General features: G+C 70.8%; 52 protein-coding genes and 2 tRNA genes (1 of these 54 only partly in view). 39 read left to right on the top strand and 15 right to left on the bottom strand.

Features of this window, described 5'->3' with window-relative positions:
* The 4 genes from glp to ACFYPG_RS08010 all read left to right on the top strand — a co-directional run.
* Window positions 1-991, top strand: the 3' portion of a protein-coding gene (glp, locus tag ACFYPG_RS08025) for a gephyrin-like molybdotransferase Glp (protein WP_387351054.1). The gene continues 323 nt to the left of window position 1, outside the view; 991 of the gene's 1,314 nt are visible here — the last part of the coding sequence; its start codon lies beyond the left edge, outside the window; it ends in the stop codon at window positions 989-991.
* A gap of 111 nt (window positions 992-1,102) precedes the next feature.
* Window positions 1,103-1,753 carry a GNAT family protein gene (locus ACFYPG_RS08020; RefSeq protein WP_355005129.1) on the top strand — a complete coding sequence of 217 codons (651 nt, stop codon included), beginning with the start codon at window positions 1,103-1,105 and terminating at the stop codon, window positions 1,751-1,753.
* A gap of 200 nt (window positions 1,754-1,953) precedes the next feature.
* The gene (locus tag ACFYPG_RS08015; RefSeq protein WP_387351052.1) at window positions 1,954-2,736 is read left to right on the top strand and encodes a hypothetical protein; all 783 of its coding nucleotides are present in this window, start codon (window positions 1,954-1,956) and stop codon (window positions 2,734-2,736) included.
* A 267-nt stretch (window positions 2,737-3,003) separates the two neighbouring features.
* Window positions 3,004-3,077: transfer RNA gene (locus ACFYPG_RS08010), tRNA-Ala, on the top strand.
* Between the two features lie 104 nt (window positions 3,078-3,181).
* Here the strand turns inward: ACFYPG_RS08010 and ACFYPG_RS08005 are convergent.
* A complete protein-coding gene (locus tag ACFYPG_RS08005; RefSeq protein WP_387351051.1) occupies window positions 3,182-3,916 on the bottom strand; it encodes a hypothetical protein in 735 nt (244 codons plus the stop codon).
* A gap of 59 nt (window positions 3,917-3,975) precedes the next feature.
* Here ACFYPG_RS08005 and ACFYPG_RS08000 point away from each other — a divergent pair, with 59 nt between their 5' ends.
* Both ACFYPG_RS08000 and ACFYPG_RS07995 read left to right on the top strand, forming a co-directional pair.
* Window positions 3,976-5,061, top strand: a complete 1,086-nt coding sequence (locus tag ACFYPG_RS08000; RefSeq protein WP_387351049.1) for a Gfo/Idh/MocA family protein — start codon at window positions 3,976-3,978, stop codon at window positions 5,059-5,061.
* A gap of 119 nt (window positions 5,062-5,180) precedes the next feature.
* Window positions 5,181-6,200: a hypothetical protein gene (locus tag ACFYPG_RS07995; protein WP_387351047.1), complete on the top strand. Its 1,020-nt coding sequence runs from the start codon at window positions 5,181-5,183 to the stop codon at window positions 6,198-6,200.
* Window positions 6,201-6,264: 64 nt separating this feature from the next.
* Here the strand turns inward: ACFYPG_RS07995 and ACFYPG_RS07990 are convergent, their stop codons facing one another.
* Together ACFYPG_RS07990 and ACFYPG_RS07985 are read right to left on the bottom strand one after the other, a co-directional pair.
* Window positions 6,265-7,032 (bottom strand): DUF4352 domain-containing protein, encoded by a 768-nt coding sequence (locus tag ACFYPG_RS07990; protein ID WP_355005134.1) that lies wholly within the window; start codon window positions 7,030-7,032, stop codon window positions 6,265-6,267.
* A gap of 201 nt (window positions 7,033-7,233) precedes the next feature.
* Window positions 7,234-7,890 carry a 4'-phosphopantetheinyl transferase gene (locus ACFYPG_RS07985; RefSeq protein ID WP_387351045.1) on the bottom strand — a complete coding sequence of 219 codons (657 nt, stop codon included), beginning with the start codon at window positions 7,888-7,890 and terminating at the stop codon, window positions 7,234-7,236.
* A 198-nt stretch (window positions 7,891-8,088) separates the two neighbouring features.
* On the opposite strand from ACFYPG_RS07985, the gene ACFYPG_RS07980 reads away from it, so the two are divergent.
* Window positions 8,089-8,358, top strand: a complete 270-nt coding sequence (locus ACFYPG_RS07980; RefSeq protein ID WP_357207537.1) for a hypothetical protein — start codon at window positions 8,089-8,091, stop codon at window positions 8,356-8,358.
* A 46-nt stretch (window positions 8,359-8,404) separates the two neighbouring features.
* Here ACFYPG_RS07980 and ACFYPG_RS07975 read toward each other — a convergent pair whose 3' ends face one another.
* The 3 genes from ACFYPG_RS07975 to ACFYPG_RS07965 all read right to left on the bottom strand — a co-directional run bounded on the left by ACFYPG_RS07975 (window position 8,405) and on the right by ACFYPG_RS07965 (window position 12,490).
* Window positions 8,405-9,187: a peptidase gene (locus ACFYPG_RS07975; RefSeq protein ID WP_355005137.1), complete on the bottom strand. Its 783-nt coding sequence runs from the start codon at window positions 9,185-9,187 to the stop codon at window positions 8,405-8,407.
* A complete protein-coding gene (locus ACFYPG_RS07970) occupies window positions 9,187-10,464 on the bottom strand; it encodes a VWA domain-containing protein (RefSeq protein ID WP_355005138.1) in 1,278 nt (425 codons plus the stop codon). Before ACFYPG_RS07970 ends, ACFYPG_RS07975 begins: the two co-directional genes overlap by 1 nt.
* A gap of 364 nt (window positions 10,465-10,828) precedes the next feature.
* A complete protein-coding gene (locus tag ACFYPG_RS07965) occupies window positions 10,829-12,490 on the bottom strand; it encodes a phospholipid carrier-dependent glycosyltransferase (protein ID WP_355005200.1) in 1,662 nt (553 codons plus the stop codon).
* A 140-nt stretch (window positions 12,491-12,630) separates the two neighbouring features.
* Here ACFYPG_RS07965 and rsmI point away from each other — a divergent pair, with 140 nt between their 5' ends.
* Complete coding sequence (rsmI, locus tag ACFYPG_RS07960) at window positions 12,631-13,470, top strand: 16S rRNA (cytidine(1402)-2'-O)-methyltransferase (RefSeq protein ID WP_387351825.1); 840 nt, start codon at window positions 12,631-12,633, stop codon at window positions 13,468-13,470.
* Between the two features lie 31 nt (window positions 13,471-13,501).
* On the opposite strand, the gene ACFYPG_RS07955 is transcribed toward rsmI, so the two are convergent.
* Window positions 13,502-14,578, bottom strand: coding sequence for a hypothetical protein (locus tag ACFYPG_RS07955; RefSeq protein ID WP_387351042.1), 1,077 nt, complete (start codon window positions 14,576-14,578; stop codon window positions 13,502-13,504).
* A gap of 149 nt (window positions 14,579-14,727) precedes the next feature.
* Here ACFYPG_RS07955 and metG point away from each other — a divergent pair, with 149 nt between their 5' ends.
* A complete protein-coding gene (gene metG / locus ACFYPG_RS07950) occupies window positions 14,728-16,530 on the top strand; it encodes a methionine--tRNA ligase (RefSeq protein WP_355005141.1) in 1,803 nt (600 codons plus the stop codon).
* Between the two features lie 43 nt (window positions 16,531-16,573).
* Here metG and ACFYPG_RS07945 read toward each other — a convergent pair whose 3' ends face one another.
* Window positions 16,574-17,821 (bottom strand): hypothetical protein, encoded by a 1,248-nt coding sequence (locus ACFYPG_RS07945; protein WP_387351040.1) that lies wholly within the window; start codon window positions 17,819-17,821, stop codon window positions 16,574-16,576.
* Window positions 17,822-17,950: 129 nt separating this feature from the next.
* On the opposite strand from ACFYPG_RS07945, the gene ACFYPG_RS07940 reads away from it, so the two are divergent.
* From ACFYPG_RS07940 to ACFYPG_RS07910, 7 genes are all read left to right on the top strand, one after another.
* Window positions 17,951-18,850 (top strand): TatD family hydrolase, encoded by a 900-nt coding sequence (locus tag ACFYPG_RS07940; protein WP_355005143.1) that lies wholly within the window; start codon window positions 17,951-17,953, stop codon window positions 18,848-18,850.
* A complete protein-coding gene (rsmA, locus tag ACFYPG_RS07935; RefSeq protein WP_387351038.1) occupies window positions 18,844-19,713 on the top strand; it encodes a 16S rRNA (adenine(1518)-N(6)/adenine(1519)-N(6))-dimethyltransferase RsmA in 870 nt (289 codons plus the stop codon). The genes ACFYPG_RS07940 and rsmA overlap by 7 nt, the downstream gene beginning before the upstream one ends.
* A gap of 32 nt (window positions 19,714-19,745) precedes the next feature.
* Complete coding sequence (locus ACFYPG_RS07930) at window positions 19,746-20,330, top strand: Uma2 family endonuclease (protein ID WP_387351036.1); 585 nt, start codon at window positions 19,746-19,748, stop codon at window positions 20,328-20,330.
* Window positions 20,327-21,274, top strand: coding sequence for a 4-(cytidine 5'-diphospho)-2-C-methyl-D-erythritol kinase (locus tag ACFYPG_RS07925; protein WP_355005146.1), 948 nt, complete (start codon window positions 20,327-20,329; stop codon window positions 21,272-21,274). Before ACFYPG_RS07930 ends, ACFYPG_RS07925 begins: the two co-directional genes overlap by 4 nt.
* Window positions 21,275-21,394: 120 nt before the next feature.
* Window positions 21,395-23,200 carry an ABC-F family ATP-binding cassette domain-containing protein gene (locus tag ACFYPG_RS07920; RefSeq protein WP_387351033.1) on the top strand — a complete coding sequence of 602 codons (1,806 nt, stop codon included), beginning with the start codon at window positions 21,395-21,397 and terminating at the stop codon, window positions 23,198-23,200.
* Window positions 23,201-23,300: 100 nt separating this feature from the next.
* Window positions 23,301-23,756: a DUF4383 domain-containing protein gene (locus ACFYPG_RS07915; RefSeq protein WP_355005148.1), complete on the top strand. Its 456-nt coding sequence runs from the start codon at window positions 23,301-23,303 to the stop codon at window positions 23,754-23,756.
* Between the two features lie 208 nt (window positions 23,757-23,964).
* Window positions 23,965-24,441, top strand: a complete 477-nt coding sequence (locus tag ACFYPG_RS07910; RefSeq protein WP_355010211.1) for a DUF4383 domain-containing protein — start codon at window positions 23,965-23,967, stop codon at window positions 24,439-24,441.
* 6 nt (window positions 24,442-24,447) lie between these two features.
* Here ACFYPG_RS07910 and ACFYPG_RS07905 read toward each other — a convergent pair whose 3' ends face one another.
* Entirely contained in the window at window positions 24,448-25,146 is a 699-nt protein-coding gene (locus tag ACFYPG_RS07905) for a TetR/AcrR family transcriptional regulator (protein WP_355010210.1), read from the bottom strand.
* A gap of 223 nt (window positions 25,147-25,369) precedes the next feature.
* The gene (locus tag ACFYPG_RS07900; RefSeq protein WP_355010209.1) at window positions 25,370-26,335 is read right to left on the bottom strand and encodes an acyl-CoA desaturase; all 966 of its coding nucleotides are present in this window, start codon (window positions 26,333-26,335) and stop codon (window positions 25,370-25,372) included.
* A gap of 315 nt (window positions 26,336-26,650) precedes the next feature.
* Between ACFYPG_RS07900 and ACFYPG_RS07895 the strand changes: the two genes are divergently transcribed.
* From ACFYPG_RS07895 to ACFYPG_RS07860, 8 genes are all read left to right on the top strand, one after another.
* Window positions 26,651-26,722, top strand: a tRNA-Gln gene (locus ACFYPG_RS07895).
* Between the two features lie 110 nt (window positions 26,723-26,832).
* A complete protein-coding gene (gene glmU / locus ACFYPG_RS07890) occupies window positions 26,833-28,365 on the top strand; it encodes a bifunctional UDP-N-acetylglucosamine diphosphorylase/glucosamine-1-phosphate N-acetyltransferase GlmU (RefSeq protein WP_387351030.1) in 1,533 nt (510 codons plus the stop codon).
* 58 nt (window positions 28,366-28,423) lie between these two features.
* Window positions 28,424-29,404 carry a ribose-phosphate diphosphokinase gene (locus tag ACFYPG_RS07885; protein ID WP_355010207.1) on the top strand — a complete coding sequence of 327 codons (981 nt, stop codon included), beginning with the start codon at window positions 28,424-28,426 and terminating at the stop codon, window positions 29,402-29,404.
* Window positions 29,405-29,734: 330 nt separating this feature from the next.
* Entirely contained in the window at window positions 29,735-30,421 is a 687-nt protein-coding gene (locus ACFYPG_RS07880) for a 50S ribosomal protein L25/general stress protein Ctc (protein WP_355010206.1), read from the top strand.
* A gap of 94 nt (window positions 30,422-30,515) precedes the next feature.
* Window positions 30,516-31,106 (top strand): aminoacyl-tRNA hydrolase, encoded by a 591-nt coding sequence (pth, locus tag ACFYPG_RS07875; protein ID WP_387351029.1) that lies wholly within the window; start codon window positions 30,516-30,518, stop codon window positions 31,104-31,106.
* A gap of 132 nt (window positions 31,107-31,238) precedes the next feature.
* Window positions 31,239-32,069 carry a 3'(2'),5'-bisphosphate nucleotidase CysQ gene (locus tag ACFYPG_RS07870; protein WP_355010204.1) on the top strand — a complete coding sequence of 277 codons (831 nt, stop codon included), beginning with the start codon at window positions 31,239-31,241 and terminating at the stop codon, window positions 32,067-32,069.
* Window positions 32,070-32,144: 75 nt separating this feature from the next.
* Window positions 32,145-33,056 (top strand): sulfate adenylyltransferase subunit CysD, encoded by a 912-nt coding sequence (cysD, locus tag ACFYPG_RS07865; RefSeq protein ID WP_124862940.1) that lies wholly within the window; start codon window positions 32,145-32,147, stop codon window positions 33,054-33,056.
* Window positions 33,057-33,130: 74 nt separating this feature from the next.
* On the top strand, window positions 33,131-34,384 hold the full coding sequence (locus ACFYPG_RS07860; protein ID WP_387351823.1) for a sulfate adenylyltransferase subunit 1: 1,254 nt from the start codon (window positions 33,131-33,133) through the stop codon (window positions 34,382-34,384).
* 135 nt (window positions 34,385-34,519) lie between these two features.
* Here the strand turns inward: ACFYPG_RS07860 and galK are convergent, their stop codons facing one another.
* Together galK and galE are read right to left on the bottom strand one after the other, a co-directional pair.
* The gene (gene galK / locus ACFYPG_RS07855; protein WP_387351027.1) at window positions 34,520-35,689 is read right to left on the bottom strand and encodes a galactokinase; all 1,170 of its coding nucleotides are present in this window, start codon (window positions 35,687-35,689) and stop codon (window positions 34,520-34,522) included.
* Window positions 35,686-36,669, bottom strand: a complete 984-nt coding sequence (galE, locus tag ACFYPG_RS07850) for a UDP-glucose 4-epimerase GalE (protein ID WP_387351025.1) — start codon at window positions 36,667-36,669, stop codon at window positions 35,686-35,688. The genes galK and galE overlap by 4 nt, the downstream gene beginning before the upstream one ends.
* 195 nt (window positions 36,670-36,864) lie before the next feature.
* Between galE and ACFYPG_RS07845 the strand changes: the two genes are divergently transcribed.
* From ACFYPG_RS07845 to ACFYPG_RS07820, 6 genes are all read left to right on the top strand, one after another.
* Window positions 36,865-38,034, top strand: coding sequence for a hemolysin family protein (locus tag ACFYPG_RS07845; RefSeq protein ID WP_387351023.1), 1,170 nt, complete (start codon window positions 36,865-36,867; stop codon window positions 38,032-38,034).
* Window positions 38,035-38,067: 33 nt separating this feature from the next.
* Window positions 38,068-39,093, top strand: a complete 1,026-nt coding sequence (trpS, locus tag ACFYPG_RS07840; RefSeq protein ID WP_387351022.1) for a tryptophan--tRNA ligase — start codon at window positions 38,068-38,070, stop codon at window positions 39,091-39,093.
* A 13-nt stretch (window positions 39,094-39,106) separates the two neighbouring features.
* Window positions 39,107-39,688, top strand: coding sequence for a 2'-5' RNA ligase family protein (locus ACFYPG_RS07835; RefSeq protein ID WP_387351020.1), 582 nt, complete (start codon window positions 39,107-39,109; stop codon window positions 39,686-39,688).
* 106 nt (window positions 39,689-39,794) lie between these two features.
* Complete coding sequence (locus ACFYPG_RS07830; RefSeq protein WP_355010198.1) at window positions 39,795-40,721, top strand: YhjD/YihY/BrkB family envelope integrity protein; 927 nt, start codon at window positions 39,795-39,797, stop codon at window positions 40,719-40,721.
* Window positions 40,721-41,107 (top strand): GntR family transcriptional regulator, encoded by a 387-nt coding sequence (locus tag ACFYPG_RS07825; protein WP_355010197.1) that lies wholly within the window; start codon window positions 40,721-40,723, stop codon window positions 41,105-41,107. The genes ACFYPG_RS07830 and ACFYPG_RS07825 overlap by 1 nt, the downstream gene beginning before the upstream one ends.
* An 81-nt stretch (window positions 41,108-41,188) precedes the next feature.
* Window positions 41,189-41,626: a hypothetical protein gene (locus tag ACFYPG_RS07820; RefSeq protein WP_355010196.1), complete on the top strand. Its 438-nt coding sequence runs from the start codon at window positions 41,189-41,191 to the stop codon at window positions 41,624-41,626.
* 157 nt (window positions 41,627-41,783) lie between these two features.
* Here the strand turns inward: ACFYPG_RS07820 and ACFYPG_RS07815 are convergent, their stop codons facing one another.
* Both ACFYPG_RS07815 and ACFYPG_RS07810 read right to left on the bottom strand, forming a co-directional pair.
* Window positions 41,784-43,418, bottom strand: coding sequence for a glycoside hydrolase family 13 protein (locus tag ACFYPG_RS07815; protein ID WP_387351017.1), 1,635 nt, complete (start codon window positions 43,416-43,418; stop codon window positions 41,784-41,786).
* 32 nt (window positions 43,419-43,450) lie between these two features.
* Window positions 43,451-44,497 carry a LacI family DNA-binding transcriptional regulator gene (locus tag ACFYPG_RS07810; RefSeq protein ID WP_355010194.1) on the bottom strand — a complete coding sequence of 349 codons (1,047 nt, stop codon included), beginning with the start codon at window positions 44,495-44,497 and terminating at the stop codon, window positions 43,451-43,453.
* Window positions 44,498-44,693: 196 nt separating this feature from the next.
* Here ACFYPG_RS07810 and ACFYPG_RS07805 point away from each other — a divergent pair, with 196 nt between their 5' ends.
* From ACFYPG_RS07805 to ACFYPG_RS07770, 8 genes are all read left to right on the top strand, one after another.
* Entirely contained in the window at window positions 44,694-45,944 is a 1,251-nt protein-coding gene (locus tag ACFYPG_RS07805) for an extracellular solute-binding protein (protein WP_387351015.1), read from the top strand.
* Window positions 45,944-47,584, top strand: a complete 1,641-nt coding sequence (locus ACFYPG_RS07800) for an ABC transporter permease subunit (RefSeq protein ID WP_387351013.1) — start codon at window positions 45,944-45,946, stop codon at window positions 47,582-47,584. The genes ACFYPG_RS07805 and ACFYPG_RS07800 overlap by 1 nt, the downstream gene beginning before the upstream one ends.
* A complete protein-coding gene (locus ACFYPG_RS07795) occupies window positions 47,581-48,510 on the top strand; it encodes a sugar ABC transporter permease (protein ID WP_355010191.1) in 930 nt (309 codons plus the stop codon). The genes ACFYPG_RS07800 and ACFYPG_RS07795 overlap by 4 nt, the downstream gene beginning before the upstream one ends.
* 86 nt (window positions 48,511-48,596) lie before the next feature.
* Entirely contained in the window at window positions 48,597-48,944 is a 348-nt protein-coding gene (locus ACFYPG_RS07790; RefSeq protein WP_355010190.1) for a hypothetical protein, read from the top strand.
* Between the two features lie 277 nt (window positions 48,945-49,221).
* A complete protein-coding gene (locus ACFYPG_RS07785) occupies window positions 49,222-50,289 on the top strand; it encodes a BMP family protein (RefSeq protein ID WP_387351822.1) in 1,068 nt (355 codons plus the stop codon).
* A gap of 191 nt (window positions 50,290-50,480) precedes the next feature.
* Window positions 50,481-52,130 carry an ABC transporter ATP-binding protein gene (locus tag ACFYPG_RS07780; protein ID WP_387351820.1) on the top strand — a complete coding sequence of 550 codons (1,650 nt, stop codon included), beginning with the start codon at window positions 50,481-50,483 and terminating at the stop codon, window positions 52,128-52,130.
* Between the two features lie 76 nt (window positions 52,131-52,206).
* Window positions 52,207-53,571 (top strand): ABC transporter permease, encoded by a 1,365-nt coding sequence (locus ACFYPG_RS07775; protein ID WP_355010188.1) that lies wholly within the window; start codon window positions 52,207-52,209, stop codon window positions 53,569-53,571.
* A gap of 3 nt (window positions 53,572-53,574) precedes the next feature.
* Window positions 53,575-54,855, top strand: coding sequence for an ABC transporter permease (locus tag ACFYPG_RS07770; protein ID WP_357199973.1), 1,281 nt, complete (start codon window positions 53,575-53,577; stop codon window positions 54,853-54,855).
* Window positions 54,856-54,909: 54 nt separating this feature from the next.
* Here the strand turns inward: ACFYPG_RS07770 and ACFYPG_RS07765 are convergent, their stop codons facing one another.
* The gene (locus ACFYPG_RS07765) at window positions 54,910-55,356 is read right to left on the bottom strand and encodes a nitroreductase/quinone reductase family protein (protein ID WP_387351818.1); all 447 of its coding nucleotides are present in this window, start codon (window positions 55,354-55,356) and stop codon (window positions 54,910-54,912) included.
* 302 nt (window positions 55,357-55,658) lie between these two features.
* Between ACFYPG_RS07765 and ACFYPG_RS07760 the strand changes: the two genes are divergently transcribed.
* The gene (locus ACFYPG_RS07760; RefSeq protein WP_355010186.1) at window positions 55,659-56,369 is read left to right on the top strand and encodes a cytidine deaminase; all 711 of its coding nucleotides are present in this window, start codon (window positions 55,659-55,661) and stop codon (window positions 56,367-56,369) included.
* Window positions 56,370-56,465: the final 96 nt, after the last annotated feature.

Here is a 56,465-nt window from a genome sequence, read left to right as displayed (position 1 = left end):
CTGGCGGCCGGTCCGGCTCACCCCCGGCTCGTGCTTCTCGGTGGCCGCCGGGGCTCCGCTGCCGGTCGCCGCTGACGTCGTGGTCCCGGTGGAGTGGACCGACCAGGGCATGGCCGCAGTGGAGATCTTCCGCACCCCCAAACGGGGGTACGGGGTACGCCGAGCGGGTGAGGAACTGCCCGCCGGCACCCTGCTCGCTCGGGCCGGCACCTACGTGTCCCCGGCCCTGGTCGCCGTCTTCGCGGCGACCGGCATCGGGCACGTGGTGGTCCGGCCCAGTCCACGGGTGGTCATCGTGGCCACCGGTGACGAACTCGTCGACGTCGGCCGGGGCAGTCAGCCCGGTCAGGTGGTGGACGCGAACTCGCACGCGCTGACCGCCGCGGCGGCCGAGGTGGGCGCGCTGGCGTACCGGGTGGGCATCTGCGACGACGACCCGGAGGGGCTGCGCGGGCTGCTGGAGGACCAGACGCTGCGTGCCGACCTGATCATCACGACCGGGGGCACCGGCACCGGCCCCGGAGACATGGTGCGTCGGATCCTCTCCCGCCGTGAGGGCGGTCGCGCCGGGCCGGTCACCTTCACCGACGTGGCGCTCTACCCCGGCACCGCGCTCGGGTTCGGCACTGTCGGCGCCGAGGAGGTGCCGGTGGTCTGCCTGCCCGGCGACCCGGGTGCCGCGTTGATCGGCTTCGAGGTGCTGGCCCGCCCCGCCATCCAACTGCTCGCCGGTGCCGAACCGGTGTTCCGACCCAGTGTGCGGGCACACCTGCTGGAGACCGTGTCGTCGCCGACCGGGCTTCGCGAGTTCCGGCCGGCGCACGTCGCCGAGCGACGCGGCGGCGGGTACACGGTCCAGCCGCTCAGCGGCGGACCGTTCACCCTCTCCGGGTTGGCCGAGGCCAACGGGCTGCTGGTGCTCGGCGAGCGGGTCAGCACTGCCGCGGCCGGCTCCACAGTGGACGTCCTGCTGCTGGACCGCCGCCGGTGACGCGTCCCGGCCGGCCCGCTCGCGGCCCGCGTCGGGTGATCGTCGGATCTGTGCGGTGAACGCGGTGAGGCCACTTGTGCGCGACACGGTCCCGCGCGGGAGACTGTCCAGGTGAGTCTCTTCGGTCCCGCGCGGGCACCGGGCTGGCCGGTGGAACTGGCCGACGGCCCAGTGCTGCTGCGGCCGTACCGGCGCTCCGACGCGGCGGCGTGGTCGGAGGTGCGGCGGGCCAACCGGGCCTGGCTGGCACCCTGGGAGTCGTCACTGCCCGGCGGCTGGGACGAGATGAACTCGCCGGCCGCGTTCCGCTGGGTGCACCGTGACCAGCGGCGCTCGGCCCGCGAGGGTGAGGGCATGCCGTTCGCGGTCTGCCTGCGTGAGGCCGACCGGGACCGGCTGGTCGGGCACATCAACGTGGGCAGCATCGTGCGGCGGGCGCTCTGCTCCGGCTACGTCGGCTACTGGGTGGACGCCCGGGCCGCCGGCCAGGGTGTGATCCCGACTGCGCTGGCGCTCGCCGTGGACCACGCGTTCGGCCCGGGCGGGCTGCACCGGGTGGAGGTGAACATCCGTCCGGAGAACCGGCCGTCCCGGCGGGTGGTGGAGAAGTTGGGCTTCCGCGAGGAGTCGTACCACGTGCGCTACATGCACATCGACGGCGCCTGGCGGGACCACATCGGGTACGCGATGACGAGTGAGGAGATCGCCGCCGAGGGTGGCCTGCTGGCCCGCTGGCACCGGATTCGCGCCAACGCGCGGTAGGAGGATTTCCCGACATCCGCCCACTCGTCCCACGGACGGGATCGGCGCGGCGCGGTGGCAACCCGGTCGGTGCGCCGTAACCTCAAGTAACTGCAAGCTGCGGCAAGCGCTCCCCGGCCGGACGATCCACGCGCCCAGGCGTGATCGATGGAAGATCCTGCGGTCGGGTGGCGGTTGCTTCGAATTCGGTGACGGGAGGGGTGAGGGTGCCGACCTCGGTGCTCCTCGCCGTCCTCGCCGCCGCCGGCCTGCTCGCCCTGGCCCCGGCGTTGGTTCGCCGGTACGACGCCACCGAGCGGCTGGTGGCGGAGCGGGCGCAGTCGACGGCGCGGGTGCTCCAGCGCCGCCGACGGCGCCGCACTGTGCCGGGACGGCGACCCGTCCATCCTCCGCGCTCACTGATCGTCACCCTCAGTGAAGACGCGACTACCGGTGTGTTGGGAGCGCCGGTCTCCGCGCCGCCGGCCGTCCGCCGCTCCGGTCGACTGCGCGCCGTGCCCGCCGCGCCGAAGCGGTCCCGTCGCCGCCCGCCGCCGCACCGGCAGCACACCCCCGCCGTCTATCGGCGTCGCCGTGTGCTCGCCGCCCTGCTGCTCCTCAACGTCGTCGAGTTGATCGGTGTGCTGTTCGTCAGCCCCGGCTTCTGGGTCGGCTTCGGGGTCACCTTCCTCCTCCTGGCCCTCTACGTCGTGCACCTGCGGGGTCAGGCCCTGGCCGGGCGCCGCCGCCGCCGCGCCCGAGCCCGGGAGGCTGCCTGGTTGGCCGCCCGGCAGGCCGAGGTGCGCCGGGAGCAGGCCCGTAGGGCCGCGGCCCGCCGGGAGGCGCAGCGCCGCCTCGCCGCCCAGCGCGAAGGGGTACGCCGAGCCGCCATGGGCCTGGACCGGCCGGGAGACCTGCCGGCGGCGGTCAACGGTGGATCGGTCTCGTACCGGCGGTCGGGCGGCCTGCGCGGCCGCCCCTACGAGGCTGGCCGAGGCGCCTGACGCGGTCCCGGCGGTGCCCCGGTCCCGGCGGTGCCTGGCCGCGCCTCGGTCCCGGCCGCGCCCGGCTGGCTTGATCGACTCGGACTCCTGGAAGTCGGGTGGTTGGGGCGTCCGGGATGCCCCGATCTCACGGAACCCGAGTCGATCTTTGGGCGGGCCGGAGCGCCGGGCCGGGGGCGGATTCGCGGTGGAGGCCGACGACCTGTTAGCCTTGCTGCCGGCCCGCCCGGTGTAAGCCGGGTGGGACCGAAGCCGGTTCGCCGGCGGGGGGCTGTGGCGCAGACTGGTAGCGCACCTCGTTCGCATCGAGGGGGTCAGGGGTTCAAATCCCCTCAGCTCCACCCCAGGTCAAAGGCCGTTTCCGCAAGTCGGAGACGGCCTTTTGCGATCTTCGGGGTGCGTGACCGACCCACGACCAGGTCGTGACGACCCGGCGTTGATCCACCTAGGCGAAGCGTTCGGTCGTCACCGGTATCAGGCCGTGCTGGCGCAGGACGTTCGTCAGCTCGGAAAGGGTCGAGCCGAGCGCCGCTGTGGCGTCGGTCCTCAGCAGCGCGGTCACGTCGAGAGACCAGGCGAGGGAGTGGCCGACGCGGCGCAGCTCCCAGGTGAACTGGTCGCCGTGCTGGTCGAGACGACCGCTCGCGACTGACGCGACAGTGCCACCCGCCGGTGACCGCCAGGCCGTCCGGAGGCTCGCCACCTGCCCGGCGCCGAGATCCTTGGCGAAGAGGACCCGGTACACCCGTCGCTCGTGGAAGCCGGCCGGTGGCTGCGCCGGGCCGAGCCGCAGCGGCGGGGCAGTGGCGATCGGTTGATGGTCGAGGAAGTGCGTACGAAGCACCAAATCGTCAGGCAGTTGCCCACCACCGAGCGCGCGGTAGACCTGCTCGGCATCCCGGCGGGAGGTGGGAAGCATTCGCGCCAGCACCTCGGGGTCGGTGCGCATGGCGCGGCTCAGCGCGGCGGAACTCCACCAGCCGGCCTCCGGTGTCCAGCCAGCGCTGTCCAGCCCCGTCGTGGTGAAGTCGTGGTGGCGGGTGAACTCCTCGACGACGATCCCGTCCACAGTGGTGGACGCGCCGCTGTCGTCGGGTCGAGGTAGGACCACGTAGTAGTCCAGGGGCGGTCCCGCGTCGGGCACCAGCACGGGCACGGCCCGCATCGGCTCGGTGTTCATCAGCGCAACCGTAGCGAAGTGGAACGGTTAGCATCCGGATCTCTACGTGAGGAGCCCAGATGACTTCGGTGGCCCAGACCCGGTTCGGCATCGTCGGCAGCGGCTGGCGAGGTGAGTTCTTCCTTCGCCTGGCCCGGCTGCTCCCCGACAGTTTCCGGGTGACCGGGGTGGTGACGCGTACCGAATCACGGGGCGCCGCCGTGACGGCCGACTGGGGCGTGTCGACCTTCCGCACGACAGCGGAGATGCTCGCCCACGAGCGGCCGGACTTCGTCATCGTGTCGGTGCCGTGGCCGGTGACGCCCGAGGCGACCCGGGAGCTGGTAGCGGCCGGCGTACCGGTGCTCGCCGAGACGCCGCCCGCCCCCGACCTGGCGGGTCTGCGCTCGCTCTGGGCCGACGTCGGAGGCAGCGGCCTGGTGCAGGTCGCCGAGCAGTACCTGCTGATGCCCGGGCACGCGGCGCGGCTGGCGTTGGTCCGCGCCGGGGTGCTCGGTGAGCCGACCTCGGTTCAGATCTCCTCGACCCACCTGTACCACGCGGTCTCACTGATCCGGGGTCTGCTCGGCGTCGGTCACGAGAGCGCCGAGGTGAGCGCGCGCGCCTTCGTCGCGCCGCTGGCCAACCCGCTCTCGCCGGCCGGCTGGAGCGGCGACGACACCCCGCAGCAGCTCTCCACCACCCTCGCGACCATCGACTTCGGCGGGCGGATGGGGTTGTACGACTTCACCGACAACCAGTGGTGGAACCCGCTGCGCACCCGCCGGTTGGTGGTCCGGGGCTCGCGCGGCGAGTTGGTGGACGATCGGGTGGTCCGCCTGATCGACCCGAGCACGCCGGTGGAGTCGTTACTGACCAGGCGGCAGACCGGTCTCGATCTCAACCTGGAAGGGCTCGACCTCAAGCACATCAGCTTCGACGGCGACGTTGTCTACCGCAACCCGTTCGTCGGCAGTGGGATGTCCGACGACGACATCGCGGTGGCCGACATCCTCGCTCGCGCCGGGGCGTGGGCGCGGGAGGAGGGCCCGGCTCCCTATCCGCTTGCGGAAGCCTGCCAGGACCACCTGATCAGCCTCGCCATCGAGGAGTCGGTACGCACCGGCCGCCCGGTCGTCACCGCCACCGAGGCATGGGGGCGGTAGCTCCGCCGGATCCACTTCTGTCCCTTGGCTGACAGTACGCAACCGTACAGCCAGCTCACCTGTGGAGCCGGTATCAACCGAAAGCCCGGGAGTACCCGGGCCCCACACGGGGAGCAAGGATGAACCGAAGCACTCGACGCCGGATGCTCGCAGCCACCGCGACCGGTCTGCTGGCCACCTCTCTCGGGGTCGCCGTCTCCGGGACGGCGACCGCCGCGCCCAGCGGGGCGACCCCCCGCACCTGCAAGATCAGCACACTGCCGTACCCGACCGACACCTATCGCGCCGACGCGAACGCGGTCGACCCGACGGGGCGCTACGTCGCGGGGACAGCGCTGCGGGTCGGTGAGACCGACAACCAGTACCTGCTGCTGTTCTGGGACGGGCGGCGGGTCACCGAACTGGAGTCGAAGAGCACGGACACCCCCGTAGACATCAACGCCGACGGCGTCGTGATCGGCAACGGATCGGCGGAGAACGGCTACGGGCAGCCGTGGAGGTACCGCGACGGCAAGCTCGAGCAGTTGCCGGTGCTGCCATCCACCGCCACGTATGTCAGTGCCATCAACGATGCCGGTGACATCGTCGGCCACGGCTCCGACATCGACTCCGGGGAAATGGTCGCGCTGCGCTGGCCGGCCGCTCATCCGGGCACTGTGGAGGTGCTCGACGCCCCGTTCGACGCCCAGGCAGGTGGGATCACCGACAACGGGACCATCGTCGGTAGCGCCGGACCCTTCGGAGACTGGAACAGCTGGGTCCGCCGGCCGAACGGGAGGATCGACGCGCTCACATTCCCCGGCGCCGAGTGGAGCACTGCCGGCGCGGCGGCGGGTCGCTGGGCGATCGGCCAGGTATCGCTGAGCGGCAGCACCACGTCGACCAGGGTTCGGTGGGATCTTCGCAACGGCTCGCACACGTTGCTCGACCGGGACATGCCTGCTCTGACCGGCGTCAACGCCAAGGGCGTCGTTGTCGGTGGTGACCGCGTTGCCAGGGGTTCCACCTCCCGGGTCCTGCCGGGCGGCGGCACCGGGGTGGTCGTCGGCGCCCGGTCCATCTCCGACTCGGGCACCATCGTCGGGTTCCGCAACGTCCTCGCCGACCGGCTGACTCCGGTGCGCTGGACGGGCTGCTGACCCACCGACTCTCCCACCTCGTGGGGCCGGCCCGGACGGGTCGGCCCCACGTCGCGTCAGCGCGTCACGGCTTCCAGGAACCGGCGGTCTGGAACTGGTCGTGGTACTCCAGCGCGCCGGAGGTGTCGTGCACGTCGAACACCACGCTGCCGGTGCTTCTGGTGCCGGCGGTCAGGTCGTCGACGGCCGGCATCGGTTTGCCACAGCCGGAGAAGGCTCCACCGATCGCTGTGGTCTTGGTGCCGTCGGCGGCGACCCACTGGAAGTAGAGCGGGTTCGTCGACGCGGTGCCCTTGGTGACAGCCACCGTCACGTCGGCGATCACGTACAAGCCCTCGCCGGGCTTCAGTCCGTGGGACTTGCAGGGTTTGGTGGCGCTGCTGAACTTCGTCACGGTGATCTCGACGGTGCCGGCCTCGCGGTTGACGACCAGGGTGTCGCCCGGCGACATCCTGCGGGTGTCGCCGTTCGTCGGCGGGGTCGGCGGGGTGGCTTGTGCCTCGCTCACCGTGGTCGAGGTGCCCTTGGTGCCGATGACGACCGCCACGATGCCGCCGGCGCAGGTGAGCAGGGTGAGTACGGCCGCGGTGACCGCGACGACCACGACGGACTTCTTGGCGCGGTCCGTCAGCGCCGGTGGTGGTGCGATGATCGGGTAGCCGGAGCCGCCGGGTGCCCGATATCCGCCGCCATCGCCCGTGTTCCCGCCCGCCGCCGGGTACGCAGCCCCCGAGAACGGCGGCTGCGGTGTCGCCGCGAACGAGCGGGTCGGCGGCTGCGGGTTCGGCTGTCGGGGGTCGTGCGGCGTAACGCGAGGCTGGGGGTGGGTCACCGTACTCCTTGACGCTTCGGTACGTGCGGTGCGGGAACTCTTCGACGTTACCGTGGGTGGTGGAGCGTCCAATCGCCACGCCGGTGGGCTTCCCACCGCGAGGACGCAAAACCCATCTGGCCAGCGTGGACGGTGTTCAGCTGGTCACCGACGGCCAATATGGATCGGTATTCCATTCATCGCTATGAGTAACGGGCGAGGTCAACGTGCGGGAAGCACGGCAGCGGTACGGACCAGCCCGTCGGCGATCACGAATCGGCCGCTGATCGATGTCGGTGGGTCGTCGACCCCCGCCGCGTCCACCCGGGCCGACGTGATCCGGGCAGTGAAGGTGCCGGCATCCGGATCGATGTCGAGTCGGGCGTCGTGGAAGTCCAGCCAGCCGCGGACGACCGGATGCCACACCTTGTAGACGGTCTCCTTCGCGCTGAACAGCACGATCGGCCAGTAGGTGCCGCTGGGCAGCCGGTCGCAGAGGACCTCCTCCTCGGGCAGCAGCACGAGTCGGCGTACTCCCGGATTGACCTCGCGGTGCTGCTCGGCATCCATCCCGACGGACCGGATGTCGGTGGTGTGCGCCGCCGCTGCGGCGCAGTAGCCGGCGGTGTGGGTGATGCTGCCGACGATCCCGGCCGGCCAGACCGGCGCGCGGTCGGCGGCGGCCGGAACGGCGGTCGACGGCAGGCCGAGGTCGCGCAGTGCCCTGCGGGCGCAAATCCTGCCCGCGGCAAAGTCCCGCCGACGGGTCTGCACCGCCCGCTCGCCGAGGCATGCCTGCTCAGCGGGGAACAACTCGCCCGTCCAGTCCTCCGGCCCGGCGACGGCGACGGCGACCGTCGATGGCAGCAGGTCACGCATTCCGGTGACCTACTGGTCGGTAGGAATGACGCATCAAATTAACCGTCAAATTTCCGACTCCCACGACGGACGAAGGTACCGCAAAGATGTAACACCGGAGGGACGCGCAGCGCTCTCCCTGATGGCTCCGGGGGGACCACCATCAATGCTGGCCGGCACGGCAGCCGCCAGTCCCGTGGACATCTGGAAGGACGTGCGATGACCGATGGTCTGGAACGGCCGGGGGTGCGGGCCGACGAACACGCCCCGAAGACGCCCTGCTGGAGCTGCGGCTCCTGCGGTGACGAGTGGCCGTGCGCGACGAAGCGTACCCGGCTGCTGGCGGAGTACGGGGGTGACCGCGCCATGCTCAGCGTCTATCTGGGCTCCTGTCTCGCCGCCGCCACCGAGGATCTGCGCGCGGCTCCGGTGATGTCGCTCCAGGACAGGTTCATCGGCTGGTTGCCGCGCGGTTCCCGGCGGCGCTGAGCCTCTGGTGGCCCCGCCGCTGGGCGGGGCCACCAGAGGGGGCGTCTCAGCGACGTCGAGGGCGTCGGGTCAGCGCGAATCCGAACACGCCGGCCACCGCGGCGAGCGCGCCGCCGATGCCGGTCCAGACCCAGCGCGAGCCGAGATCCGGCAACCAGTCCGTCAGCGAGCCGCTCTCGTCGTCGGCCTCCGCGTCCACCGGGGGTACGGCGTTGAGCACCGTGCCGGCCTTGGTGTTCGGCACCAGCGGGGCGGCCAATTCGCCGTCGTCAGCCGAGGCGCCCCGGTCGGCGATGGTGCCCACCAGCAGGTCGACGTCGATCGGCGCGCCCAGATCCGGCTCCGGCAGCTCGATCACCGAGAGTCGGACGACGTACGTGCCGGGCAGTGGGTCGGCCGACCAGGGTTCCGCCCACGGCCGCACCTCGCGCAGCGTGCAACCCAGCACCACGTTCGACGCCTTCGCGTCCACTGTCGGGGTCTGGGCCCCCGCCGTGCACGCCTGGCGTCGGCGCAGCCCGTCGAAGACGTCCACCGTCCAGGTGGAGGCGCCGCTGCGTCCCTTCGGGAAGGTGACGGTGGCGCTGATCTCGTGCACCTGGCCGGCCGTCGCCGGGAACGACCAGTAGAGGTGATCGCCGATCGAGGCATCCACCCGTACCGGTTGTCCGGCGGTGATCGGGGTGGCGGTGAGGAACGACGTGCCGGCACGGTTCACCGGCGTGGCACCCGGGGAGGGGGTTGGTGCGGCGGCGGCCGCAGTGGGGAGCAGAGCGGCCGTGCCGGCGGCGAGCAGCGCCGCCATCGACCGGAACAGTGCGGTACGCATCAGTTCTCCCTCCAGGTGGCGACCCACCAGCGGGTGAGCAGACCGGCGAGCAGACCGGTGAGCAGACCGGCGATGGTGAGCAGTGCGAGCAGCACCCAGCCCCGGCCGAGGTCCGGTCCGTCCGGTGCGGGTGCGGCGGCGACCACGTCGATGGTCAACTCCACCGGCATGCCCGGGGTGGCCGCGGTGCCGGGGCGCGGGGCGAACGAATTGCTGACCACCAGGCAGACGGTGGTGGGTTCGATGACCGGCGCGGCGCTCTGCTCGGTCTCGGCGGCGTCCTCGTCGTCGGCGGTGGCCGACCAGCGCAGCCCGGCGGAGAGCACGTCGGCCCGCCCGCTACCGGCGTCCGCGCCGCGGACGAGTTCCCGGCCGTCGGCCGCGGTGGCCCGCAGCAGCACCCCGTAGTCCCGGTTGACGGCCCGGTCCAGCGCCATGCTCACCGAAGCTCGCAGCTCCTGCCCGGGGCGGATCGGCACCCGGTAGTAGCGATGCTCGGAGAATGCCTCCCGGTCGGCGTAGACGCCGGGGGCGAGCAGTGGCGCCGAGTCGCACGCGCTCGTGCCGCCGACAACTGTCGGGGCCCGGGTGTGCGTGTCTCCGGCCCGCTCGACGAGCTGTTTGATCCGGTCGGTCAGCTCCTCGGCGCTCTGGGCGGCGGTGTAGGTCCCGCCGGTGGCGCTGGCGATGCAGAGCAGTTGCCGGCGAACCTTGTCGTCGGGGGCCAGGCCGAGGGTGTCGACGACCAGGCTGGTGCCTTGGGCGGCCAGTTCCCGGGCCACCTCGCACGGGTCCGGCGGAGCGCAGGTGTCCTCGCCGTCGGTGATCAGCACGATCCGCCGGGTGGTGGCCCCGGCGCCCAGGTCCTGCGCGGCGGAGCGCAGCGCAAGCCCGACCGGAGTGAACCCGGTCGGCCGAAGTGTCGCCACCGCCGCCTTCGCGGCGGACCGGTTCACCGGCCCGACCGGCACGATCTGCTGGGTGTCCTGGCAACCGACCTTCTTGTCCTTGCCGCGGTAGGTCGCGCCGAGCACCCGGATGCCGAGCTGTGTCTCCTCGGGCAGCGCGTCAACCACCTCGTTGAATGCCTGCTGGGCGACCGAGATCCGGGTGCGTCCGTCGATGTCGGCGGCGCGCATCGACCCGCTGACGTCGAGCACCAGCTCGACCCGGGGCGGCTCGGGCGCCGGCTCCTCGTCGGCCTGTGCCGGGCCGGTCAGCGCGGTGGTCGCCAACAGTCCGATAAGGACCGCCGCCGATCGTCTGAAGTTGATCACGACCCGCAGTGTAGTGAGATCCACTTTGGATGATCGTTTGGGTGCGGGCGTGCGAAACGGCGGGGCCGCCCACGTCGGGGTTCGCCTCTGATCGGCAGCACCCGCGCTCAGGGTCCATGCCGGGTCACCCTCGGTCAACTGTGAGAGGGAAGGGGTCGGCTCGGCCAGCCTCCGTCGGAAATCTGACCCAAGTCGACCCGTTGTGCCGGTGGTGCGCGGTGGTTAAGCTCTTCATGCGCGCCCCAATCGCCCGCTTCCCCCGTGGCAGGCGATCGGGGCGCGCGTCTTTGTCAAGAAGGGCCCGCACGCTTCGGCGTGCGGGCCCTTCTTCCGTCGCGCTGTGCGGCGCGTCGCCTGTCGATGCTTATATCCACCGACCGTCGAGCCACATCCGGGACAGCCAGTCCGAGTACGGAATCACCCGACCGACAAAAATCGGATAGAAGTACGCGAAGCAGAGCGCCACCAGCAGCACGTACGCCCCCGCCGCGATGCTGCCCACCAGTCGGCGCTCATAAGCCGGGTCACCGGGCACCAGCGGCGTCACCGTACCCACGTCACCCCCGGCGGGCGCGATCAGCGCGCCCAGCACGTACACCACGGCCAGCACCAGGAACGGCACCGCCGGCGCGGCGTAGAACGAGAACATCGTCCGGCCGTCGAGAGCGAACCAGAACCACGGCAGCAGCCCGGCGGCAACGGTGAGCAGGATCGCGCCGGCCCGCCAGTCCCGACGGGCCACACCCAGCCAGGCCAGTGCCACCAGAGCCGGCAGGAACGACCACCAGAGCAGCGGGGTGCCGAGCAGCAGAATCTCCGAGGCGCAGCTCGCCGCGCCGCAGACGCCGTCGCCGGCGTAGTGGAACGCCACCGGCCGGCCCAACAGCAGCCACTGCCACGGCCACGACTGGTACTTGTGCGCGTCGTCAAGCTGGGCGTGGAAGCCGTACGCCGCGCGGTGGTATTCGAAGAGGTTGATCAGCGGGCCGATGAACGGGCGGTCGCTGAGCGGTGCGCTCGGGTAGGCCGACGCGAGCCGGTAGTAACCGTCGTCGGTGAGCAGCCAGCCCGACCAGGTGGCGAGGTAGGTGCCCACCATCAGCACGCCGGCGAGCACCAGCCAGGGCAGCTCGTCGACGAGCGTGTCCCGCCAGGGGCGGCGGACCCCCGCCGAGCGGCGGACGCCGACCTCCCAGAAGAGCACCAGCAGCGCGAAGGCCGGCACGAAGTACAGGGCGCTCCACTTCACCGCGCAGGCGCAGCCGATCAGCACCCCGGCCGCCAGCCGCCACCACGGCCAGGTGCGCCAACCGGTCGGCGGGCGCCCGGCCCGGCCCGGCTGGCTCGGATCGAGCCCGTCGTCCAGGGCCCGTGCCCAGCGTCGACGGCGGGCGTCCCGATCGAGGACCAGTGCGCCGAACGCGGCCAGCACGAAGAACAGCAGGAAGATGTCGAGCAGGGCCGCCCGGGACAGCACCAGGTGGAAGCCGTCCAGGGCGAGCAGCAGGCCGGCCGCGCAGCCGAGCACCGTCGAGCGGAACATCCGCCGACCGATGCGGACCAGCAGCAGCACCGACAGCGTGCCGATCACCGCCGCCGAGAATCGCCAGCCGAACTCCGGTGCGGTGGTCATCAGGTGACCGGGAACGGAGACCTTCGAATCCGCGTCCTGGTAGCCGAAGGCCCACTCGCCGACGCCGATCAACCACTTGCCCAGCGGGGGGTGCACCACGTACGACGGGACGTTGTCCTTGTAGTTCCACTCCACGCCACGGGAGATCAGGCCGTAGGCGTCCTTGGCGTAGTACGTCTCGTCGAAGATCTTGCCCTTCGGGCTGGACAGCCCGACGAAGCGCACGATCGCCGCGATGGCCACCACCACTGCCGTGGCCAGCCAGGAGAACCTGTCCGCCTGGGTGTCGACGGTGGCGAACCGTCGCCGGACCACGGCGACCACCCCGCCGCCCTCGGCGCTCGGTGCCGTCGGCTCCTGGGTGGCACTGGGCTCGCCCGTCACCTGGATCATCTTGTCCGGATCTGCGCTCGGGCTCTGCGCTGTCGACGCACTCGTCACCCGGCGATCGTAGGCTGCCAAGGTGTCCGGTGGCGTCCGTCGTCCCTGATACCGGTATTCCCTGCAATGAAGGAGACGAATTCGTGGGTGAAATGTCCGAAGTTGGGCGCCTGATTCTGCTCGGTGCCCCGCTCGGCAACCCCGCCGACGCCTCGGCCCGACTCCGGGAGGTGCTGATCAGCGCCGACGTGGTCGCCGCCGAGGACACCCGACGGCTCACCCGGCTGGCCCGCGATCTCGACCTCACCGTCGGCGGTCGAATCGTCTCCTACTTCGAGGGCAACGAGGAGCGGCGCACCCCCGAACTGGTCGAGGTCATCCTCGGCGGGTACGTGGTGGCGCTGGTCACCGACGGCGGGATGCCCAGCGTCTCCGACCCCGGCTACCGGCTGGTCCGTGCCACGTTGGACGTCGGTGCGCCGGTCACCGTCGCCCCCGGGCCCAGCGCGGTCACCACAGCGCTGGCCGTCTCCGGGCTGCCCTGCGACAGGTTCTGCTTCGAGGGCTTCCTGCCGCGCACCCCCGGTGGCCGTCGGTCCCGGTTGCGCGCCCTCGCCGCCGAGGAGCGCACCCTGGTCTTCTTCGAGGCCCCGCACCGGATCGGGGCGACGCTCACCGACCTGGCCGACACGTTCGGGGCGGACCGGCCGGCCGCGCTCTGCCGCGAACTCACCAAGACCTACGAGGAGGTGCTCCGTCGCCCCCTCGGCGAGCTGGCCCGGTGGGCCACCGAGGGGGACCCGCGTGGAGAGATCACCCTGGTGGTGGCCGGAGCCCCGGTGACCGCTGCCGAACGCCCCGACGACGAGACCCTTCGCGCCGCCGTCGCCGAGCGGGAGGCCGCCGGCCGGTCCCGCCGGGATGCCATCAGCGACGTCGCCACCGAGTACGCGCTGCGCCGCCGGGACGTCTACACGATCGTGCACAGCTGATCGAGGTGGTCCGGCTCGCCGGACGACCGGGTCACCACCCGGCGATCAGGAAGCCGACGGTGATCAGTGTGGGGCCGGCGACGGCGGCGGCCACGGCCCAGCGGCGCTGCCGGCGACCGGGCAGCCGGGCCGACCCGGTCAACCGGACGATGCCGGCGGCGCAGGCCAGCACCACCAGCAGACCGGGCAGCCAGCGCAGGTGCCGGCCCACGCCGACGTCCGCGTACGCGGTACCGCTGTCCGGGCCGGTCATCCGTGCCGGCAGCGCGGTGCCGGCCGTGCTCCCCTCGGCGGGCACGCCACTGACCCGGACGCCATGGGTGATGAACCGCCCGTCCTCGGCCGTGAAGATCCCCCGGCAGCGCAGGGTGAGACCGTCGCCGGAGCAGCCGTCGATCACCACGGTGCCGGTCCGGGCGTGCCCGACCGCGAGCCAGAACGGGCCGGCGCTGACCCAGGCGAAGAAGGCCGCGACCAGGCTCAGCACCACCAGCGCGGCGAGCCCGGGCAGCGGGTCCGGCGGCAGTGGCGTGCGGTGAGGTGCCCGGCGCCGCGCCACCCGGAAGCCGCGGAACCGCGCCGGTGCCGCGTCCTTACGAATCGGGGTGCCGTCCCAGTGCACCTGCTCGATCGGCGCCCAGAAAGCGCCACCGTCGTCCTCCGGCGGGCCGCCGTCGGGACCATGGCCGCGCTGCCGGCGGCCCTGCTGCCGGACCGGCACCCGACGCGGCACCGCGTCCACCGGCGCGCCGGTGGTGGGCTCCACCTCGACGGGCTCCACCTCGACGGGCTCCGCGCCGGCCGGCGCCGAGTCGGCCGGCGGGCCCGACGAGCCGGGCCGGGCCGGGCTGGGTACGGGTGCCCCCGGGGTCGGACGAGTCGGTGTGGGTGACGGCGCCGCCGGCGCGGGGCGGGCCGCTGCGGTGGACCTCCCCGCCGGGGTGGGCCGCAGCGCACCCGGGTCGGCGCTGGACACGAGCCGGGGCTGCGGCGCGACCCCGGCGACCCGCGACGCGGCGGGCCCGGGCCCCGGGTCGTCGCCGACCGCCGACCCGGTGGGAGGGTCCTCGTGGTCCCGCGCCGCTCCTCTGCCCGTCACGACGTTCATTGCACACCGCACCAGGAGGTGAAACGGGCAGGTGAGCCGCGTGTCGACGACAAATCGGACCAACGGGCGAGGCGGTCGGCCCGGTCCGCCGGTCGGGCACCCCCTATTGGTTCGCGAACGCCCCGGACGGGTCACTAGGCTCACTGCTCATGAGTCACGTTCTCGCGGCAGTGGCCTGGCCGTACGCCAACGGCCCCCGCCACATCGGCCACGTCTCCGGTTTCGGCGTTCCCTCCGACGTCTTCGCCCGGTACATGCGGATGGCCGGCCACGACGTGCTCATGGTCTCCGGCACCGACGAGCACGGCACCCCGATCCAGGTGCAGGCCGACGCCGACGGGGTGACCCCGCGCGAGCTGGCCGACCGGTACAACAGGGTGATCGTCGAGGACCTGCACGGCCTCGGTCTCTCGTACGACCTGTTCACCCGCACCACCACCCGCAACCACTACGCGGTGGTGCAGGAGTTGTTCGAGGGGATGTACCGCAACGGCTACATCGTGCCGAAGACCACGATGGGCGCGATCTCGCCGTCCACCGGGCGCACCCTGCCCGACCGTTACATCGAGGGCACCTGCCCGATCTGCGGGTACGACAGCGCCCGCGGTGACCAGTGCGACAACTGCGGCAACCAACTCGACCCGATCGACCTGATCAACCCGAAGTCGCGGATCAACGGAGAGACTCCGAAGTTCGTCGAGACCGAGCACTTCTTCCTGGACCTGCCGGCCCTGGCCGAGGTGCTGCGGCAGTGGCTGGACACCCGCGAGGGGTGGCGGCCGAACGTGCTGCGGTTCTCCCGCAACCTGCTCGACGACCTCCAGCCCCGGGCGATCACCCGTGACCTGGAGTGGGGCGTACCGATCCCGCTCGACGGCTGGCGCGACCGGTCGGACAAGCGGATCTACGTGTGGTTCGACGCGGTCATCGGCTACCTGTCCGCCTCGATCGAATGGGCCCGTCGCTCCGGCGACCCGGACGCGTGGCGGAAGTACTGGTCCGCCGACGGCGCGGGCAAGGACGCCCGGTCCTACTACTTCATGGGCAAGGACAACATCGTCTTCCACTCGGTGATCTGGCCGGCGCTGCTCTCCGGCTACTCCGGTGAGGGCTCCCGCGACGGTGAGCCGGGCGAGCTGGGTCGGCTCAACCTGCCCACCGAGGTGGTTTCGAGCGAGTACCTGACCATGGAGGGGCGCAAGTTCTCCTCGTCCCGCAAGGTGGTCATCTACGTTCGCGACTTCCTGGAGCGCTACGACGCCGACGCGCTGCGCTACTTCATCGCCGCCGCCGGCCCGGAGAGCAACGACACCGACTTCACCTGGGCCGAGTTCCTTCGCCGCAACAACGACGAGTTGGTCGCCGGTTGGGGCAACCTGGTCAACCGGTGCGTCTCGATGGCCGCGAAGAACTTCGGGACGATCCCGCCGGTCGACCCGGCCGGGCTCACCGAGGCCGACGAGGCGCTGCTCGCCGTCGCCCGGACCGGGTTCACCACCGTCGGCGACCTGATCGGCCGGCACCGGCAGAAGCAGGCGATCGGTGAGGCCATGAAGGTGGTCGCCGAGGCCAACAGGTACCTCTCCGAGCAGGCGCCCTGGAAGCTCAAGGACGAGGCGGACAAGCCCCGGATGGGCACCATCCTGCACGTCGCCCTTCAGGTGATCAGCGATGCCAACACGCTGCTCACCCCGTTCCTGCCGCACTCCGCGCAGCAGGTGCACGAGCTGCTCGGGGGCACCGGCGTGCACGCGCCGATGCCGGTGATCGAGCAGGTCGACGACCTGGACGGCGGCCCGGCGTACCCGGTGCTGACCGGGGACTACACCGTCGGCGCGCGCTGGGAGTCGGTGTCGATCGAGGCGGGCCGCCCGCTGGCCGCGCCGAAGCCGGTGTTCCGCAAGCTCGATCCGTCGATCGTCGACGAGGAACTGGCCCGGCTCGCCGACTGACCGCACGACGCGCGGCGGCGGGTGCGCCCGCCGCCGCGCGCCGTCACATCGCGTACCGGGTGTCCATCACCTGGTCGTCGGTCACCTCGGCGCCCGGCGCCCAGGCCTCGTAGACGCCGCGTTCCTGGCACTGCGCGCCGGTTGTGACCAGGGTGTCCGGGTTCGGGTAGCGCAGGCGCACCCGCAGCCAGCCGGCCTCCTCCCGCAGCACAAGGCACGGCACCCCCCGCCACTGGGCGAACCGGAGCCGGCGGGCCACCGCGTCGACCGGGTAACGGGCCGCCCGGGTCATCGCCAGCACCCGGAACCCACCGGGCAGGTCGGCGACCGCCTCGTACTCGCTGTCGCCGTACATGCCGACCAGCTGGGTGGAGCGGGGGGCGTCGGCGTTCGGCACGTACTCCTGGTCCGGGGAGAGCCCCGGCACCGCGGCCAGCAGGTGCCGCCACTGCGGGCCCACCATCCGCAGCCACCCGCGCTGCTCGGCCTGGTAGGTGTACAGCACCACCTCCATCCCCTCCGCCGGGTACGCGATGAGGGCGGCGTTCGCCGGCATCGGCAGGTCGGCGAAGTCCCGGGTGATGAACTCCGGGATGAGCTGACCGTTGCTGGGCACGAAGCCGGTGCCGAGCACCGGGGCGCCGAGCCGGTCCCGGGCGGCCAGCGCGGTCAGGCCACGGTGTGCCGGGCCCACCGGCACCTCGTAGTCGCCCGGGTCGGACGCGCGCCAGCGCAGCGCGTACGTCACGTCCGTGCCGTCCCGGCCAGCGTCACCGTCCGTACGCAGCACCGTCGTCGTCGCCGGCGTTCGCAGATGCGCCACATCGTGCTCGCGGTAGCAGAAGCCGTGCGGCAGCCAGCCCCGTAGGTAGCCGGCGAGCTGCTGGGCCGAGAGCACCTTCATCATCCGGGTGCCCCGCCGGACCACCGCCGACGCGCGCGCGGCCGCCAGCGTCGGGTCGCCCGCTGCCGCCGGCTGCTGGCTGAGCTGGTGCAGGTACGCCCAACCCCGCTCGCGGTGAGCGGGTATCAGCAGCGGCGTCTCCGGCTCGTCGACCGGCTCCGTCAGCCCGTGCACAGCTGTCACCTCGGTGACGTGCACGAACCGGTGCCACGGCAGGGCGCTACCCGGGCGGGGTGCCCACTCGAAGCCGGCCACCTCGTCGGCGCTGAACAACTCGTACGCGGCGCCCCGGGCGATTTCCTCCGCCGGGTACACGCCGCCACCGAACGCCACGTTCAGTCCGGTCCGTTCGCCGGCGCTGCCACCGGCCTGGGGAGTGACGCTCATGCCGTCGCCTCGCTGCTCGGTGGGATGAGGTCCGCACGCTGTCGCGTCCGCTCGTGAGCGACCGTAGAGTCGCGCGGCGTAGTCGGGGTGAACGTCGGGTGGCGGGCAGATGGACAGGCCCGGTGTGTGATGCTGTCGCTGATGAGCGAGCCCACTGAATCCCGCCGCGAGCGTGCCGCCCGGCGGGCCGGAGAGTTTCCGCCCGCCCCCGAGTCGTTGCCCCGGGCGGTGCTGGACAGCCACACCCACCTGGACATCACGGTCAGCGAGGCCGGTGTGCCCGGCGGCGGGCCGGCCGACGACCCGGTCGCCGTGGCCATCGCGTTGGCCACCAAGGTCGGCGTGGACCGGCTGGTCCAGGTGGGCGTGGACGTCGCCTCGTCCCGGTGGGGCGCGGACATCGCCGACGAGTACCCCGCGGTGCTGGCCACCGTGGCGCTGCACCCCAACGAGGCACCCCGGCTCGGCGACCTCGACGAGGCGTTGCGGGAGATCGAGTCCCTCGCCGCCCGCGACCGGGTCCGGGGGATCGGCGAGACCGGAATGGACTTCTTCCGGACCGGCGACGAGGGGCGTGCCGCGCAGGAGCACAGTTTCCGGGCGCACATCGCCATCGCCAAGCGGTACGACAAGACGCTTGTCATCCACGACCGTGACGCGCACGCCGACGTGCTGCGCATCCTCGACGACGAGGGCGCTCCCGACCGTGTGGTGCTGCACTGCTTCTCCGGCGACGCCGACTTCGCCAGCGAGTGCGTCCGCCGCGGCTACCTGCTGAGCTTCGCTGGCACCGTCACCTTCGGCAGCGCGACGGCGCTACGCGAGGCCGCCGCGCTCACCCCGCTGGATCAGATGCTGGTGGAGACCGACGCCCCGTACCTCACCCCGATGCCGTACCGAGGCCGGCCGAACGCGTCGTACCTGATTCCGCTCACCGTCCGCGCGCTCGCCGCGACCACCGGCAGCGACCTGGACGAGCTGTGCGGGGCCATCTCCGCCACCGGCGAGCGGGCCTTCGGCCCGTGGTGAGCCTGCTCGGCCCGGCGGAGATCCGGGAACTCGCCGCCCGGTTGGGCGTCGCGCCCACCAAGAAGCTGGGCCAGAACTTCGTGCACGACCCGAACACTGTGCGCCGGATCGTGACCGCCGCCGGCCTCAGCCCCGACGACGTGGCCCTGGAGGTGGGGCCCGGGCTCGGCTCGCTGACCCTGGGGCTGCTGCCGGTCGCCGGGCACGTGCACGCCGTGGAGATCGACCCGGTGCTCGCCGGGGCGCTGCCGGAGACCGTCGCCCGGCACGCCGAGGGCGATGCCGCCCGGCTCACCGTGCACCGCGCGGACGCGCTGCGCATCGCCGCCGCCGAGCTGGGCGACCCGGCACCGACGGCGCTTGTGGCGAACCTGCCCTACAACGTCGCCGTGCCCGTTGTGCTGCACCTGCTCGCCGTGCTGCCGACCCTGCGCCACGGTTTGGTGATGGTGCAGAAGGAGGTCGCCGACCGGCTCGTCGCCGGTCCCGGCTCCAAGGTGTACGGCATCCCGTCGGTGAAACTCGCCTGGTACGCCCAGGCCCGGAGCGCCGGCAAGGTGCCGCCGAACGTGTTCTGGCCGGTGCCCAACGTCGACTCCGGCCTGGTCGCCTTCACCTGCCACGAGCCGCCCCGCATCGACGTACCGCGGGAGCGGGTCTTCGCCGTGGTGGACGCGGCGTTCGCGCAGCGGCGCAAGACGCTGCGCGCCGCGTTGGCGGGCTGGGCCGGTGGCGCGGACCGGGCCGCCGCGGCGCTCACCGCCGCCGGCGTCGACCCCGGCGCCCGTGGGGAGTCACTGACCGTCGAGCAGTTCGCCGCCATCGCCGCGTCGGCCCCGGCCGGTACGCCGGCCGGGAAGTAGGCTGACGCCGTGCCCGCCGAGGAGGTGTACGAGTGACCGCGCAGCCGATCGAGCCCACCGCCCACAGCATGTGGAGTCCGGATCCCGTCCGGCAGCGGCTGGCCAACCACACCATCGAGGACGTGCTGGCCCTGCCCGACGACGCCCCCCGCGTCGAGCTACGTGACGGAGTCCTCGTCGTGGTCCCTTCCCCGACCATTGGTCATCAGAACATCAGCAACCGGCTCTGGATGTGGCTGTTTCAGCACGCGCCCGCGGAGTATGAGCCCGTCACCGCTGTCGGTGTCGCGCTCACCCACCGCAACACACTTGAGCCCGACGTGCTGCTACTGAGTCGGCCAGTCGTCGTTGAGAACCATTACGTCGACGCCGAGCAGGTCGTGCTGGCCGTCGAAGTCGTGTCGCCCGGCACCCGTCGTCGGGACCGGCTGGAGAAGCCGGCCGACTACGCCGACGCCGGTATCCGGCACTACTGGCGGATCGAGCAGAATCCGGTGCACGTGTACGCGTACGACCTGGTCGGCGGCAGGTATGAACTGGCCGCCGACTCCTCCGAGGAGCTGATCGTGGCCAAGCCGTTCGACATCCGCCTGCGCGTGCGGGACATCACCCCGTGACCGAGGCCTGGCGACCGGACGACGACGAGCCACGCGGGGCCATCGGCCCGGTGCGGGTACGGGTGCCCGCGAAGATCAACCTGCACCTCGGGGTGGGCCCGCTGCGCCGGGACGGCTACCACGAGCTGAACACCGTCTACCACGCCATCTCGATCTACGACGAGCTGACGGCCCGCCGGGGCGACACCCTCGCCCTGACCATGGAGGGTGAGGGCACCGGCGAGCTGGCCCTGGACGACACCAACCTGGTGATCCGCGCCGCGCACGCCCTCGCCGGGTACGCGGGGGTGCTGCCGCACGCCCGACTGCACCTGCGCAAGCAGATCCCGCTCGCCGGTGGGTTGGCCGGCGGCAGCGCCGACGCGGCCGCCGCGCTGGTGGCCTGCGACGCGCTCTGGGGCACCGGGCTGTCCCGCGACGAGCTGGCCGGCATCGCCGCCGACCTCGGCTCGGACGTGCCGTTCCTGATCTACGGTGGCACCGCGCTGGGCACCGGCCGGGGCGAGGCGGTCAGCCCCGTGCTGGCCCGCGCCACCTCCTGGCACTGGGTGGTGGCGATCGCCGACGTCGGCCTCTCCACGCCGGCCGCCTACCGGGAGCTGGATCGGCTCCGCGACTCCGGTGCCGCCGGTACCCCGCTGGGCAGCACCGACGCGCTGCTGGGCGCGCTGCGCCAGCGTGACCCCCGGGTGCTCGCCCGTACGCTCGGCAACGACCTCCAGGACGCCGCGCTGGCCATGCGCCCGGCGCTGGCCGACACTCTGAAGGCCGGCGAGGCGGCCGGCGCGCTCACCGGCATCGTCTCCGGCTCCGGCCCGACCTGCGTGTTTCTCGCCGCCACCGCGGCCGACGCGGAGCGGATCGCCGCCGAGCTGACCGCCGCGGGTGTCTGCCGGGAGGCGCGGGTCGCGCACGGTCCGGTAGCCGGCGCTCGCGTCGGCTGACGACCCGTTCCACCGGAGCTGCCGGCGCGCGGCGCGGGCGTTCGGGGCTTCCGCGTACCCTTGGGACAGGCGTCCAGGTGCCCGCCGGCACCGGGACGCCTTGATCATGAAGGGTGGAACGTGGCGAACATCGTCAATCTGGACCGGGTGTCCAAGGGGTACGGCGCCGCCGGGCGGCTGCTCACGGACGTCTCGCTCGGCCTGGACGACGCCGACCGGATCGGCGTGGTCGGCCTCAACGGCGCCGGCAAGTCCACCCTGCTGCGGCTGCTCACCAAGCAGGAGGACCCCGACGACGGCCGGGTGACCCACCGCCGTGACCTGCGTGTGCTCTGGCTTCCGCAGCAGCTCACCCTCGCTCCCGAGGCGACCGTCCGGGACGTGGTGCTCGGCACCGCCTGGCTCGCCGAGGGCATGGGCGCCGAGCACGAGTGGGCCGGCGACTCCGGGGTGCGGGCCATCCTCGACGGCCTCGGCATGCCGCACCTCGGCCTCGACCAGCCGGTCGGCCCGATGTCCGGTGGCGAACGCCGCCGCGTGGCGCTCGCCGCGCTGCTCGTGCGCGACTCCGACCTGCTCATCCTCGACGAGCCCACCAACCACCTGGACGTCGGCGGGGTCGACTGGCTGGCCCGGCACCTGGTCGGCCGCAAGGGCGCCCTCGTCGTGGTCACCCACGACCGGTGGTTCCTGGACGCGGTCTGCACCAACACCTGGGAGGTCGCCGACCAGACCGTCCGCGCCTACGAGGGTGGCTTCGCCGCCTGGACCCTCGCCCGCGTGGAGCGCGAGCGGGTCGCCGCCGCCACCGAGGCCCGCCGGCAGAATCTGCTCCGCAAGGAGATCGCCTGGCTGCGCCGTGGCCCGCCCGCGCGGACCTCCAAGCCGCAGTTCCGCATCGACGCCGCGAACGCGTTGATCGCCGACGTGCCGCCGGCGCGCGACACCATGTCGTTGCAGCGGATGGCGGTTTCCCGCCTGGGCAAGCAGGTGTACGAGCTGGAGAACGTCGAGCTGCACGCCGGCCCGAAGGAGATCCTGCGCGACACCTCCTGGCTCGTCGGCCCCGGCGACCGGATCGCCATCCTCGGTGCCAACGGCGCCGGCAAGACCACGCTGCTGCGGATGCTCGCCGGCATCACCCGCCCCGATGGCGGTCGCCTCGGCACCGGCTCCACGGTGCGGCCCGCTTTCCTCTCCCAGGAGCTCACCGAGCTGCCCGGGCATCTGCGGGTGCTGGAGGCGGTGGAGGAGGTCGCCCGCCGGGTTCAGCTCGGCGACCGGGAGGTCTCCGCTTCGCAGCTCGCCGAGGTGTTCGGCTTCGACGACCGCCGGCTCTGGACGCCGGTCAGTGATCTCTCCGGTGGGGAGCGCCGGCGGTTGCAGATGCTGCGGCTGCTGGCCGGCGAGCCCAACGTGCTGCTCTTCGACGAGCCCACCAACGACCTGGACACGGACACCCTCGCCTCGCTGGAGGACCTGCTCGACTCGTGGCCCGGCACGATCATCGTGGCCAGCCACGACCGTTACCTCATCGAGCGGGTCACCGACACTGCGTACGGGATGTTCGGCGACGGTCGACTTGTGCACCTGCCGGGCGGTGTGGACGAATACCTCGCGCGGACCGCCGAGCGGGCCGGCTCTCCCCGGGCGGGCGTGACCTCGACCTCCGCACCCGGTGCGCCCTCGGCAGGCGGCATGACCGCCGCCGAGGTCCGTCAGGCCCGCAAGGAACTGACCCGGCTGGAGCGGCAGCTCAGCAAGCTCGACCAGCGCGAGACCACGCTGCTCGGTCAGCTCGCGGCGGACGCCACCGACTACGCCCGGGTCGCCGAGTTGGACACCCAGCTGAAGGATCTGCGCGCCGAACGGGAGCGGATCGAGGAGAGCTGGATGACCCTCGCCGAGGACCTGCCCGAGAGCTGACCGGCCGGGCGCGCCGGCCCGGCCCCCGTGTGCGGCGTCACACCACCACATGCGAGACAATCGTCGGCGACACCTACCCCACGGCGTTGGAGACACAGACATGGCACACACCCCCGTCAACCACCCCGCGCGGCCGATCTACCGGGCGATCGGCGGGCTGACCGGTCTGTACCTGGTCGTCTTCGGGGTGCTCGGCATCATCGCCAGCACCGGCAACGAGATCCTCGCCCAGGACGACACCCGGGTCCTCGGTCAGGGCACCAACCTCGGCTTCTCGCTGTTCAGCGTGTTGGTCGGGGTCGTCGTGCTGGTCGGCACCGCGCTCGGCCGCAACATCGACGTGGCGATCAACCAGTGGCTGGCGTACGGCCTCATGGTGGTCAGCCTGGCCGGTCTCGCGTTCATCCGGACCGACGCCAACATCTTCAACTTCAGCATCACCACTGTGGTCGTGGTGATGACGGCAGCCCTGGTGCTGCTCATGGTCGGCATGTACGGCAAGGTCGGCACGGATGATGAGGCGGAGGCGTTCCAGAAGGCTCGTCTCGTTCTCTGATCTTCTTGGGTTGCGGTCCAGGGTTTTCCGCCGGAGCCCGAGCTGCTCCGGGCGGTCAGGCTTGATCCCTGCGCAGCTCGGGCTCCGGCGGAAAACCTGACCTCGTCCAGCCTTTCGGCGGACCCCTTCCGGCATTGGGGTTCTTCGGACAGTTGGGTCTGCCCTGGGCGACAATTCCCCTGAAACGGTCACTTCAGGGGGTCTGGGTATGCCGCATTTTCCGGTCAACCATCCGGCACGGCCGCTCTACCGGGTCCTCTCCGGGCTGATCGGCGTCTACATCCTGGTCTTCGGCGTGTGGGGCGTCGCCGAGACGATCGGGGATCCGCTCTTCGCCCGTAACAGCACCTGGGCCCTCGGGCTCCGGACCAACCTGGCCTTCTCGCTGGCCTCGTTGGTCTTCGGGGTCGTTCTGATCATCGGGGCCTCGCGGCGTACCAACCTCGGCCACTACATGAACCTCACCGCGGGCGTGGTGTTCCTGGTGACCAGCATCCTGATGATGTCGGTGCTGCAGACCGGAGGGAACTTCCTCAACTTCTCGATGTCGACAGTGATCGTGTCGATGCTGTTCGGCCTGATCCTGCTCGGCACCGGCCTCTACGACAAGGTCGGCCCACCGGAATCCGCCGAGGCGGAGTTGGAGCACCGTAAGCACCCGGTGGCCGACGTGCACCGCCGCTGATCGGGGTCAGTTGCGCCGCGCGGTGATCAGCGTCGGCTTGGCCTCCAGGTGCGACAACCCGTTCCAGGCCAGGTTGACGAGGTGCGCCGCCACCGTCTCCTTGCGCGGCTTACGCACCTCCAACCACCAGCGACCGGTCAACGCCACCATGCCGACAAGCGCCTGCGAGTACAGCTCGGCGAGCTTCGGGTCGTACCCGCGGCTCTTGTACTCGGCGCCCAGGATGTGCTCGACCTGGTGCGCCACGTCGTTCATGACGCTGCTGAAGGTGGCAGTGCCGGACATCAGCGGCGACTCGCGGACCAGCACCCGGAAACCGCTGGTCTCCTCCTCGATGTAGGTCAGCAGGGCGAGCGCCGCCTGTTCCAGGAGCTCCCGCGGATGCCCGGCGGTCAACGCCGTGGTGATCCGGTCGAGCAGGGCCCGGACCTCCCGGTCCACCACCACCGCGTAGAGCCCTTCCTTGCCACCGAAGTGCTCGTACACCACCGGCTTGGAGACCTTGGCGCGGGCCGCCACCTCCTCGATGGAGGTGGCGTCGAAACCGCGTTCCGCGAAGAGTTGCCGGCCGGTCGCGATCAACTGCTCCCGGCGTTGGGCCGCCGACATGCGGACCCGGGAGGGAGGTTTGGCTTTCGGTGCCGCGGTCGGCGTCGCCCGTCGGCCGCCGACAGCTGTCGCCGGCTCGTCGCTGACCTCAGGCATGTCGCCGCCTCGCTGGCGCTCGGTGACGCCCTGCCGTGGAATGGTTCCTCCGCTGTGCCCGTTCACGTCGTCGCCTAACTGTCGGGCGGTTCGACCGCCCTGACGCGCCGTTCGACCGTACCCGGATCGGGCTCGGCTCCCGCCGGCCGAGCCGCCTGGTGCCCCCGCATGGCTCGGTCATCCGGCCATCCTGCCAGGCGGCATCCTCGTGTACCGCCCGGTTTCAGCGGGGTGCGACCGGCTTCACCAGCTTGGCGGCGAGGCGCTCGGGCTTTGGCCAGCGCACCTGTGTTGCCGCGCCGGTCTTCTCGAACAACCAGATCACCCGGGCGGAGATGTCCACCTGACCGCGCAACACGCCGTGGCGGGCGCTGGTCGGGTCGGCGTGGTGCAGGTTGTGCCAGCTCTCGCCGAACGACAGGATCGCCAGTGGCCAGAAGTTCGACGCGCGGTCGCCCTGGCGCATCGCGAACGGACGCTCACCGTAGACGTGGCACACCGAGTTGATCGCCCAGGTGACGTGGTGCAGGAGGCCGATCCGGACCAGCCCGGCCCAGAAGAACGCGGTCAGCGCGCCCTGCCAGGACCAGGTCACCAGGCCGCCGATCAGCGCCGGGCCGAGCAGCGAGATGGCCACCAGCGCGGGGAAGAGTCGGTCGACCCGGCTGATGTCCCGGTCGGCGATGAGGTCCGGTGCGAAACGCGCGCGGTTGGACAGCTCCCGGCGGAAGAGCCAGCCCACGTGTGCGTGGAACAGGCCCCGGGTCAACGCCCAGAAGCTGGTGCCGAAGCGCCACGGCGAGTGCGGGTCACCCTCCAGGTCGGAGAACGCGTGGTGGCGCCGGTGGTCGGCGACCCACTGAATGATCTCGCCCTGTACCGCCAGCGAACCCGCGACCGCCAGAGTCACCCGCAGCCACCGCTTGGCCTTGAACGAGCCGTGCGTGAAGTAGCGGTGGAAGCCGACGGTGATGCCGAGCCCGGAGACGACGTACCAGACGAGGCCGATGATCACGTCGGTCCAGCCGAGCCAGCCGCCCCACGCCACCGGAACGGCGACCAGCAGAGCGACGAAGGGGATCACCACGAAAGCCCAGAGGGCGGCCAGGATGCCGGGGGACTGGCTGCCGTCGGTGAGCGGTTTGGGGCCGGATCCGGCGGTGTTGGGATCCAGTACAGCAGTGGACAATGGGACCTCGCAGGGGGATGGTAACGATCACTAAGTTACGCCTACGTCACCGTAACTTACGGCACCGTAGATCGCATCTGGAACTTTGGAATCGCCTTCGCGTAACTGTATGAAGTCGCAGGTCAAACGGTCCGGTGGCGGAGACCCGACCGACCTGGTCCGAGGTGGCCGAGGTGCGGGCCGACCACCCCCTGGACCGTTCACGGCATCGACCGCTCGCCGTGCGGTGGGATGAGCGCTGGCGCCCGACGGCCGGGGCGCTAAGGTGTAGCGGCGGGGTGGTCCATCCCTCGTGCGACGTGCTCGCGTCGGTGATCGGCCGTGGTGTAATTGGCAACACCCGGGTCTTTGGTACCCGTATTTCAGGTTCGAACCCTGGCGGCCGAGCTGCCCACCTGCGTCCGTTTTAGGGCCCGGTGGGGGTAAGAGGGGAACGTGCCGGGCCTCGCGGCTAGCATGGCCGCGAGAGTGTCCGCCGTCCCGACGGGAGCCACGTCGTGCCCCAGCCCCACCTCCGTACCGTCGTCGTGCTTGCCGCCGGTGAGGGCAAGCGGATGAAGTCGACACTGCCCAAGGTGCTGCACCCCCTGCTCGGCCGGACGCTCCTCGGTCACGTGCTGAGCGCCGCCGCCCCGTTGGGCGCGGACCGCACCGTCGTCGTGGTGGGGCACGGCGCCGACCAGGTGCGGGCACACCTGTCCGAGATCGCCCCGGACGCCATTCCGGTGCTCCAGGCCGAGCAGCTCGGCACCGGGCATGCCGTACGGATCGCGCTGGAGGCCGTACCGGAAGGTGCCGGCACCGTCGTGGTGATCAACGGTGACGTACCCCTGCTGCGGCCGGAGACGGTGGGCGCGCTGGTGACCGCGCACGAGGAGGCCGCCGCGGCGGCCACGGTGCTGGCCGCCGAGGTGCCCGACCCGACCGGCCTCGGGCGGATCGTCAGGGACGCCGACGGGCGCCTGGAGCAGATCGTCGAGGAGCGCGACGCCGACACGACGCAGCGCGCGATCCGGGAGATCAACGCAGGCATCTACGCGTTCGACGCGGTGCGGCTGCGCGAGGCGCTGGGCAAGCTCTCCACCGACAACGACCAGGGCGAGGAGTACCTGACCGACGTCTTCGGTCTGCTTCGTTCCGCCGGCGAGCCGGTGGCGGTGCACGTCGCCGTGGACCACGTCGAGACGTTGGGCTGCAACGACCGGGTGGAGCTGGCCACGCTGCGTCGGCTGCTGCGCGACCGGATCAACGAGGCGTGGATGCGCACCGGGGTGAGCCTGCTCGACCCGGCCACCACCTGGATCGACGTGACGGTCGCGCTGGACCGGGACGCGGTGATCGACCAGAACACCCAGCTGCGCGGCGGCACGGTGATCGGCGCGGGCGCGCTGATCGGGCCGGACGTCACCCTGATCGACACGATCGTCGGCCCCGCCGCGTCGGTGATCCGCAGCCACGCCGTCGGCGCCGAGGTGGGCGCGGGCGCGACCGTCGGGCCGTACGCGTACCTGCGGCCGGCCGCCCAGCTGGCCGAAAAGGCGAAGATCGGCACGTTCGTCGAGGTCAAGAACTCGCAGATCGGCGCCGGCGCGAAGGTGCCGCACCTGACGTACGTCGGCGACGCGACGATCGGCGAGCAGACCAACATCGGCGCCGCGTCCGTCTTCGTGAACTACGACGGGGTCAACAAGCACCGCACGGTGATCGGCAGCCACGCGCGGACCGGCGCGGACAACATGTTCGTGGCACCGGTCGAGGTGGGCGACGGGGCGTACACGGCGGCTGGTTCGGTGATCGTCGACGATGTGCCGGCAGGGGCGATGGGCGTCGCCCGGGCGCGCCAGCGCAACATCGAGGGCTGGGTCGTCAAGCGACGCGCCGGCACTGCCGCGGCGGAGGCGGCGCAGCGGGCCCGCGACGCGAAGGGTGTGGCCGGTACGACTGGTGCCGCAAGCCACAGTGAGGCAATCCACGGGGCGACCGAGACGGTGGGCGGCGCATCCGGCGCGGGAGATACTGCAACCGAATAGTCCCCGATCCACCACCACCGGGTCGGGTACCGCCGACATAACGGGAGCAGACGGGCCCATGGGCAGCATCGTCGCCGAAAACCGCAAAAGCCTGATGCTCTTTTCCGGACGTGGCTTTCCGGAGTTGGCCAAGGAGATCGGCGAGGTGCTCGGCATCGCGCCGACGCCCGCCGACGCGTACGAGTTCGCCAACGGCGAGATCTTCGTACGGTTCAAGGACTCGGTACGTGGTTCGGACGCCTTCGTGGTCCAGTCCGTCACGCACGGGGTGAACACCTGGGTCATGGAGACCCTGATCATGGTGGACGCGCTGAAGCGGGGGTCAGCCAAGCGGATCACCGTGGTGCTGCCGTTCTACCCGTACGCCCGCCAGGACAAGAAGCACCGTGGTCGGGAGCCGATCTCGGCCCGCCTGGTGGCGGACCTGCTGAAGACCGCCGGCGCGAACCGCATCCTCACCGTCGACCTGCACACCGCGCAGATCCAGGGCTTCTTCGACGGCCCGGTGGACCACCTCTTCGCGATGGACATCCTCGCCGAGTACGTGGAGCACAAGTACGCCGGCCGGCCGATGACGGTGGTGGCACCGGATTCGGGGCGGGTGCGGGTTGCCGAGCGGTGGACCGACCGGTTGGGCGGGTGCCCGCTGGCGTTCATCCACAAGACCCGTGACCCGATGAAGCCGAACCAGGTCGTGGCGAACCGGGTCGTCGGCGAGGTGGAGGGCCGGGTCTGCCTGATCGTCGACGACATGATCGACACCGGTGGCACCATCGCCAAGGCCGCGGACATCCTCAAGGAGTCGGGCGCGGCGGAGATCGTTGTCGCGTCCACCCACGCGCTGCTGTCCGACCCGGCCACCGAGCGGCTGAAGAACAGCTCGATCAGCGAGATCGTGGTGACGAACACCCTGCCGCTCCCGCCGGAGAAGCAACTGGACAAGCTCACCGTGCTGTCGATCGCGCCGCTGCTGGCGCGGGCGATCCGCGAGGTCTTCGACGACGGTTCGGTGACCACCCTCTTCGGTGGCCTGAGCTGAGCCTGAGCCCCGTTTCCCACTCGGCGTGCCGGTGGGGGCGGGGCTGTCAAACTGGTGGAAACGGGGCCGGCACGCTGGTGGGAGCGCCACCGACGCGCCGGTCCTGAGCCGTGATCGGGGACTGCCGGAAACCCTGGAAACAACTCGGGTAGACTGGTGCGGTTGCCACGGCGAGGGTGCCCGGCGGGCCGCTGAAAAGCGCCGCACGGAGGCACCGTCATCGACGCGGTGCTCCGGGCAGTCGTTCATGACGCATGAGCCCCAGCGAGCCCCTCGCCCAGCACCGTTAGACGACAAGCCGCCGCAGCGAAAAGCATCAGGAGTTTCCCCGTGTCCGAGGTAAAGATCAGCGCCGAGCCCCGTACCGAGTTCGGCAAGGGTGGTGCCCGCCGTACCCGCCGGGCCGGCAAGGTGCCCGCCGTGCTGTACGGCCACGGCGAGAAGCCCAAGCACATCGCGCTGCCGTCGCGGGAGTTCGCCGCCGCGATCCGCAAGGGCGGTGCCAACCAGCTCTTCGCGATCGACATCGCCGACGGCACCCAGGTGCTGGCGCTGCCGAAGGCGATCCAGCGTGACCCGATCCGCGACACCTTCGAGCACGTCGACCTGATCCTGGTCCGCCGGGGCGAGAAGGTCACCGTCGAGGTCCCGGTCCAGCTGACCGGCGAGGCCGCCCGGGACACCCTGATCGTGCACGACCACGACACCCTCTCGGTGACCGCGGACGCCACCAAGGTCCCGGACCACCTCGAGGCGTCGATCGAGGGCCTGGAGGCGGGCACTCTGGTGACCGCCGGCGATGTCACGCTGCCGGCCGGCGTCGAGCTGGCCGTCGACTCGGAGCTGACCGTCGCGTCGGTGACCGCCGCCCCGACCGCCGAGCAGCTCGAGGCGACGCTGCCCGACGTCGAGGTTGCCACCGACGAGGCCGAGGCCGAGGTCGGCGAGACCACCGAGGGCTCCGAGGGCGCGGACGAGGCTCCGGCCGAGGGTGCCGAGGCGCGCACCGAGGCCTGATCGGTTCGTATTGTGCGACAGGCGTCCCCGAATGTTCGGGGGCGCCTGTCGGCATATCGGGAGTCGCTGCGTTGGGCATCGGAGGGGACGGGTCGTGACGGACGAGGCGGGGCCGTGGCTGGTGGTCGGCCTGGGCAACCCGGGCCGGGAGTACGCCGGCAACCGGCACAACGTCGGCTTCATGGTGGCGGAACTGCTGGCCGGGCGAATGAGTGCCCGTTTCGGCCGGCACAAGCGGGCGGTGGCCGAGGTGGCCGAGGCGCGGCTGGGGTTCGGTGGGCCGAAGCTGGTGCTGGTCAAGCCACTGACGTACATGAACCTGTCCGGCGGGCCGGTCGCCGCCCTGGCGCAGTTCTACAAGGTGCCGGCCGCGCAGGTGATCGCGGTGCATGACGAGCTGGACATCGGCTTCGGCCAGGTGCGGGTCAAGTTCGGCGGCGGCGAGGGCGGGCACAACGGCCTGCGCTCGATGTCGAAGTCGTTGGGGACCAAGGACTACGCCCGGGTGCGGTTCGGCGTCGGCCGACCGCCGGGGCGGCAGGATCCGGCGGATTACGTGCTGTCGGATTTTGGCGCGGCCGAGCGCAAGGAGTTGGATTTCCTGGTGGACCGGGCCGCCGACGTGGTGGAGTCGGTGATCGTCAAGGGCGTGGAGCCGACCCAGAACCTTTACCACGGCGGCTGAGCCGGGCGGGGCGTACCCGAATCGGAAACGGCGGGCCGGTAGTCTGCGCCTTTCAGCGTGCCGCGACCGGCGACGCGAGTCGCGGCGGATCGGCCCGTGCGGGCAGCGCGGCGAGGCGACGGGAGCGGACAGATGAGCAGTCCTCCGATGATCGATGGCGCGTTCGCCCGATGGTTGGCGTCCCGGGCCGGGCAGGCGCTGCTCGATCTGCGCACGGAGATGGGTTTCGCCGACGCCGGTGCGCTGAAGTCGGCCGGGGACAAGGTGTCGCACGACCTGATCCGCACGGAGTTGGCGAAGTGGCGTCCGGATGACGCGGTGCTCTCCGAGGAGGACGAGGGGTCGCGGTTGGCCTGGGCCGCCGAGGTCAACACCGGAGCGGTGTCCCGGCTGAACGCGGACCGGGTGTGGATCATCGACCCGTTGGACGGCACCCGGGAGTTCTCCGAGGAGGGCCGCTCGGACTGGGCGGTGCACGTGGCGCTCTGGGCGCGCAACGCGCCGAGCCCGCACGGTCTCGTCGCCGGTGCGGTGGGGTTGCCGGCGCAGCACCGGGTGCTGGGCACCGACTACCCGCCGGCGTACCCGCCGATGACAGTGGAGGCGGCGACGGCCGGCGAGCGGAAGATCCGTCTGGCCGCGAGCCGGAGCCGTCCGCCGGTCTTCCTGACCGATCTGGCCGAGGACGTCGGGGCGCACCTGGTGCCGATGGGCTCGGCCGGCGCGAAAATCGCCGCAGTGGTCACCGGCGAGGTGGACGCGTACATCCACGCAGGTGGGCAGTACGAGTGGGACTCGGCGGCCCCGATCGCTGTGGCGACGGCCACCGGACTGCACGCTTCCCGGATCGACGGTTCTGCGCTGAAATACAACGAGGCGGATCCGCGGCTGCCCGACCTCCTGGTCTGCCGCAAGGATCTCGCCACCCGGTTGCTTGCAGCGCTGCAGAAACATTCCGGGTAGCCTGAGCGCACTTTCTTGACATGTCCGACCGGAAAGGTCTGGAAATCGGATGAGCGAGCGAATTGAGCCGGTGTCATGACCACCCCCGCGGCGTACCAGGTCTCCCACCTGGACGCCTTGGAAGCGGAGAGCATCTTCGTGATGCGCGAGGTGGTCGCCGAGATGGAACGCCCGGTGATGCTCTTCTCCGGTGGCAAGGACTCGATCGTCATGCTGCGGCTCGCGCAGAAGGCGTTCGCCCCCGCCAACATCCCCTTCCCGGTGATGCACGTCGACACCGGGCACAACTTCCCCGAGGTCCTGGAATACCGCGACCAACGGGTCGCCGAGCTGGGGTTGCAACTCGTGGTGGCGAGCGTGCCGGAGGCCCTGGCCAGCGGCATGGTCCGGGAGTCCGGTGACGGCATGCGCAACCGGATCCAGACACCGGTGCTGCTGGACGCTGTGGAGAAGCACCGCTTCGACGCGCTGTTCGGTGGCGCCCGCCGGGACGAGGAGAAGGCCCGGGCAAAGGAGCGGGTGTTCAGCTTCCGCGACGAGTTCGGTCAGTGGGATCCGAAGAACCAACGGCCGGAGCTGTGGTCGCTGTACAACGGCCGGCACCACCCGGGCGAGTCGATCCGGGTCTTCCCGCTGTCCAACTGGACCGAGCTGGACGTGTGGCACTACATCGCCCGGGAACGCATCCCGCTGCCGTCGATCTACTACGCGCACGAGCGCGAGGTGATCGAACGGGACGGCATGTTCTACGCCGTCAACGAGTTCTTCCGCCCCCGTGCGGGTGAAGAGCGGTTCAAGGCACAGGTGCGCTACCGCACCGTCGGCGACGCCTCCTGCACCGCCGCGGTCCGCTCCGACGCGGACACCGTGGAGAAGGTCATCGAGGAGGTGGCGGCCACCCGGATCACCGAGCGCGGCGCCACCCGTGGTGACGACCGGGTCAGCGAGGCCGCCATGGAGGACCGCAAGCGGGAGGGCTACTTCTGATGAGTACCGAGATTGTGGCCGCCGCGAGCGCGGACGCACGGGCTGTTGCCGGCGCCGGGCCGGAGGCCCGGCCGATGGACCTGCTGCGGTTCGCCACCGCCGGCAGCGTGGACGACGGGAAGTCGACCCTGATCGGGCGGCTGCTCTACGACACCAAGTCGCTCTTCACCGACCAGCTGGCCGCCGTGGAGGCGGTCAGCGCGGCTCGCGGTGACGAATACACCAACCTGGCGTTGCTCACCGACGGCCTGCGTGCCGAGCGGGAGCAGGGCATCACCATCGACGTGGCGTACCGGTACTTCGCCACCCCCCGGCGCAAGTTCATCATCGCCGACACCCCGGGCCACATCCAGTACACCCGCAACATGGTCACCGGCGCTTCGACGGCGGACCTGGCGTTGATCCTGGTGGACGCGCGTAAGGGCCTCGTCGAGCAGTCCCGCCGGCACGCGTTCCTCTGCTCGCTGCTGCGGGTGCCGCACCTGGTCCTCTGTGTCAACAAGATGGACCTCGTCGACTGGTCGCAGGAGGTCTACGAGCGGATCGCCGACGAGTTCACCGCGTTCGCGGCGAAGCTCGACGTACCGGACCTGACAGTGGTGCCGGTCTCCGCGTTGCGCGGCGACAACATCGTCACCCGGTCGGACAACATGCCCTGGTACGAGGGCCCGTCGCTGCTGCACCACCTGGAGCGGGTGCACATCGCCAGCGACCGCAACCTGGTCGACGTCCGGTTCCCGGTGCAGTACGTGATCCGTCCGCAGTCCACCACTGTCACCGACTACCGCGGCTACGCCGGCCAGGTCGCCTCCGGCGTGCTGAAGCCGGGCGACGAGGTGATGGTGCTGCCCTCCGGCTTCACCAGCCGGATCGCCGCCGTGGAGACCGCCGACGGGCCGGTCGCAGAGGCGTTCCCGCCGATGTCGGTGACGGTACGACTGGCCGACGAGATCGACATCTCGCGGGGTGACCTGATCTGCCGGCCGAACAACGCGCCGGCGGTGGCCCAGGACATCGAGGCGATGGTCTGCTGGATGGACGAGACAGCCCCGCTACGGGTCGGCGGCCGGTACGCGATCAAGCACACCACCCGGTCGGCACGGGCGATCGTGCGCGGGCTGCACTACCGGCTGGACATCAACTCCCTGCACCGCGACGAGTCCGCCGACGACCTGCGGCTCAACGAAATCGGTCGGGTGCGACTGCGCACGACGGTGCCGCTGCTGGCCGACGAGTACCGCCGTAACCGCACCACCGGCGGCTTCGTCATCATCGACGAGGCCACCAACCGCACGGTAGGCGCCGCGATGATCGTCGAAGCGAGCTAACCCCAACCCGCGCCGCGCCCCCGCCCCGCGCCCCGCCTGAGGCGGGTGATCAAGAGGTTCGCGTCAGGATCCGGGCTCGAATTGACGCAAACCTCTTGATCACCGCCGGCCCGGGTGGGGTGGGTGGGGGTGGGGTTAGGGCAGGCGGGTGGCGCCGGGGGAGGGGAGGACCGTCACGGTGCCGGGGGCGGTGAAACCTCGTTGCGCGTACGCGTCGGACACGGCAGCGGCTACCGCGTCGGCACTGTCGGCCTCGATCAGCGCGAGCACGCAGCCGCCGAAGCCGCCGCCGGTCATCCGGGCGCCCAGCGCGCCGGCTGCCAACGCTGCCTCGACCGCGGTGTCGATCTCGGGGACGGTGATCTCGAAGTCGTCGCGCATCGAGACGTGGGAGGCGGTCAGCAGCGGGCCGATGTCGCGGACCCGGGCGGCGCGGAGCAACGCGACCGTGTCCAGTACGCGCTGGTCCTCGGTCACCACGTGCCGGACCCGTCGCCGGGTCTCCTCGTCGTCGAGCCGTGCCAGTGCGGCGTCGAGCTGGTCGATGCTCACGTCCCGCAGCGCTGTGACACCGAGCGCGTTGGCCCCGGCCTCGCAGGAGCGACGGCGGGCCGCGTACTCCCCGTCGGCGTGGCGGTGCGGCGCGCGGCTGTCGATGACCAGCACAGCCAGCCCGTCGGCGTCGAGGTCGAACGGGATGTGCTCGACCGACTCGTCCCGACAGTCGAGGAAGAGGGCGTGCCCGGCGCGGCAGCGGATCGATGCGGACTGGTCCATGATGCCAGTCGGCGCGCCCACGTAGACGTTCTCCGCCCGTTGCGCCAGCCGGGGTTGCAGTTCCGGGGCGAGCTCCAGCTCGCCGAGGTCGAGCAGGGCGGCCAGCACTGCCGACTCCAGCGCGGCCGAGGAGGAGAGCCCGGCACCCAGCGGCACGTCGGAGGCGATCGCCAGCCGGGCGCCGGGCACCGGGTGACCGGCCTCGCGTAGCGCCCAGACCACACCCGCGACGTACGCGCCCCAGCCGGAGACGCGACCCGGCTCGGCGACGTCCTCCGCGCCGAAGGTGATCGACTCGCCGGAGAGTTCGGACCAGACCGTCCAGTGCTCGCCGTCCTGCCGGTCGGCAGCGACGACGGTGCGCATCGGCAGGGCGAAGGGCAGCACGAAGCCTTCGTTGTAGTCGGTGTGCTCACCGATCAGGTTGACTCGCCCAGGGGCGGCCCAGCGGCCGGTGGCCTCGGCACCGAACTGTGCGGAGAAGCCGGCCGTCGCCCGCTCGGCGACATCACTGCTCGGGTGGGTCATGACTGGCCCAGGATGTGCGTGCGGTAGAACGCCCAGGCATCCCCGACCATGTCGTGCAGGGTCGGCTTCTGCGGCACCCAGCCCAGCTCGTCGCGGGCCAGTGCGGAGGATGCGACCAACTCGGCCGGGTCGCCCTCGCGGCGCGGCGCGACCTCGACGGGCAGTTGGTGCCCGGTGATCTCACGCACCACGTCGACGACCTGGCGGTTGGTGAAGCCGTTGCCGTTGCCCAGGTTGTAGATCCGGTGCTGACCGCCGGTGGCCGCGTCCAGCGCCAGCAGATGCGCGCGGGCCAGGTCGGCGACGTGGATGTAGTCGCGGACGCAGGTGCCGTCCACTGTGGGGTAGTCGTCACCGAAGAGCTGGAGCTTGTCCCGCCGGCCGGCGGCGACGTCCAGTGCGATCGGGATCAGGTGCGTCTCCGGGTCGTGCCGCTCGCCGAGGGTGATGTCGCCGTCGAGGTGGGCGCCGGCCACGTTGAAGTAGCGCAGCGACACGGCGGCGAGCCCGTGCGCGATCGCCTCGGAGGTGAGTGCCATGTCGACGGCGAGTTTGGTGGCGCCGTACGTGTTGGTGGGTGCCTTGACCGCGTTTTCGGTGATGGGCAGCTCGGTGGGGTTGCCGTAGACGGCGGCGGTGGAGGAGAAGACCATCCGGGGCACCCCGGCGGCCCGGACCGCGTCGATCAGGGCGAGCGTGCCGATGGTGTTGTTCTGCCAGTACAGCTCCGGCTTGACCATCGACTCGCCGGCGGCGATCAGGGCGGCGAAGTGCAGCACCCCGTCGAAGCCGGCGTCCGCGGTGATGACCTGTGCAGCGTCGTGGATGGACGCCTCCACGTGGGTGGCGTCCGGGGCGAGGGCCTCGCGGTGGCCGGTACGCAGGTCGTCCAGGATGACCACCTGGTGACCCGCGTCGAGCAGCATCCGGGTCACCACGCTCCCGATGAAGCCGGCGCCCCCGGTGACGAGCAGTTTCACGTCGTTGCCTCCTGCCTGGCCCGCCCGGGACGTGGCCCTTCGGTGATCACACTAGGGCGGTGGCCGGCGCTCTCGCCGTCGGCACCGCCAACCCCATTCCATCATAATCTCCCATGATTAAACAGAGCCGAACATCTCTCCGCCGCTCCGCGTGATCCCCCGTGCGGTGGGCCCCCGGTGTCTACCATCTCTGTCATGCGGGAAGCGGCCCGTACCGGGCTCCGGCGAAACGCGCGGGCACACCCCCGCCGTGACCCTGGCCCGCTCGCCCGGGGCGTCGCCCGGGTGCTGGTTCGCGCCGCGGATGGCGCCACCCGACTCGTCACCGACCTGCTCGGGACCGGTCCGACGGCCGGTCGGGAACACATCTCCGAGGCCGATCTGCGGGACCTTGTCGCGGCGAACACGGTGCTCGACCCGGACGAGCGACGGATCATCGACGAGGTCCTGGTGGCCGGTGCCAGTCTGATCCGCGAGGTGATGATGCCGCGCACCGAGGTGGTCTTCCTCCCGGCACGGATGACAATCGTCGAAGCCGCCCGACTGGTCCGCGCCGAAACCCACACCCGTTACCCGGTCACCGACGGCACGCACGACGACGTGGTCGGCTTCGTGCACCTCCGTGACGTACTGCTGCGCCCGGACGCCGACCCGTGCGCCACCGTCGGCGAGTTGGCCCGGGAGGTGAAGCGGCTCCCGGACAGCAAACGGGTGCTCGCCGCGCTGACCGAGATGCGCCGGGAGGGCCAGCACCTCGCTGTGGTGGTCGACGAGTACGGCGGCACGGCCGGGATCGTCACGCTGGAGGACCTCGTCGAGGAGTTCTTCGGCGAGATCCACGACGAGTACGACGCCACCCCGGACCCGGAGCGTGTCGGACTGCCCGCCGTGGTGGACGGCCGCCTCAACCTCGCTGACTTCGCCGAGCGGACCGGGGTGGCCCTCCCCGCCGGACCGTACGAGACGGTGGGCGGGTTCGTCATGGCCGCGCTGGGCCGGCTCCCGGTGACCGGTGACGAGGTGCCGGTGCCGGGTGAGCCCGCCGAGGTCGGCGCACCCGATCCGGCCGAGCTGCCGGCCGGCTGGCTGTTGCGGGTGCTCACGTTGGACGGCCGCCGGGTGGCCCAACTCGCCGTCTCCGCCGCCCGCACCGCCGACCAGCGCCGAGAGCAGAGCGCCGGCAAGCGCCGCGAGTACGACGCAGCGTCGGCCTCGGCGGGCGGCCCCGAACCGGCTCGGGAGGCGGTGACGGGGCAGCACCGCCGGGTATCGGTCGGGCCGACGCGCCGGGTCGGCGCTGGCGAACCACGCGAGGTCAGCACCCCGGCACCGGCGGGCCGGAGCCGACCCGCCGGCCCGTCATGACGGACCGGGTTGCTTGCTGACAGAATTATCGCCATGTCCGACGTTCCCGCCCGGCCCCGCGTCTTCTCCGGCATCCAGCCGACAGCCGACTCGTTCCATCTCGGCAACTATCTCGGCGCGGTGCGGCACTGGGTGGCGCTACAGGACACCCACGACGCGTTCTACTGCGTGGTGGACCTGCACGCCATCACCGCCGGGCACGATCCGGCGCTGCTGCGCCAGCGGACCCGGGTGGCCGCGGCCCAGCTCTTCGCGGTCGGGCTCGACCCGGAACGCAGCACGCTGTTCGTCCAGTCGCAGGTGCCCGAGCACCCGCAGCTGGCCTGGGTGCTCGGTTGCATCACCGGCTTCGGCGAGGCCAGCCGGATGACCCAGTTCAAGGACAAGTCGCAGAAGCAGGGCAACGAGCGGGCCAGCGTCGGGCTGTTCACCTATCCGGTCCTCCAGGCCGCCGACATCCTGCTCTACCAGGCCAACGCTGTCCCGGTCGGCGAGGACCAGCGCCAGCACCTGGAGCTCTCCCGGGATCTGGCCCAGCGCTTCAACTCGCTGTTCGGCGCGACGTTCACGGTGCCCGCGCCGCACATCGTCAAGGACACTGCCAAGATCACCGATCTGCAGGACCCGACCGCGAAGATGTCGAAGTCCTCGTCCTCGCCAGCCGGCATCATCGACCTGCTCGACGATCCGGCTCGGTCCGCGAAGAAGATCCGTTCGGCGGTGACCGACACCGGTCGGGAAATCGTCTTCGACACCGAGACCAAGCCGGGCGTGTCCAACCTGTTGACCATCTACTCGGCGCTCAGCGGCCGCAGCATCGACGAGCTGGTGGCCGCCTACGCGGGCCGTGGCTACGGCGATCTGAAGAAGGAGCTGGCCGAGGTGGTGACGGACTTCGTCCGGCCGATCCAGGAGCGCACCCGCGCCTACCTCGACGACCCGGCGCAGTTGGACAAGCTGCTCGCGGCCGGCGCGGAGAAGGCCCGCGCGGTGGCCGCGACGACCCTGCGGTCCGCGTACGAGCGGGTCGGGTTCTTCCCGCCCGTGCGCGGCGAGTAGCTCCGCGGTACAGGTGGACGGCTCGGTGCTCGGAGGGGCGGCGCGAAGCGTGGATCGCAGTGGCGGGGTGCCGCCGACCGGCGACACCATCCAGATCGGCATCGCCGTGGACATCCCCGAGCCGTGGGGTGCCCTGCTCACCCGGCGGCGGGTCGAGGCCGGTGATCCGCTGGCGGTGCCCGCGCACGTGACGTTGCTCGGGCCCACCGAGATCCGGACGGCCAACCTGCCGGCGGTCGAGCGGCACCTGGCCGCCGTCGCCGCCGCACACCTGCCGTTCACCCTGCACCTGCGGGGCACCGGCACGTTCCGTCCGGTCACCCAGGTGGTGTTCGTCGCGGTGGCCGCCGGGATCAGCGAGTGCGAGCTGCTGGCCGCGGCCATCGCCGCTGCGCCGGGCCTGCACCGCGAACTCCGCTTCCCGTACCATCCGCACGTCACAGTGGCTCAGGACGTGGCACCGGAGGCCCTGGACCGGGTGTACGAGGATCTGGCCGACTTCTCCGCGATGTTCGAGGTCGACGGGTTCACCCTCTTCTCGCACAGCGGGCAGGCCAGGTGGCAGCCGCGTCGGGACTTCTGCCTCGGCACCTGAAACGCCGGCATTCGAGCCGTCAGCACCTGAAGCAGCGACGCGCCGGCCGGCGAGCATCGGGAGCCGGTTGCCACTACAGCGGTGGGAGATCGGCGAGGATGACCGCGTGAACGTGATCGGCCGGATCGAGACGGGCATCGACCGCTGGGTGAGCGCCGCGCGCCACCGGTCGGGGCTCTTCGATCACGTGTGGCGGGCCGGGGTGCTGTACGGCGAGGTGCTGGCCGGCCGGTTGGCCGCCGCGATCGCCTACTACGGCTTCTTCGCCGTGTTCGCCCTCGCCCTGGTCGCGTTCTCCGTCTTCGGCGCGATCCTGGAGGACAACGATGAGGTCAGCGCGGCGGCGGCCGACTTCCTCAAGGAGAATCTGCCGTTCCTGGACGCCGGGCAGATCGCCAACTCCAGCGGCACCGTCGGTGTGGTCGGCCTGGTCATCCTGGTCTTCACCGGGATCGGTTGGGTCGAGGCCATCCGGTCCTCGCAGCGGCTGATGTACCAGCTCAACCAGCAGCCGGGCAATCTGGTGGTGCGGCGGCTCGTCGACCTGGGCGTGATGATCGGCGTCTTCGTGCTGCTCGGCGTCTCGGTCGCGGCGGTGGACGCGTTGGAGTCGCTGCTGCGTTTCCTGCTGCGCAGCACCGGCTCGGTGGGTCTGACCACCATCAGCGCGGTGCTCAGCGTGCTGGTCAACACAGTGCTCGCCACCGCGTTGCTGCTCGCCGTACCCCGGCTGCGGATGAGCCGGTCCCGGCTGCGCCCGGTGGTGTTGCTCGTCGCTGTCGGCATCACGCTGCTGAACACCGTCGGCCGGTACTACGTGGTGCGGACCGAGCGGAACCCGGCGTACACCGTGGTGGCCGGCGCCGTCGGTCTGCTGCTGTACCTCTACCTGCTCAACCAGTTGGTGCTGTTCGGCGCGGCGCTCCTGGCGACCAGCACCACCGGCCGAGTGGTGGACCTGGCGGAGACCCCCGCCCCGCCGAAGGATGTCGACGAGGGCGTCGACCCCGGTACGCCGGGCGGTGCGGGCTGATGACGGAAGGCGTGCAGGTGCTGATCTCGGTCGACGCGGACTCGTCGGTGCCCCCGTACGAGCAGGTGCGTGTGCAGCTCGCCGAGCTGATCGGCGACGGCAGGTTGCCGGTGGGCAGCCGCCTGCCCACCGTCCGGCAGCTCGCGGCCGACCTGCGGTTGGCCGCGAACACGGTGGCCCGCGCCTACCGGGAGCTGGAGGCGGCCGGGCTGCTGGAGACCCGGGGGCGCAACGGCACCTTCGTCGCCCCCGGTCGGGACGACGCCGTCGACCGGTTGCAGCGGGCGGCGGCCGGCTACGCGGCGGAGGCGGCCCGGCTCGGCGTGCCACCGGCCACCGCGCTCGCCCTGGTCCGCGCCGCCCTGGACGCGGTCCGCCCCGGCTGACCGGCTGCCGATCGACCGTCGGACGGGCGATAACTGAGCAGAACTGCGCCGCCGCTCGCGTTCGCGGACCATGATGAGCCGGTGGGCGCACTCATGACACTGGACCTGCCGCCGGACTCGCCGCTCCTCGGCCTGCCGTGGATCATCACCTTCGGTCCGCTCGGTGATATCGACGAGTGGGAGCCGGTGGTCTGCGGGCCGTACGAGCGACCGCACGCGTTGGCCCTGGCCGAGGCGGTGGTGGCCGAGGAGCAGTTGATGGCAGTGGTGGAGCCGCTGCTGCCAGCGCTGTCCGCCGACGAGATCCGCAGCGAGATCGCCGCCGCGCAGGTCGCCGCCGAGGACGAGGCCCGGCAGGTGGAGGGGGCCGACCTGTACGGCGACTTCGAGGACGTGATCGACGAGGAGTTGGACGCGGCAGCCGACGAGGCCGGCCACGGTGAGCCCGTCGAAGCGCCGGACGAGGCCGAGGTACGTGCCGGCTTCACCCGGATCGCCGCGTTGCTCACCGCGAAGTGACGACGACCTGGGTTGGCGTGCACGGACACCGGCGCCACGCGGAGCGGACTCCGCGCGGCGCCGGTGGCACCTCACCCCCCACCACAAGGGGTCGGTAGCCCAGTCGCCCGTCGGCGCGGGGCACGACGAACGACCAGGTCGAGAACGAGTTACCCGTTCAGCGCCGTTCCAACCAGACCGCCGCGTCAATTGGCAGCAGCCGGCCGGAGCCCTGTTCGGTGAGCTCGTCGCTGGCGACGAGCGGCTGACCGTACCCGTCGATCAGGACCGGCGCGCCGCTCATGTTGACGACGCAGGTCAGCACTGTCGCTGCGGCGGAGCGGGAGAAGGCCAGCACGCCAGGCTCGCTCTCCTGCCAGGTGACCCCGTCGGCGTCGAGGGCGAGCGCGGGATGAACGTGGCGGATCCGCAGCGCGGTCCGGTACAGCTCCAGGGTCGAGCCGGGCACGCCGGTCTGCGCCGTGACGGACAGCGCCCGCCAGAGCGCCGGGGCGGGTAGCCAGCTCAGCTCACTGCCGGCCGGCCCGAAGCCGTACGGAGCCAGCTCGCCGTCCCACGGGATGGGCACCCGGCAGCCGTCGCGGCTCTCGCCGGTGCGCAGGAACGCCGGATCCTGGCGGAGCTCGTCGGGGAGGTCGAGGACCTCCGGCAGGCCCAGTTCCTCGCCCTGGTAGAGGTAGGCGCAGCCGGGCAGGGCGAGCATCAGCAGGCTGGCGGCCCGGGCTCGACGCAGCCCTTCGACGCCGTCGCCGTACCGGGTGACGTGCCGCTGCTTGTCGTGGTTGGACAGCACCCAGGTGGTGGGCGCTCCGACGACTGTCGCCTCGGCCAAGGCGGTGTCGATCACCTTGCGGAACGAGTCGGCCGACCAGGTGGCGTCGAGGAAGTCGAAGCTGAACGCCTGGTGCAACTCGTCCGGGCCGATGTAGCGGGCCAGGCGCTGTGGCGTCTCGGCCCACGCCTCGGCGACCGCCATCCGACCGCCGGGGTAGCTGTCCAGGATGGGCCGCCAGGCCCGGTAGATCTCGTGCACCTCGTCCTGGTCGAAGTACGGCAGCCGGCCCTTGCCGAGCAGTTCGACCTGACGCTGGCCGGTGGTCATCGTGCTGAAGCCGACGTCCGGCAGCCCTTCCGCCTTGATCATGCCGTGCGCCACGTCGACGCGGAATCCGTCGACGCCCCGATCCAGCCAGAACCGCAGCACGTCCTCGAACTCGGAGCGAACCTCCGGGTGACGCCAGTTCAGGTCCGGCTGCGAGCTGTCGAACAGGTGCAGATACCACTGGCCGTCAGCGGTCCGGGTCCAGGCGGGGCCGCCGAAGATGCTCTCCCAGTCGTTCGGGGGCAACTCGCCGTGCGTGCCCTGACCGTCGGCGAAGAGGTAGCGGGCCCGCTCCGGTGAGCCGGGGCCGGCGGCGAGCGCCGCGGTGAACCAGTGGTGCGCGCTGGAGGTGTGGTTGGGCACCAGGTCGACGATGATCCGAAGGCCGTGGGCGTGCGCGTCAGTGATCATCGCGTCGAAGTCGGCGAGTGTGCCGAACATCGGGTCGACGTCCCGGTAGTCGGCCACGTCGTACCCGCCGTCGATCATCGGCGAGGTGTAGAAGGGGGTCAGCCAGAGCGCGTCCACCCCGAGGTCACGCAGGTACGGCAGGCGCTGCCGGATGCCCTGGAGGTCGCCGGTGCCGTCGCCGTCGCTGTCGGCGAAGCTGCGGACGTACACCTGGTAGACGACCGCAGAGCGCCACCAGTCGTCGTTGGTGGTCTGCGGTGGGGTGGCGGTGCTGATCATTCGAGCAATATGCCGGCCCGCCGTTGCAAGAGTCAAGCAGATCTTGCGTAAGACAAGCGTGCGGAACTCGGCGCGACAGCCGTGGAGCCGCGCACCACCAGCTCCGGGCGGAACAGGTACTCCGAGTGCGGGGCGCCGTGCCCGTTGATCTCGTCCACCAGGGCGCGGACGGCGGCCACCGCCATCGCGGTGACCGGTTGCCGCATGGTGGTCAGCGGCGGGTCGGTGAAGGCCATCAGCGGGGAGTCGTCGTAGCCGACCACGGAGAGGCCGCCGGGCACGTCGAGGCCGCGTTGACGGGCGGCCCGGATCGCGCCGAGCGCCATCAGGTCGGAGCCGCAGACCACGCCGGTGACGCCACGGTCCAACAGGCGGCCGGCCGCCGCCTCACCACCCTCCACTCCGAACAGTGACAGCTCAGCGAGGGGGCCCAGGTCGGCTTCGGCGACGCCGGCCAGCCGGGTCATCGCGGAACGCCAGGCAGCCACCTTGCGCTGCACCGGGACGAACCGGTCCGGGCCGGTGATCAGGCCGATCCGTCGGTGCCCGAGCGCGACCAGGTGGGCAACTGCCAGTTCGGCCGCCTCCCGGTCGTCGCAGGAGACGAAGGGCGCGCCGATGCCGGGCACGTACCCGTTGATCATCACGACCGGCAACGGCCGGGCGAGCAGCGCCCGGTAGCGGTCGTGGTTGGCGGCCGTGTCGGCGTGCAGGCCGGAGACGAAGACGATCCCGGAGACCTGCCTGTCCAGCAGCATCTCCACGTACTCGTCCTCGGTCACGCCGCCGGCGGTCTGGGTGCAGAGCACCGGCGTGAATCCACTCTGCGCCAGAGTGGACTCGATGACCTGGGCGAAGGCGGGGAAGATCGGGTTGTCCAGCTCCGGCACCACCAGGCCGACGAGACCGGCGCTGCGCTTACGCAGCCGGGCTGGCCGCTCGTACCCGAGCACGTCGAGGGCGGTGAGGACGGCCTGCCGGGTCTCCGGGGCCACGCCGGGGCGGTCGTTGAGCACCCGCGACACCGTGGCCTCGCTGACTTCGGCCTGCTGGGCGATGTCGGACAGTCGAGCGCGCATGGCGGCACTTTAGCCCACCGGCAAGTTCTTGCGGGGTCCTCTGCAAGCCCTTCCATTACTTGCAACGTCTTGCTAACGTCCCCGCAACACGCGAGAGCAGCGGCGCAGCATCCATGCGCCGATCGGCAAGAACTTCCAGACTTTCCACTGGCGAGCCGCCCGTCCCCGGCGAGCCGCCATGACGACAGGAGTACCGATGCGCATCCGTACCGCGGGTGTGGTCGCCCTCTTCGCCCTGGCGCTCGCCGCCTCAGGCTGCGGTGGCGACAGCGACGAGCCGGCCGCGAAGGAAACCCCCAAGGCCGCCGGCGGCAAACTGGTGATCTGGGCGGACGACAAGCGGACCGCCGCCCTCAAGCCGTTCGCCGAGAAGTTCGGCCAGGAGAACGGCGTCAGCGTCGAGGTCCAGGCCGTCCCGAACGAGGACCTTCAGAACAACTTCGTGACAGTGTCGAGCCAGGGCGGCGGCCCGGACGTGGTGATCGGCGCGCACGACTGGATCGGCAACCTGGTCCAGAACGGTGCCATCGACCCGGTGCAGCTGTCCGACCAGCAGAAGGCCGCCTTCAACGAGACCGCCGTCAAGGCCGTCACGTTCAACGGCCAGCTCTACGGCGTGCCCTATGCCCAGGAGAACCTGGCGCTGATCCGCAACACCGAACTGGCCCCCGAGGCACCGAAGACGATCGAGGACCTGGTCGCCACCGGCAAGCAGCTCAAGGCGCAGAAGAAGGTCACCGAGACGCTCTGCCTCCAGGTCGGCCAGAAGGGCGACGCGTACCACATCTATCCGCTGTACACCTCGGCCGGCGGTTACCTCTTCGGCACCACCGCAAACGGCGACTACGACCCGAAGGACCTGGGCGTGGGCAAGCCGGAGTCGATCGCCGCGTTCAAGAAGATCGCCGCGCTCGGCGAGAAGGGCGAGGGCGTGCTGAAGCGCTCGATCGCCGACACCAACTCGACCGCCACCTTCACCGGCAAGAAGTGCGCCTTCCTGGTCTCCGGGCCGTGGGCCACCGCCGACGTGAAGAAGGCCGGCATCAAGTACGACGTCTCCGCCGTTCCCGGCTTCGCCGGCGGCAAGGCGGCCGCGCCGTTCGTAGGCGTCCAGTCCTTCTACGTGGCGGCCAAGGGCAAGAACAAGGCTCTCGCCCAGGAGTTCGTCGCCAACTACGTCACCACGCCGGAGCTGGCCGTGGCGCTCTACCAGGCCGACCCGCGCCCGCCGGCGCTGACCGCCGCGCTTGAGCAGGTCAAGAGCAGCGACCCGGACCTGGCCAAGTTCATCGAGGCCGGCAAGAACGGGCAGGTGCTCCCGGCCATCCCGGCCATGGCCGCGATCTGGGACCCGTTCGGCAAGGCCGAGGCCGCCGTCATCGGCGGCGCCGACCCGACCAGCACGGTTACCGCGGCCGGCAAGACGATCGCCGGTTCGATCAAGTAATGAGCACACCGCTGTCCGGCCCGGGGCCTGCCCAGCAGGCCCCGGGCCGGGGGTCCGTCCGCACCGGGTCCCCGCGCACCACCCGTACCGCGCGGAACCACGCGCCGATCACCGCGACCGGCCTCGCCGCGAAGGTGATCCTGCTCGGCCTGGTGGCCGGGATCGCGATCTGGGCGGCCTTCCCGCTCGTGGCGGCCGAGAAGTGGGTCGGGCTGGCGGTGCTGGTGCTGACCACCGCCGCACTGTTCTATCTGTACCTGGGCCGCCGGCACGTCCCGGCGAAGTACCTCATCCCCGGCACGCTCTTCCTGATCGCCTTCCAGATCGTGCCGGTGCTTTACACCGCGAGCACGGCCTTCACCAACTTCGGCGACGGCCACCGAGGCAGCAAGGACGACGCGATCGTCGCGATCCAGAGCTCCTCGGTCAAGCAGGTCCCGGGGTCCACCCAGTACCCGTTGTCGGTCGCCACCAAGGGCGACCCGGCCACCGGTGCCCTGGTCTTCCTGATCACCAAGCCAGGAACCGACACGGTCTCCGTCGGCGACCCCGAGGGCCTTCGCCCGCTCGATCCCGGCGCGGCGACCGTCGGCCCCGGCGGGAAGGTCACCGCGGCCGACGGCTACACCGTGCTGAACTTCAGCCAGGCCAGCGCCCGCAGCAAGGACATCACGGACCTGGTGGTGCCGACGGCCGGAGGCGCGCTGCGCTCGTCCGGCCTGTCCCGGGCGTACGAGGGCAAGGCCGTCCGGGCGTACGACTCGGGCTGCGACTGCGTCAAGGACAGCGACAGCGGCAGGACCTGGACCGCGGACGGCGAGGTCGGCGCGTTCGTCGCCGCCGACGGCGAGCGGCTGGCCCAGGGTTGGAAGGTGAACGTCGGGCTGTCCAACTTCACCCGGGTGCTCACCGACGAGCGGATCTCCGGGCCGTTCCTCCGCACGCTGATCTGGAACTTCGCCTTCGCCATCGGCTCCACCGGCGGCACGTTCATCCTCGGCATGGCGATCGCCCTGGCGCTGCACTCACCCCGAATGCGGGGCACCAACCTCTACCGGATGTTGCTGATCCTGCCGTACGCCATGCCGTCCTTCGCGATGCTCCTGGTCTGGCGGGACATGTTCAACACCGACTTCGGGCTGATCAACAATCTGTTCGGGCTCAGCGTCGACTGGTTCGGGCAGGGCTGGTCGGCCCGCGCCGCGGTGATCCTGGTGCAGCTCTGGCTCGGCTACCCGTACATGTTCCTGGTGGCGACCGGCGCTCTACAGGCCATCCCACGGGAGTTGACAGAGGCCACCTCGGTCGACGGGGCGTCGCGCTGGCAGTCGTTCCGGGCCGTCACCCTGCCGCTGCTGCTGGTCGCGCTCTCGCCGCTGCTGATCTCGTCGTTCGCGTTCAACTTCAACAACTTCAACGCGATCTACCTGACCACCGAGGGCGCGCCATTCCCGGCGGACAACCCCAGCAACGGCGCCACCGACCTGCTGATCACCTACACCTACCGGCTGGCGTTCGGTGGGCAGGCCGCACAGTTCGGCTTCGCCGCGGCCATCTCGCTGTTCATCTTCGCCATCGTCGCGGTGGTGTCGGCGGTCAGCTTCCGGCGGACCCGCCAACAGGAGGAGGTGTATTCATGACCATGCTCACCGGCGCCGCCGTCACGGGCGGCGCGAACGGCTCGGCGACGGTCGACCGCAACGCGGGCAGGCGTAAGAAGCGATGGTTCGCCGAGGTCGGCTGGCGGCACCTGGTCGGCCTGCTCGGCGTGCTGTTCAGTCTCTTTCCGCTCGTGTTCGTCGTCTCGGCGGCGCTCAATCCGCTCGGCACCCTGTCGTCCACCGAGTTGGTGCCGACCGGCGGGGTGTCGTTGGAGAACTTCGGGAACCTGTTCGCGCGCACCGAGTTCGCTGACTGGTTCCTGAACTCGCTGCTCATCGCCGGTGGGGCCGCGTTCGCCTCGGTCTTTCTCTCCGCGCTCGCCGCGTACGCCTTCTCCCGGATGCGGTTTCAGGGGCGACGGGTGGGGTTGCTGTCACTGCTGTTGATCCAGATGTTCCCGCAGTTCCTCGCGATCGTTGCGATCTTCCTGATCTTCGGCACGATCACCGACCTGTGGCCGGCCATCGGCTTCAACACCCCGTGGGGTCTGTTGCTGCTCTACCTGGGTGGCGCGCTGGGCGTGAACACCTGGCTGATGAAGGGCTTCTTCGACACCCTGCCCCGCGAGCTGGACGAGTCGGCCACCGTGGACGGCGCCTCACACGCCCAGGTCTTCTTCCGGATCATGCTGCCGTTGGTGGCGCCGATCCTCGCGGTGACCGGGCTGCTCGCCTTCATCAACACCATCAACGAGTTCCTGATGGCGAGCGTCTTCCTCACCGACACGGATGCCAAGACCCTCGCGGTCGGCATGCGGGGCATGTTGCAGGGCGGCGAGCGGAACACCAACTTCGGGATCTTCGCGGCCGGCACCCTGCTGACCGCGATCCCGACGGTGCTGGTCTTCCAGTTCCTCCAGCGCTACATCGTCTCCGGCCTCACCTCCGGTGCGGTGAAGGGATAGGTCGTCGGCCGTGGCCGGGCGGCCTGGACGCGCCGACCGGTCACCCCACTACTACAAAGTGTCGTTGATAGGGGAGGATGGGAGGCGTGGAAGCACTCCGACTCATCCTTCTCTACGTCCATCTGATCGGGTTCGCCCTGCTGCTCGGTGGCTCGATCGCCCAGTACGCCAGCGGTCGGCTGCGAATCAACCAGGCCATGCTGTGGGGCGCGGTGATCCAGTTGCTGACCGGGCTGGGCCTCTCCGCACCGCTGCGCGGCGGCGGCGACGACGAGCCGAACCCGGCGAAACTTGTGACGAAGTTGGTGATCGCGCTGCTGATCTTCGTCATGGTCTTCTTCTCCCGGAAGCGGGACGTGGTCAACCGCGGTCATTTCCTCGCGATCGTCGGTCTGACCCTGGTCAACGCGGCGGTCGCGGTCTTTTGGCGGTAACGTCCGAGGAGGGAAACGCCTCCAGAAAACGGACGTTGCGGACGCCGCGGCGCACGGTTACCAGCACGAAGAGTGATGTGCCCCACGCAAGGGTTACACCCGGGTAACAGGCGCTCAACAGTCGTGCACGATTGTCGGCCGGTGGGTGGACGCGGGCGTACGCTCCCGTCCGTAACGTGGGACAGCCGGCGGCACACCCGCAGGTCGGCTGATGGGCTGCCACCGCACAAGGCGCGGTGTGCAATGGGAAGGAGACGTCTTGCGCTCGGTGCGTGGGATGCGGATCGCCTCGATCTTCGCGGTGGGTGGGCTCGCGCTCACCGCCGCCGCTTGTGGCGAGGCGCCCAAGGATGACAACAACGCCGGCAGTGGCGCCAAGAAGTTCAGCGCCTGCATGGTGACCGACGTCGGCGGCATCGACGACAAGTCGTTCAACGCTTCGGCCTGGAAGGGCCTGCAGGAGGCCAAGGCCGCCAACGACAACATCGACATCAAGTACGTCGCGTCGAAGGCCGAGGCCGACTACGAGCCGAACCTGACGCAGTTCGTCAACCAGAAGTGCGACTTCATCCTGGCGGTCGGTGGCCTGATGGGCGACGCCACCTCGAAGATCGCGAAGGCGAACCCGAACCAGCAGTTCGGCATCGTCGACGCGAACCCGGGTGACGCCAACGTCTACCCGATGCAGTTCGACACCGCCCAGGCCGCGTTCCAGGCTGGCTACCTGGCCGCCGGGATGAGCAAGAGCGGCAAGGTCGGCACCTACGGTGCCGTGCCGATCCCGCCGGTGACCATCTTCATGGACGGTTTCGTCGACGGTGTGAAGTACTTCAACACCACGAAGGGCAAGAACGTCCAGGCCCTGGGCTGGAACAAGGAGACCCAGAAGGGCTCCTTCTCCAACGCCTTCGACAAGCAGGACGAGGGCAAGAAGGTCTCCGACGCGCTGGTCGCCCAGGGCGCGGACATCATCATGCCGGTTGCCGGCGGCTCCGGCCTCGGCACCACCGCCGCGGCCAAGGCGTCGGGTGGCAAGTACAGCACCATCTGGGTGGACGTCGACGGCTGCGAGAGCACCCCGGACTGCTCCGCGATCGTGACCACCGTGGTCAAGAACATCCCGGAGGCCGTCAAGGAGGCCGTGGTGAAGGCCGCCGGTGGCGAGAAGCTGGAGTCCAAGCCGGGCTTCGTCGGCACCCTGGCCAACACCGGTGTCTCGATCGCCCCGTACCACGACTTCGACAGCAAGGTTCCGGCCGAGCTGAAGGCCGAGGTCGACAAGATCAAGGCGGACATCGCCGCCGGCACCATCACCGTCACCTCGAAGGCCCAGCCGACCAAGTGACGACCGGCCGGCCCCTCCGGTGAGATCATCGGTAGGGCCGGCGCAGACAGGTACGACCGATCGGCCGCTCCGGCTCTGCGGGACACCCCCGCGGGGTCGGAGCGGCCGATCGCGCACCACGGCGGCCGGCCCGGTCCGGCCGGTACGACGGCAGCTAGGCTGCACCATCGCTCGCACTCCAGGAGGTTGCGCTGAGACTCGAACTGCGCGGCATCACCAAGCGGTTCGGTGATCTGGTCGCCAACGATCACATCGACCTGACGGTGGAGCCTGGAGAGATTCACGCCCTCCTCGGCGAGAACGGCGCGGGCAAGTCGACCCTGATGAACGTGCTCTACGGGCTCTACCAGCCCGACGAGGGCGAGATCCTGGTCGACGGCAAGCCGCTGAAGCTGAAGGGCCCGTCCGACGCGATCGGGGCCGGGATCGGCATGGTGCACCAGCACTTCATGCTGGTGCCGGTCTTCACCGTCACCGAAAACATCATGCTCGGCGCCGAGCAGATCAGGGGCGGCATCGCCGGCTTCCTGGACCGGCGGCGGGCCCGGCGCGAGGTCACCGAGGTGTCCGAGCGCTACAACCTGCGGGTCGACCCGGACGCGGTGATCGAGGACCTGCCGGTCGGCATCCAGCAACGCGTCGAGATCGTCAAGGCACTCACCCGCGACGTCGACCTGCTCATCCTGGACGAGCCGACAGCTGTGCTCACCCCTCAGGAGACCGAGGAGTTGCTGACGGTCATGCGGTCGCTCAAGGCGGCCGGCAAGTCGATCGTCTTCATCACCCACAAGCTCGGCGAGGTCAAGGCCATCGCCGACCGGATCACAGTGATCCGACGCGGCAAGACCGTCGGCACCGCCTCGCCGGAGGCCAGCCGGGACGAGCTGGCCGCGTTGATGGTCGGGCGCAACGTCCGGCTCACCGTGGACAAGACCCCCGCCACTCCGGGCGAGCCGGTGCTGGAGGTGGCCGGGCTGGTCGTCGACGACGACCGGCAGATCCGCGCTGTCGACGGCGTCGACCTGACCGTGCGCGCGGGCGAGGTGCTCGGCGTGGCGGGCGTACAGGGCAACGGTCAGACCGAGCTGATTGAGGCGATCATGGGTCTGCGCCCGGCGCTGGCCGGCACGATCAGCCTGGCCGGCGACCGGATCAACGGCTGGAAGCCCAAGAAGGTGCTCCGGGCGGGCGTCGGTTACGTGCCCGAGGACCGCAGCGTGGACGGCCTGATCAAGGAGTTCAGTGTCGCGGAGAACCTGGTGCTGGACATCTACGACCGGCCGCCGTTCGGTGCCGGGCTCGCGCTGAAGCCGGACGCGATCGCCGCCTCCGCGAAGGAGCGGATCGAGCAGTTCGACGTTCGTACCTCATCGGCCGACGCGGCGGTGGGCACCCTTTCCGGCGGCAATCAGCAGAAGGTGATCGTGGCCCGGGAGCTGTCCCGGCCACTGAAGCTCCTCATCGCCGCCCAGCCGACCCGTGGCGTCGACGTCGGGTCGATCGAGTTCATCCACAGCCAGGTCATCCGCGAGCGAGACATCGGCACCGCCGTTCTGGTGGTCTCCAGCGAACTCGACGAGGTGATCGGGTTGGCCGACCGGATCGCGGTGATGTACCGCGGCCGGATCATCGGCATCGTCGGCCCGGACACCCCGCGTGAGGAGATCGGTCTGCTGATGGCCGGCATCAGCCAGGACGAGGCCCACGACGCCGCCGCCGAGAAGCCCGACGCGGCAATCGCCGCCGACGAGCCCGGCGCGGCACCCGCCACCGACAAGCCCGGCGCGGCAGACGGGAGCCCGGCGCGCGACGCGGGCTCCGCGAGCGAGGACGAGGCATGAGCGAGCGCCAGCGAGCGAACAGTCGACACTGGGGTTTGGTGCCTCATGGCGTTACGCAGCGAAGCGGAGTGACGGCATGAGCGACCCCAATCCGCAGTCCGGCTCGCCGGACAAGGAGCCGGCGAGCGAGGCGCAGGCCGCGCAGAACGCGCTCGGCAACACCGAACGCGCCGAGGTGGCCACCGAGCCGGACCGCTCGGTGAAGCCAGGCCCGGAGCCGAAGCCGAGCCTGGGCCGGTTGTTCCTGGACAACCTCTGGGCAGCGAACACCTTCACGGTGACGCTGTTGTCGTTGGTGCTGGCGATCGTGGTCGGCGCGGTGCTGATGATCATCTCTGATCCCGACGTGCTCGCCACCTACTCGTACATCACCTCCCGCCCGTCCGACGCGATCAACTCCAGCTGGACGCTCGTCAGCGAGGCGTACGCGAACCTGTTCAAGGGCTCGATCTTCGACCCCGAGGCGTTCTCCGGCTGGTTGGACGGCGCCAACGGCTGGCAGGCGGTGCTCGCGCCGATCTCGGAGACGCTGACCTACGCGGCGCCGCTGGTCTTCACCGGCCTGTCGGTGGCGCTGGCCTTCCGGGGCGGCCTGTTCAACATCGGCGCCCAGGGCCAGGCCACCATCGGTGTGATCATGGCGGCGCTGGCCGGCTTCCTGCTGCCGCTGCCGCCCGGCCTGCACCTGCTGGTGGCGGTGCTGGCCGGCGCGCTGGGTGGAGCGATCTGGGGCTTCATCCCCGGCATCCTCAAGGCCCGTGCCGGCGCGCACGAGGTGATCAACACGATCATGCTGAACTACGTCGCCACGTACTTCCTCACCTGGTTGATCGTGCAGAACGGCGTGCAGGACCCGAACCGCACCGACGCGATCAGCAAGGCGGTGGACACCTCCGCCCAGCTGCCCCGACTGCTCGGCGACAACCTGCGCGTGCACGCCGGCATCCTGCTCGCCGTGCTCGCCACCTGGGCGGTCGCCTGGCTGCTCAACCGCTCGACGCTCGGTTTCGAGCTGCGCGCGGTCGGCGCCAACCCGGACGCCGCCCGGACCGCGGGCATCAGCGTCACCCGGACGTACATCCTGATCATGGTCTTCGCCGGAATCCTGGCCGGCCTCGGCGGCTCGAACATGGTGCTCGGCTCGACCGCCAGCGCGTTGACCCCGCTGGTGGTCGCGCAGATCGGGTTCGACGGCATCCTGGTGGCACTGCTCGGGCGGGTGAAGCCCTGGGGGGTGCTGCTGGCCGCGCTGCTGTTCGGCGCGCTTCAGGCCGGTGGTAACCGGATGCAGTCGTACTCCGGGATCTCGCTGGAGCTGGTGACAGTGCTCCAGGCGCTGATCGTCATCTTCATCGCCGCACCGGCCCTGGTGAAGGCGATCTTCCAGCTCCGGGCCGCGCGCGCCGCCCGGTTGCAGACGAGCCTGGCGAAGGGCTGGTAACTCATGTCCACCATGGCTGTCCCCGACATCGCGGTCGCCCCGGTCGACGAGGGCTTCTGGACCCGCAGCCGGAAGGTCGGTCTCACGCTGCTGGCGCTCGGCCTGCTGGCCGCGGTGCTCTTCGGCGCGCTCGCCACCGACCAACAGGCCCGGTTCACCCTCAGCGACGACGCGGCCGGTGCCGCACTGGAGATCAACGGCACGATCGGGGCGATCCTGTTCGGGATCATCACGATCGCCGCCGGCGCGGCGCTGCTCGCCGGCGTGCCGAAGCGGTGGTTCCTTCCCGTGCTCGGCGTCGGGCTGGTCGCCTTCGTGCTGTCGTTCCTCTGCTGGCAGGTCAGCGCCGCGCCGGCCGGGCAGAACTTCATGCCGCTGGTCAACATCATCCGCGGTACGTTCATCCTGGCTCTGCCGCTGATCTTCGGCGCGCTCGCCGGGGTGCTCTGTGAGCGGTCCGGCGTGGTCAACGTGGCCATCGAGGGCCAACTGCTGATGGGCGCGTTCAGCGGGGCCCTGTTCGGCAGCATCTCCGGCAGCGTGTGGGTGGGCCTGGTCGCCGCAGCCATCGGCGGCGCGTTCATCTCGCTGCTGCTGGCCGTCTTCGCCATCCGCTACCTGGTCGACCAGGTTGTCATGGGCATCGTGCTGAACCTGCTGGCCGTCGGCGTCACCGGCTTCCTCTACGAGCGGCTGATGCAGACCGACGCCGCGAAGTACAACAGCGCGCCCCGCTTCAGCAACTGGGAGATCCCGCTGCTGAAGGACATCCCGGTGCTCGGTCCGGCGTTGTTCCGCGGCAACATCTTCCTCTACCTCGGGCTGCTCCTGGTGCTGGTGATCCACATCGGGCTGTTCCGCACCCGGTGGGGGCTGCGGACCCGCTCGGTCGGCGAGCACCCGATCGCCGCCGACACGCTCGGCGTCAAGGTGCTGCGGGTGCGCTACCGCAACGTGCTGCTGGCCGGTGTGGTCGCCGGCATCGGCGGCGCGTCCTACACCCTGGCGCTCTACTCGTTCACCAAGAACATGATCGGTGGTAAGGGCTTCATCGCCCTGGCTGCGCTGATCTTCGGTCGCTGGAACCCGACCGGCGCGCTGCTCGCCGCGCTGTTCTTCGGATTCGCCGACCAGCTCGCCACGTACCTGGGCGCGATCAGCAGCTCGATCCCCAGCCAGTTCCTGGCCATGCTGCCCTACCTGGCGACGATCCTGGCGGTCGCCGGGCTGGTCGGTCGGGTCCGGGCACCGGCCGCCGACGGCAAGCCGTACATCAAGGGCTGACACCCGAGCTGTGCCCGGCGGGACTCCCGTCGGGCACAGCGAGGTCCGCGCCAGTCATCTCACGGGTGCCGTCTCGACACGGAACGCGGGGTACCGTGCCGCGATTGCCGCGAACTCGGACAGGGGCGCGTGCCGGTCGACGGGGAGATGCGGCCGGGCTCCGGGGACCGTCGCCAGATACCGCTTGAGAATCGGTGCACGCTCATCGATCGGCACCTCGACCAGCCGGCAGACCCGGGTACGCCTGTGCCGAATGGTCACCAGGCCGTCGGCCGCACGTACGTTTCGGACCCAGTTGCAGTTCTCGCCCAGCATCGACACCAGATACCAGTCGCCCTGCCAGTCGGCCATACCCAGCGGGAAACGGGTGATCCGACCGGTTCGGCGTCCCACGACCTCCAGCGTCACCCACCGCCTCGGGTGCAGGCCGGCGCCGTACACGGCCGCCCACAGCCGGGCGAACCTGCGGGCCGCCGCATTACCGCGGCCCCCCGCGTACATCCGACGAAGAGCGTCCTCGGACAACGGCCAGCTCCCCAACTTCGCCATCACATGTCCCCTCGGTCGCACGTCTTCATCCTCGACTCCAGGGTTGGCTGACCCGAGCGGAAGATGCAGGGCCGAACGTCCCTTTCACCCCGAGCCGTCATCCTCGACATCGCCTCCCACTGTGGTGACGACTGACCGCTGCCTGCGCGGCGGTGGTGCGACCGATGAGTCGGGCTCACGCCCGGCACGGCTGCGCCCGCCGTGGACCTGCCCCTGCCCGCTTCTGACCTGGGCAGCTTGGGCAGAATGGCGGCATGACCGACATTGACTGGGCACGGTTGCGCGCTGCCGCCATCGAGGCGATGCGGCACGCGTACGCGCCGTACTCGACGTTCCCGGTTGGCGCGGCCGCACTTGTCGACGACGGCCGGGTGGTGGTCGGCTGCAACGTGGAAAATGCCGCGTACGGGGTGACGCTGTGCGCCGAGTGCGGGGTCGTGTCCAGCCTGCACGCCACCGGTGGCGGCCGGCTCGTCGCGCTCTCCTGCGTCGACGCGACAGGCGAGCCGTTGATGCCGTGCGGCCGGTGTCGGCAACTGCTCTGGGAGCACGGCGGGCCGGAGTGCCTGATCGAGAGCAAGACCCGGCCGCTGCGGATGGCCGAGCTGCTGCCGCACGCCTTCGGCGTGGAGGACCTGGAGGCCGTCACCGGGGAGACGCCGGTGCCGGTGGTCCCGGAGCGGCTCGCCGCCTGGCGCGGGCGCGGCACCGTCTTCGTGCACCCGGACATGTCCGCCGGTCAGCAGGTCTGGACGGCGTACTGGGAGCGGTCGGCAGGCGACGACGCCGGCGCCGAGACCGGGGTGCTGGAGGAGGCGCCGAGCTGGGACGACCCGGCCGAGGCGATCACCTGGGGCCTGGCCCGGACGCCCCGGGTGGTCGTGGTGGACGCCACCGGCACCATCTTCTGGGCCGGTGAGGGTGAGCCGCCTTTGGAGATCCCGACTCGGTGGTCTGGTGGCTGAGCTGGGGCGGGGGCCAGGCCGTGCGGCGGTTCCACCAAAGGACTAGGAAGATCATTTTATGTGTAGTTTTTCTGCAGTTTGCGGTATTAGGGTGAA

The sequence above is a fragment of the Micromonospora sp. NPDC005553 genome, from assembly GCF_042871765.1.
GTDB lineage: Bacteria > Actinomycetota > Actinomycetes > Mycobacteriales > Micromonosporaceae > Micromonospora.
Note: the sequence above shows the minus strand (reverse complement) of the source record. Positions and strands in the feature narration are given on the sequence as shown.

What these genes read in the sequence shown, in the direction of transcription:
- ACFYPG_RS08005 (WP_387351051.1), bottom strand. Translation starts at nt 3,916, where the DNA reads ATGAACACCGAGCCGATGCGGGCCGTGCCCGTGCTGGTGCCCGACGCG.
- ACFYPG_RS08000 (WP_387351049.1), top strand. Translation starts at nt 3,976, where the DNA reads ATGACTTCGGTGGCCCAGACCCGGTTCGGCATCGTCGGCAGCGGCTGG.
- ACFYPG_RS07995 (WP_387351047.1), top strand. Translation starts at nt 5,181, where the DNA reads ATGAACCGAAGCACTCGACGCCGGATGCTCGCAGCCACCGCGACCGGT.
- ACFYPG_RS07985 (WP_387351045.1), bottom strand. Translation starts at nt 7,890, where the DNA reads ATGCGTGACCTGCTGCCATCGACGGTCGCCGTCGCCGTCGCCGGGCCG.
- ACFYPG_RS07980 (WP_357207537.1), top strand. Translation starts at nt 8,089, where the DNA reads ATGACCGATGGTCTGGAACGGCCGGGGGTGCGGGCCGACGAACACGCC.
- ACFYPG_RS07975 (WP_355005137.1), bottom strand. Translation starts at nt 9,187, where the DNA reads ATGCGTACCGCACTGTTCCGGTCGATGGCGGCGCTGCTCGCCGCCGGC.
- ACFYPG_RS07965 (WP_355005200.1), bottom strand. Translation starts at nt 12,490, where the DNA reads ATGATCCAGGTGACGGGCGAGCCCAGTGCCACCCAGGAGCCGACGGCA.
- rsmI (WP_387351825.1), top strand. Translation starts at nt 12,631, where the DNA reads ATGTCCGAAGTTGGGCGCCTGATTCTGCTCGGTGCCCCGCTCGGCAAC.
- ACFYPG_RS07955 (WP_387351042.1), bottom strand. Translation starts at nt 14,578, where the DNA reads ATGAACGTCGTGACGGGCAGAGGAGCGGCGCGGGACCACGAGGACCCT.
- metG (WP_355005141.1), top strand. Translation starts at nt 14,728, where the DNA reads ATGAGTCACGTTCTCGCGGCAGTGGCCTGGCCGTACGCCAACGGCCCC.
- ACFYPG_RS07945 (WP_387351040.1), bottom strand. Translation starts at nt 17,821, where the DNA reads ATGAGCGTCACTCCCCAGGCCGGTGGCAGCGCCGGCGAACGGACCGGA.
- ACFYPG_RS07940 (WP_355005143.1), top strand. Translation starts at nt 17,951, where the DNA reads ATGCTGTCGCTGATGAGCGAGCCCACTGAATCCCGCCGCGAGCGTGCC.
- ACFYPG_RS07915 (WP_355005148.1), top strand. Translation starts at nt 23,301, where the DNA reads ATGGCACACACCCCCGTCAACCACCCCGCGCGGCCGATCTACCGGGCG.
- ACFYPG_RS07910 (WP_355010211.1), top strand. Translation starts at nt 23,965, where the DNA reads ATGCCGCATTTTCCGGTCAACCATCCGGCACGGCCGCTCTACCGGGTC.
- ACFYPG_RS07905 (WP_355010210.1), bottom strand. Translation starts at nt 25,146, where the DNA reads ATGCCTGAGGTCAGCGACGAGCCGGCGACAGCTGTCGGCGGCCGACGG.
- ACFYPG_RS07885 (WP_355010207.1), top strand. Translation starts at nt 28,424, where the DNA reads ATGGGCAGCATCGTCGCCGAAAACCGCAAAAGCCTGATGCTCTTTTCC.
- ACFYPG_RS07870 (WP_355010204.1), top strand. Translation starts at nt 31,239, where the DNA reads ATGAGCAGTCCTCCGATGATCGATGGCGCGTTCGCCCGATGGTTGGCG.
- cysD (WP_124862940.1), top strand. Translation starts at nt 32,145, where the DNA reads ATGACCACCCCCGCGGCGTACCAGGTCTCCCACCTGGACGCCTTGGAA.
- ACFYPG_RS07860 (WP_387351823.1), top strand. Translation starts at nt 33,131, where the DNA reads ATGGACCTGCTGCGGTTCGCCACCGCCGGCAGCGTGGACGACGGGAAG.
- galK (WP_387351027.1), bottom strand. Translation starts at nt 35,689, where the DNA reads ATGACCCACCCGAGCAGTGATGTCGCCGAGCGGGCGACGGCCGGCTTC.
- ACFYPG_RS07845 (WP_387351023.1), top strand. Translation starts at nt 36,865, where the DNA reads ATGCGGGAAGCGGCCCGTACCGGGCTCCGGCGAAACGCGCGGGCACAC.
- trpS (WP_387351022.1), top strand. Translation starts at nt 38,068, where the DNA reads ATGTCCGACGTTCCCGCCCGGCCCCGCGTCTTCTCCGGCATCCAGCCG.
- ACFYPG_RS07825 (WP_355010197.1), top strand. Translation starts at nt 40,721, where the DNA reads ATGACGGAAGGCGTGCAGGTGCTGATCTCGGTCGACGCGGACTCGTCG.
- ACFYPG_RS07815 (WP_387351017.1), bottom strand. Translation starts at nt 43,418, where the DNA reads ATGATCAGCACCGCCACCCCACCGCAGACCACCAACGACGACTGGTGG.
- ACFYPG_RS07810 (WP_355010194.1), bottom strand. Translation starts at nt 44,497, where the DNA reads ATGCGCGCTCGACTGTCCGACATCGCCCAGCAGGCCGAAGTCAGCGAG.
- ACFYPG_RS07805 (WP_387351015.1), top strand. Translation starts at nt 44,694, where the DNA reads ATGCGCATCCGTACCGCGGGTGTGGTCGCCCTCTTCGCCCTGGCGCTC.
- ACFYPG_RS07800 (WP_387351013.1), top strand. Translation starts at nt 45,944, where the DNA reads ATGAGCACACCGCTGTCCGGCCCGGGGCCTGCCCAGCAGGCCCCGGGC.
- ACFYPG_RS07795 (WP_355010191.1), top strand. Translation starts at nt 47,581, where the DNA reads ATGACCATGCTCACCGGCGCCGCCGTCACGGGCGGCGCGAACGGCTCG.
- ACFYPG_RS07785 (WP_387351822.1), top strand. Translation starts at nt 49,222, where the DNA reads ATGCGGATCGCCTCGATCTTCGCGGTGGGTGGGCTCGCGCTCACCGCC.
- ACFYPG_RS07775 (WP_355010188.1), top strand. Translation starts at nt 52,207, where the DNA reads ATGAGCGACCCCAATCCGCAGTCCGGCTCGCCGGACAAGGAGCCGGCG.
- ACFYPG_RS07770 (WP_357199973.1), top strand. Translation starts at nt 53,575, where the DNA reads ATGTCCACCATGGCTGTCCCCGACATCGCGGTCGCCCCGGTCGACGAG.
- ACFYPG_RS07765 (WP_387351818.1), bottom strand. Translation starts at nt 55,356, where the DNA reads ATGTACGCGGGGGGCCGCGGTAATGCGGCGGCCCGCAGGTTCGCCCGG.
- ACFYPG_RS07760 (WP_355010186.1), top strand. Translation starts at nt 55,659, where the DNA reads ATGACCGACATTGACTGGGCACGGTTGCGCGCTGCCGCCATCGAGGCG.